Raw genomic sequence first — 57671 nt, forward strand, 5'->3', positions numbered from 1 at the left:
CCGCTGTTTCTCTGATAGATGTCCCGTGTTCATTCATATAATAAAGTACATCTAGTTTATACTGGGCTGGGTAGAATGTATAGCACTTTTCAAAGGCCTTTTCACCTGAAGACTCATATCGTCTAATCCACTCACGAAGTACGCTAGGGTTAACTCCTATAGATTTAGCAATTGTTTTTCCACTTTCTGTACCATCTAAATATCGTTTCACCGCTTGGATTTTTTCTTTTGAAGAAAATTTAGCCATAAAAAATGCACCTCCAATTGTTAGACTGTGTCTAACAATTGGGGTGCACTTCACTGCGCTTTCACTGGCTCTTTTAATGTTATTTCAAAAGTAGCAGGTTCTTTTATGAACTCCATAACAGTTGCATCCAATACCTGTTTCCCTTCTTTTGCCGTTAGCAATTCCCCCTTGTAGAACGCAATACTATCTATTTGTGTAAATGGCATAACGATTTTCTTTCCTAATCCGATTTGAATGATTACTTGTTCTTCTGTTACGACAAGGGGATTTTTGAGCATCGCTTGTATTTCAGCTATAAAATAAATCATCGCGTATACATTTAAAATAAGTAAAATCCATGCTATTACTGAATTCCACTGATGTAGTAAATAATGAAAACCAATGCTTTCAATTACTGTTGCGTGAATAATCATGATATACACACCTATAGCACCAGTCTTTTTATGATATGAGTATACAGATTTACCTGTTGGTACTTTTTCACGCCACGATAAAAACGCATAATAGATTAACTTACACTCTGTTAGAATGACATCTACTAACTTACTTCTTTTCATAGTAGCGTCAAACGCTGCATCAATTGCATAAGAAAAGGAATAATTTTCTCTTCTATATTCTTTATATTTTTTTATTATTTTAGGAAGCACTCTAACAATTTTATAGAGAAGGAATAATTCTATACCTACAAATGCAATTTCAGCCGCAACAATAATATAAGAGATGAATGAAAAAGCTTGTAAATAGTCACTTGGAATAATAAATCTTGCAAAAATATAACCAGCTATTACAACAGGAACTATATACGTTAATGAGTATCTTTTTCGAAAAATGAAGAAATACGTGATGATTGGAATGACAAACATGCAATCTAATAATGACCCAAGCACAACTTCTTTCGGCGCAACTGGTACAATTGGAAGGGCATACAATAAATAGTTTGATAGCATAATTAAAGAGACGAGTCCAATCCAAATACCTTTTCGCCTTTGTGATAGTGTAGCCTTCATACGTTCACTCCTTTATTTAAAAACCTCATTTAAATGGTCTTTATAAAATGAAATGGCACGTTCAAATTCTTTTACTTCCTCTACTTTCACGACAGTTTCAAGTAATAATTTCATCGCTGATTGGTGATCGTTTACGTTATATTTTGCTAATGATAAAAATACTTTCATCGGAGCGTTCTCTGGGAATTTTTTCACCCCAGCTTCTAATACTGTAATTGCCTTTTCATATTCCCCTATACAACGATATGTACTTCCTAAACCAATATAAGCACCGCAAAGCGATTCGCCATCAAGTCCATTTGCGATTGCCTGCTCATAATACGGAACTGCTTCTGTTTCTAGCCCCATTACATCATGTATCCACGCACACTGATACAGTACTTCTGCATCCTTTGTAAAGTTTGTTAATCCTATAAGCATCTCTTTAGACTGCGCATACTTCTTTTCGTTTCTAAGTTTAATAGCTTGCTTTAATAAATGTTCCATAGAATCCACTCCTCACCAATTATTCTGTGTATAGCTCTTGATTGATATACGCTTCACATTCGTGTAAAAGTAAAATTCCCACCAATTAAAGTTTCGCTTACTTATTACTATGCGGATTCATTCTTATCTAAAAACTTAATTTTAAAAAGCAGTGACACGATTACATAATATCTCTAAGCTTTTGACAATTTCTTTCGCTGTTTCATCTTTCCCATTGCACAACTTCCCTTTACCATTCTGTCCAATTACATAATGCACAGCTCCGCGCGAATATAAAGAATGTGGTGAATTCGCAATCATTACATTCGCCCTTGCTTCTTTCATTCTATTTTTTGCTCTTTCAAACAGTTCTTCTTCACTTAAATCACTTTCAAGTTTAAAACCAACAAGCACTGTTTCTGGGTCCCATTCTTTTATTTGTTTTAATACTTTTGGAGCCTTTTGAAAATGAATAATCGGTGCTATATCACTTGAAATTTTTCCGTTCATATTAAGAACATTACCATCTTGATCACAAATCTTCTCCACAATCCAATCTGATCCAGCCGCTGCCATAATGACTGCATCAACCTTTTCATGTGTGATGATACTTTTCATTTTATCTTGTAAATCAACGATTCCTTCAAACGGATGTAATTCTAACCCTCTATGTACATCACTCGGTTTCTCCGCAAAATAACCGTGTAAATATATAACATGTGCCCCTTTAGCTAGAAGTTCTTCTGCGATTATCCTTCCAATTGTACCTTTGGCCATATTCGTATGCCCACGTACTTGATCCCATTTTTCTAGACAACCACCGCTCGTAATTAATACCTTTTTCCCCTTCATTGTAACCATCCCTTACTAATTTTTCTTACGAAACCATTCTGTTCCAAAGTCAACTATATCACGCTGTTTCATTAGACGACACGTTGCATTCCCTATCTTCCCATTTTTTACAGTTCCTTTTCGCTCAAACTCCACACCAATTTCTACAAACTTCTCAGATTCGTAATCCATTTCAACAAACTCTTTCCACACTCTTTCACCGTTTTCTATAATAGGTGCTCCTACTTGTATTAACTCACATGCACCAGAACGCACCTCGGATAAATGAACAGACGTATTGGAATCATATCCAACACCAATTAATAATACGTACCCGTCTAAATCATATATTTTTCTTAATGGAGATTCTTCTCCAAAGCTCATTGATAACGAATGGTTCATTGTTATTTCTACTGCATGTTTTCCCCATGCAGCAAAACTTCCTAACGGATGATTACTACGTACTACATTCGGATATGTACGAAAACATTCAACTATTTCACCCATTCCCCTTGTTGGGGTTATACGTGAATCAAATGCTGGGACGTTATCTCGGATAATTTGCCACCAGTCTTCCGGTACAGGTGGTCTTGACCAATGTTTCGGATCGGACAAATCCGAAGATTGCGTTGGCATTATTATCGTTCCTTCTTCCGTAACAACTTTCATTAATGCTTCTACTACAGCAACCGCACCACCAGATATCCACCCGATAGAACTTAGTGATGAATGAACGATAATTGTCATTCCTTTTTCGACTCCTAATGCTTTTAAATCTTTTGTTATTGTTTCGATTGTATTTGGAAATTGTGTACTTGCAACTATTTCATTCATTTTCATATTGGTTCCCCCACTAGCTACGTAAATTTAAACTTTTATATAAATATATTATCATATTTTTCTTAATTTTTAACTTAATCATTTTTCATATCTATAAAAAATGGTAATATTATTACACAAAAATATTTAAATTATAATATTAAGATTTAAATTAAAAAAGAAAGTGAAGATTTTACATCCAACCATAAAAAGCTGTTTTATACATAGACGAAAGAGCTCATCACAAATGATGAGCTCTTTGTTTACTTTATCCTTCAATTGTAGCCCCAGTAAACATTGATAAGTTTCCCGTTATTTTCTCACCTACACGTAAAAATAAGCCTGCTGCTCTTCCGCTTATACAGTGAGAGCCAATTAATAGTTTACCAGTATATGGACCATCCCATGTGTCAATGGTATAGTCAGGCATTTCTATGTATTGCTGGTATATCTTCCTTTGTTCAAAGTAATACTCTGTTTTATCTTCAGCTAATAATTCATCATTTTCGTATATAGATACTCCGCCACCTTCACGACCAAATACAGGTTTTGAAACGTATGATTCATGTCTTTCTAGAAATCGCTTATTTGAAAAATATGTTGGTAGAAAGTATTTATAAATAATGTCTTGCTCTTCTTCTGTAAAGAAAACACTTTCTTCATAAAACTTCCAAATTAGTGCGAGTACACTTTTGTTTTGCATAACAAACGCGGCTGGCGGATTAATAATTTTCACTCTTTCTTGCGCAATATGATCTAAAAATTGCAAACCAATCCTTTTCCCATTCTTATCAACGTCCGTTACTAAATACTCTATTGGATACAGTCTATATAAATATTTTATTTTTTCTCCACTTGGCGTATATATACCATCTTCCGCAACGACAATGTCTTGTATTCCTACATAGTCCGTTGACTGATTTAAGCAATACGTTCTTAAAAACTGGACCGTTTGTCTATCTTCATCGTGCCAATCATAACTAGTAAAATATATCGTCTCTTCAGGGCCTATATGATAGTCATGTTTAATTTGTTCCCATGCTTGCACAATATGCTCTTCTATATGGTTTGGGTGATTTACATCATGATAACGGCATAACACTTCATTTGCGACAGACGGTTCTAAATAGCCTGTTGGCGTATCACAATTTACTTCTATTAATTTTATATCGTCACCATTTACGATAAAATCAAACCTTGTAAAATATGAAAATAAACCATTATGTTTCATTCTCGCCATTTCCCACGCTTCAGCTGGAAATCCAAGTTTTTGAAAATCTTCTGTCGTATTTACAATATATTGATACGTTCTATATAACACATACATGATTTCTTCTGTCGCTTTTGAGATAGCAGTATAAGTTTTTGCTGGCATGCGATACATCCCTGTTGCCATATATTGATTCCATTCTTCATTCTCTAACAGACTAGGCCAAGTGAAACCATTCCTACTAGCCTCTTCTGCAAGTGAAAACCATACTTTCATATACTCTTCTTGCTCTCGTTGTGTATACATTACTCCATTACCCTTTCGTTTTAGGATCCTGCTGGCGCTTTTGCGTTTCCAATTCCACTTGAACCAGAGTTTACTTTCGGTGTTTGCGTAGTAGATGATTTTGGCGTATTTGTATCTGGTGTTACTTTATTGGATGGATTTGGCTGCTGTTTATTTAAATCCACTTTATTGGAAGAATTATTGTTACCGTTAGAACCACCAGAATAACCACCGCTACTACCGCCACCTGTTCTACGCTCATCTTTTTCACGATATGGAATAACATTATTTGCATATGGTTTCTTCATTAAATTTGGTTTTGCTGTATAATTCATATTTGAAGTTCTACTCGCTAATAAATATCCTGCTACAAATGGAAGTATCGGTAAATGAGAGTTTTCATGATAAGATGAAAATGACGGATTATTTTCCTTGCATAACTCATCTGTCTCTATATTTTCATTGGTTGGGGCTTTATCATCACAATTTAATGTTTCTTGTTCATTTCTTTGTTTTGCACCATCTGTTTTAACAGCTGTACTTTCTTGCTGAGCAGTTTCTTCTTCATAATCACCACAACCTGTTAATAAAAAAGATGACATCCCTATTGAAGTAGCTATTTTTATAAACTTACTTTTCTCCATTCTCACGTGTTATACAACTATCTTCTTTTATCTATATTTTTCCAGATACCTATATTATATAATGAAATTATTATTTTTTTCAAACTATATTCAATATGTACAATTATATATTTTCATGCTATTTTTCCATGTAACAATGAAATCTTTCTATCCCTGGATATTTTTCTCCTAAACTTTTAACTTGAAAACCAATTCTTTTATAAAATTCTACCGCCCCATCGTCTGTCTCCGCTTCTATATAAGTCAATTGGTATACTCTTACAATCTCTTTAATCATTTGCAGTGCAATTCCTTTTTGACGATAATCTGGAGCCACTGCTATATGACATATTCTTGCTTTAGTTTCTCCGATTATTTCAATACCTAGACAAGCTTTTTCTTCATATTTGTACAAAGTCCCTTTATTACTTTGATAAAATATTACTGCCTTCTTTAAGCTTATTTCATTTGGACCGACAGCATATTGTAGCACATTTAATATTGAATCTTTTTCAATTTGTTCAACGCGCTGTATATTCATACTTTCATCCCTTTCTATGAAAAAAGACTAGCTCTTAATAAAAAGAGCTAATCTCATTACGCCGTTATTTTTTCTTCTTTTTTTACAACGACAGCCACATAACTATGAAGTATCATTCCAATAATAACGAGACTCATACCAATCCAAGATAATGATGACGGAATTGGTGCAGATAACCAGATCAGCTCTCCTACTAGCGCAAATAAAACTTCACCAGACTGCGTCGCTTCCACTGTTGCTAATTTTTGCGGATCATCTTTCACAAGATCTGTCGCAAAGAAAAATAATACTGTCGCGATTAACCCAGAGCTAACTGCTACAATAAAACATTGAAAAACTTGGCTACTTGACGGTAATCCGCCAGTTGATACTTCGTAACCAGATAATAAAAACCAAAATGGTAAACTTGCTAATGTCATACCGAGTACTCGCTGAAATACATCTAATTCCCCTTTACAAACTTGCATCATTTTTCTATTTCCAAGAGGATACGCAAATGCTGCAATAACTACAGGAACTACACATAAAATGGTTTCACGAATACCTAATGAAGAAGCATGTTCTACTTGCATGAGAACAACACCGAATAAAATAATGCCCGACATAACTAATTCCTTCATCGGAAGTTTTTTATGTAGTGGATCCACCGCAAAAAATGGTGTTAACAAAATCCCTGCAACGATTGTAATTTGCCATGTTGATGCAACGAGCCAACCTGGTCCGAACGCTCCAGCAAAACTAAGCGGTGCATAAAAGAGACCAAATCCAACGATACTCCAAACTAACCATTCTTTCGGATTGTTTTTCATATATTGAAAGAGTTGCTTTAAGTTCCCTCTATACATAACAATAAGTAATAGCATTGGAACCATAAAATAATACCGTAATGATGCACTCCAAATCCAGCTTCCACCTTCTAAGTCCATTGCCCTGTTTAAAACAAAAGTAAAGGCAAAGAAAAATGATGCCAGTATCCCTATAACAATTGCTTTCATTGTAAAACCCCTTGTATTTAATTTTTAATCTCTATGACATATATTTTAGTATACGCGATGAAAAATCTACATACAAACTTACATTTCATTTTGGAATGATGAAGGAATTGTAGTAGATTTACATGGGAATAAAGTGCATTGGTATGAAATCGAGGTCATTACATACCAAAATTTTCAAGGGGCAAAATCTACTTTAATCTCGACCCACTATACTCACCATGAAAATATACGCATCCGCTATAAAAGATGGCTACCAACTATTGCACATTCAATTTACTGGTTTTCTATTGAGAAACCAGTAAATTGAATGATAGCTTGGGAAGAAAAGCGAACGAATAAAAACAAACGCCTCCTTTAATTATTATTTAGAGGCGTTCGTTCATTCAAAAATTAAAGAATATGTAGTTTATATTCTCTGTATAATTTCCTCAATCGACTTATATGAGCTTGATGATACCGATTATGATCTGCTATATGCCATATTTCCCATCTTATTGTCGCAGTTTCCCCTTTTTCATACAAAACTTTCTCTCTTAAAAGAACAACACCATATGTTCATCATCACTATACACACCATTCATTTTTATAGCCCTTTTTTCAATTCCGTACGTTTTAAATCCCATTGATTCATATAATCGTTTTGCTGGTTCGTTCGTTGACACAACTCCTAAATTGAATTGCTCTAGCTTCATCTCTTTTGCCCTTTCAATTGCTTTACGTATTAAATCACGTGCAAGACCACTTCTTCGATTTTCAGTATCTACATACATCGCAACGATATGTCCTTTATGCTTATATGCGTCCTTTTCTTCTGTTAATAAAGTAACAACCCCAACTAAACGATTTTCATTATTAAAAGCACCAAATGTAAAACTACTGTTGGATGAAAGATTACTAGCAACGCGTTCAAGAGGTTTTTCTTGACGTACTGCTTCTTCATAAGTCGTTACAAATGCTTCTGGATTTACTTGTAATGCTTGTAAACGTAACTCCCAATATTGTTTTGCATCCGCTTTTGTAAGTAATCGAATCATTTTATCTTCCCCTTTTTAATTTACATAATATTTTTATAGGCTACTTTTTTTGATTCATACTCTTCTTTTAATATACTGTAACGATTGCGATGAATGAACTTCCCCTGTCTCAATCGATCATTTCTCATTAACCCTTCGCATACAAATCCGGCATTTTCATAACTCTTTTTAGCTTGTGTATTATCTTCATCTACACGTAACCAAATTTTCTCCAATTCAAACTGGGAAAAACCTATTTGTAACATGCTGTTTAGAGCTGCCATTCCAAATCCTTTACCCCAATAGTCTTTATTTCCAATCGCAATTCCTAGTTCTGCATTTTTATTTGTTTTATCAAAATTTTTAAGGTCTACCCATCCAATATGTATACCTGTCTCAGTAACGATTGCCCTTTGTTCATAACCATTTTTTCGGCTTATACAAGCTTCAATCCAGTTTCTCGTATCTCCACGAGTGAACGGAGGATATTGATCTGGTACAACTAAATGCTTTGTTACATTTCTATCTAATGACCATTGATAGCGATCTTCTACATCATCTAGTGTCAATTCTCTTAATTGAACATATGGTACATTCATTGTTCTCTCCCCTTTTTATTTACCAATAGAAAATCATTCGAACACTCTTCCACCATACTGCTCTAACGTCTTTTCTATAAAATGAATTAATTCATTTTTCTCTCCCGTTTTATAAAAATAATCAAAAGCCGCTACAAATTTGTTTGCATATTGCTCATCATATCTTCTTAGCACTCTAATAAACCATTTTGAACTCCCAAGCCACATACCATTTACTCTTAATACATATTCATGTACTAAATCCGCTAATAAATTAGCGATAAACAATTCTTCTTCTCTTTTCGTTGCACCAATAAAGTCATCTAAAGTATCCGTAATAAAATATCGCTTCTGCTTAATCGTTTCTTCGGTCCATTTAGCTGGTCCTTTATGTAGTAAATCATTCGCTTCTTTTTTTAATTTCTCAACAATTTCCTGTTCCCCTTTTAATGCAATCCCTTCTGAAACTAATTGTGGTAACGACGGTCTCCCTCGATCACAATCCATTTTGAAAAAAGTTTTATATGTTTCAAAATTATGAACAAACACCTCAACAGGCCATCCATTACTATAGAAAGATTCTCTATAACAAGAAGTTAAACTGTGGTCAACTATTACAATATCAAGGTCAGATGTTTTCGTCGCTTCTCCTCGTGCAACGCTTCCGCCGAGTAAAGCTACATCACAATTCGGAAATTGTGATGTAATTATGTTTTGTGCTGCTTCGATTGGTTTCATAACCGCTCCTCTTTTCTTATTCCACTTTCTTTTTTTTAGCTCTTTCTCTCGCTTTTTTTATATAGCTTTCTGCATCTGGTGTTTTACATGATGTTGCACCGTGATCAACCTCTACTTTTCCAATTTCACTTGCAATTCCAATCGCTTGTCGCTCTAAGTCTTCATTACGAATTCCTATTGCGATTAAAGCACTATTCATCGCTTCTTTTTTTCTATTTTTTTCATTATGTATATTTTCTTTAATCTCTTCTAAGTACGGAGAGAAGAAATCATCATGTAACGTTTTATTTTTAATCGCTATATTTGCTAATAAAGACCAGCCAGCTCTTCCAATCCATTCATCATTAGACTTTGTCCACTCTTCCATTCTTTCTATTGCAATTGGCGAAGTACATATAGATGTCATAAGAACATCCATTAAACAGTAATAATCAACATCCTGAACCCAACTATTAAGCTGCTCTGTCGTTATTTTCTTCGGGTCTAAAATATAAGTTGCTAATGTCATCGCGTCCATATTTTTCGTTTCCCACAATTCAACTGCTAAATCGTGATCTTTTTTTATCATCTTTTTTAACAATTTTAAATTTGCAAAACTAACTCCAAATAACGGCTCTTTCGCTCCGTGGTTTTTATACGTTTTTCGATTTTGTTCTGTTCCATATCCTTCTAGTTGCTGCATTACTTCCTCAAGTAACATATACCCACCTCTTTATCTTTTATGTTGACTATATATATGTATGTACGATATATTCTACATTACTTTTTGGTTTTCCTATATTTATTTTTAAAATACGGTATGTGAAATTTCTAAACATTGCACAACTACACTATCAAAAAACTGTATATTTAACATGTACAGTTTTTTGATGGTAACAATTTTCCGTAGAATAAGATATAAACTACGAAAGAATTTTTAATGAGAGGTGTATTTCCAACATGTTTAGAAAACTCTTTAAAATGGTTTACTATCATACTTTTATACCTCCTTCATAAATTATGTGTATTACATTTGTTCTTAGCCAAAATCTTTCTACATTTTAATAACTCTCTCAATAAGATTTTCTTATATAGAAATCCCTACAAACGCTGTAGGGATTTTTGTATAAATCATTTTGTTACACTCTTTTTCATATGATAATAGTTTCTTTATTCAGATGCATTCATAAGCACAATTCTCCAACCATCTGGATCCTCTATTGTGGTTCCTTTCTCTATCCAATACGGGTTTTCTGGTTCCACCTCATGATAGCCCATATTACTTAATCGATTTACTATCTTTTCAATTTCATCTTTATTAGGCATATAAAAAACTAGTAAATTATCTTTTGTCGGCGCTGGACATGGACTTCCATTAACATGTGTAGTAAACTCCAAATGATACTCTTCATCTGGTAATCCAAACATAACCCCGTCATATCCTTCGTGATTGTGAAATTCTCCTATACGTTTTAGTCCTAATCCTGTTTCATAAAAACTTATCACTTCTTCAAATTTATCTGTTGGTCTTGCAATTCTAAATTGAACCCAATTCTTCATGCAAATCTCCTCCTTTTCATTTTCCAAAGCTTTATAGTAATTAGTATAGGTTACATATATTTCCTTTGACATCCCTCATTAGTGTGAGCTTCCTAAGTTGAAAGACCTATTAGTTAATAAACAATAGGTCTTTCGTATAAAATTCATATAAAACTAGTTATATAAATGTAGAGATGAAATATAAGCTATTACGTATGAAATAATTCTCCTTGCAGAGCCTTTATATACCGATCAGCAAATCTTTGTACAGCTTCATTCGCATCTTCCACCACACCATGAAATGCATTATATAGTCGGCTAAATACAAATATTCGAATCAATAATTAGAACGAAAATGAAGTGATACGAAAGTATGATTAGCCTTCTTTCGGTTTTAAGACTTTAGTCTCATTCCTATAAATTTTTTATTTCCTACTTCCAAGGTAATAGTTTTTAATTTTATTAAAACTTTCTAATATATTTAACACTTTAATCGTTAAAAGAAAGCACAAATCTTCATAAAATAAACGAATCAATTAATTTTTTGTCACAACTTTAACACAACCATACCTACTATTACACATCAGGAGGGTATTAGGTTTAAATTAAGGAGAGAGATAATTATGCTGTATGAAGTATTTGATACGGAAGGCAGTAACAATATAAAGTTTGTTGATAAAACTAACAGGTGAATTTAATATGATAATTGAAGAGTTTGTAAAGAAAGATTAATATTGATTTCAAGCTTCATTTTAGGGGAAATAAACATTACAAACTATATGAATTAATAAGTAGCATTAAAGCAAAATTTATATCCACGAAATATTTAAATTCATATACAATTTTATACAACCACTTTTTATAAAACAAGAAAAGTGGTTGTATGTGTTAGAAAGTATTCTTTTTTACAAAATCACGCTACATATTTCATTAAACTACAACTACTCGTTTTCTTTTTTCTTCTTTTGTTCCTCAGAAGGTTCTTCTGTTGGGTCTGGTTCTTGTTCATCCTTTTTGTTTAATTCATTATTTTTTTCTTTAGCAGGATCTTGTTTGTCATTTTTTTCCTCCTGTCTTTGTTCAGAAGGTTCCTCCGTTGGATCTGGCTCCTTTTCGTCTTTTGGAGCTGGATTACAACCAATTAATAATCCTACTGTAAATATGCTTGTCATAAATATTGAAAACATTTTTTTATAATTCAATTAAAACACCTCCTAAAATTAATATCCCTTATATTGTTTCCAATTAATAATTCAATTTATCCAATTATTTGTGACATTTCTTTAAAAATGACATTCCTTTAAAATCTTGCATACATTTGGCTAAACTTTTTTACACTTGTAAAAAAGTTTCTTTGCATTTCCCTACCTATAATTGCTAATATAGTAGAGTAGAACTTTTATAGAGAGAAGGAAAATTATGCACAATGGAATTCGAATGACAACTTTAGTAAAAAGGGCTATGTTAGTGTGTGCGGGGGTATTATTCACATACGAAGCGGCTTTTGGATCAGTACATACCGCTCTAGCTAGTACAGAGGATGAAGCAAAATCTGTTCAACTTGTAAGTGAGATTCAAACATCTCTTGCTCCGAAAGAAGCGCCAAAACATTATAACGGGCAAGTTAGAAAAGTCGCTTATTTAACATTTGATGACGGTCCTGGAAAATACACAGCTGAGCTTTTAGATATGTTAAAGAAAGAAAATGCAAAAGCAACATTCTTCCTAATTGGTTCAAACGTAAAAGCTTTCCCTGATCTTGTAAAACGCGAAGATGCTGAAGGCCACTACGTTGGGATGCACAGTATGACTCATAACTACAAGAAACTCTACACTGAAGGTCATTACGTAGATGAAATGAAGGAAGACCAAGGCTTAATCGCTGGTGTTTTAGGTAAATCACCAGTATTAACTCGTCCATCTTACGGCTCTATGCCAGGATTAAACGAAGCTCTTCGCAACAAAGTTGTAGAAAATGGCTTAAAAGTTTGGGATTGGACAATTGATTCTTTAGACTGGAAATATAACAAAATGCAAGTTGATGCTGCATCTGCTAAAATTGTAGAAAACGTGTTACATGGTGCTACAAATCCAACAGAAGTTATCCTTATGCATGATATTCATCCACAATCAGTAAAAGCAGTTCCTGGAATTATTAAAGGACTGAAAGAAAAAGGATATGAATTAGAAGCATATAATGAGAACGAACACTTCCCATTAAACTTCTGGCATGATAATCGTATGTAATGAAAAGACTTGATTTCCTCTAGTAGGTTATCAAGTCTTTTTTATCGTTTTTAGAATTTCCTTATAGAGAAAACCTATACATGCTTGCACCATATCAATATTATACGTCCCTTCCCTTTTATCAAATAAATTTAACTTTGAAATATCACATGCTATCTTTAGCCTAGTTTAAATAAGTCGATATTATATGATCGTATTTATAGTACAAACTGAAGAAGCTTGGAATCAATTTAAGAAAGAAACGCGATAAGTAAAAAACTACAAAAGCGACTTATTCAAAATAAAAACATACATATCAGAATACAGACAAAAAAAGGATTGAATATACAATTTCAATCCTTTTTTTATATTATCAACACTTTAGCACATATTACTCTTAAGGAGTGATATGTATATGGATTTTCTTTCACCTGAATATTTGTCTGCCCTACTGGCCATCATTGTAATCGATTTAGTGTTAGCCGGAGATAACGCCATCGTAATTGGATTAGCAGCAAGAAGATTACCGAAAGATCAACAAAAGAAAGTTATTATATGGGGTACAGTCGGGGCAATCGCTATTAGAGCCCTCGCTACCTTAGTTGTCGTTTGGTTATTAAAAATACCTGGTTTACTTTTAATTGGTGGTGTACTCCTTATATGGATTGCTTACAAATTAATCGCTGAAGGCAAAGATCATGATATTAAAGCAGAAGAAGGATTTTGGTCTGCCATTAAAACTATTATTATTGCTGATGCGTTAATGGGCATTGATAATGTACTCGCTGTTGCAGGAGCTGCCCATGGTAACTTTTCTTTAGTAATCATTGGGCTATTAGTTTCTATTCCTGTAGTTGTATGGGGCAGTACATTGATTTTAAAATGGGTAGATCGTTTTCCTGTCATCATTACGATTGGAGCAGCCGTTTTAGCTTATACTGCCGCGAAAATGATTGTAGATGAGAAATGGTTCGCTGGATTTTTCGAAAGTAACCCTTTCGTTAAATGGGCATTTATCATTATTATCATCGTCGGTGTAGTTTTCTTCGGAAAGGCAAAACAAAAAGCAAAAGCTGGTTCTGTCTAATAATGATGGTATATTTACAAATAAAAGGCACTATTCATATAAATAGCGCCTTTTATTATTTATTTAGCTTCCCCTTCCGGAGTCGTTTTTACTTTCGTTTTGTTTTTATCACGGTTGTTATAGTTATACTTCGAACGGTCTACTGGAGTAAATCCTTCCGGTGTGTAGAATCGTAATAAGTCACCATTTACGACTTGGTCAGAGTATTTTAGTGAGTTTTGAACCATTTGTTCATTTTTCTTTATTTCATCTGTAAATTCTACTGGTTTTCCAGTAGTTGTATCATAATATTTGCCGTTTAGTGCCGTAACTGTTGGGCTTACGTAATTACCGTTACGGAACGCAACGACTTGTTTATGATCTGGTGATAATAAATCAGAACCAAATTGAACATAATTCTTTGTATCTGTACCTAGTAAGTGTAATAGTGTTGGAAGAACGTCAATTTCACCACCGTATTGATGTTGTACGCCACCTTTCACTCCTGGTACACGAACGATTAAAGGTACACGTTGTAACTGTGCATTTTCAAATGAGTTCATTTCTTTACCCATTACTTTTGACATTGCTGCGTTATGGTTATCTGAAATACCGTAATGGTCTCCGTACATAACGATAATTGAGTTATCATATAAACCAGATTGTTTCAAGTAATCGATGAAGCCTTTTACAGATTCGTCTAAATAGCGTGCTGTTTGGAAGTACGTATCTACTGATGAATCACCTGTTGTTGCTGGTTCAATCGTTGCTTCTGCCTTATCGATTGGATAAGGGAAATGGTTTGATAACGTAATAAATTTTGTATAGAACGGTTGTTTCAACGTTTGTAATAACGGAATAGATTCATTAAAGAATGGTTTATCTTTTAATCCGTAGTTTACTACGTCTTTTTCATTCATATCATAGTATGACGCATCAAAGAATTTATTAAAACCAAATGATTTATAAATATCGTCACGGTTCCAGAATGTTTTGTAGTTACCGTGGAATACTGCTGATGTGTATCCTTGTTGTCCTAAAATAGCTGGTGCTGATTGATACGTATTATGAGATTTCGTTGTAAAGACAGAACCTTGCGGTAAACCAAACATTGAATTCTCTAACATAAACTCCGCATCAGATGTTTTCCCTTGTCCTGTTTGATGGAAGAAGTTATCAAAGTACAGTGTATTCGCATCTTTTGTAAATGAGTTTAAGAACGGTGTAACTTCTTGACCATTTAATTTGTAATCAATTAAGAAGTTTTGGAATGACTCTAAATGAATGTAAATTACGTTCATTCCCTTTCCTTTACCGAAATACTCAGGATTTGGACTTGCATAAGTTGATGTTAAATAATTTCGTACTTCTGTCATATTATCGCCATCAGCTAATGCTCGTTCTGTCGATGCTTTCGCACTTTGAATTCCATCATAAATTGTGTAGTTGTATGCACCTAAATATTTCACAATATAATTACGGTCAAACGTTCTAGTTAATAATTCAGGACGGTCAGACTCTGCAAGACCTAAGTTAACACTGAATAATAAAATACCTGCTACAAATACTAATGATAATTTATGCTTCGCAACACGAATTGGTTTCGGATTTGCAAATTTCGTTGCTACTAATACAATTAAAATAATTGTATCTAAGAAGTATAGCGGATCATAAAGATGTAGCAACGCAACAATACTACCACCTAAATCTCCAAAGTTATTCGTTTGTGTTAATGTCGGGAACGTAATAAAGTCACTGAAAAAGCGATAATATACTACGTTTGCGTATAAAAGAATCGACAATAACAAGTTGATAACAATTAACCAAATATAAGATCGTTTCCCTTTTGCAAATAATGCAAGTCCTAAAAATAGAACTGCTGAACTAAGCGGGTTAAAAAACAGCAAGAATTTTTGAATTGTGTTTGAAATTCCTAAATTAAATTCCGTTACATAAGCTGCATATGTTTTGAGCCAAAATAAAATAACGGCAAACAGAAAGAATCCAAAATGATTGCTTAACACATTTTTGCTCTTTAATAAGAACTGTTTCATTTCTCCACCTCTTTTAATCATCCAAGGCTTATTTTTTATAAGTCTGTCTCTCTATTCAAATTTTCTTCTTCAAATAGATTATCTTTATTTAACTATATGAAGAATATTAGTAATTATAATTTGAAGCTAGTATTTATTCAACTATTTCTTTCTAGACATTTTGACCTTGGTTTCTATTTAACAAAATAAATTTGTAACATTTCCTGTTTTCTCCCAAGATTCATCCACTAATTATGACACCCCATACTATATACCTTTATAAACTCATTCGCAAACTATTCTATCTCCAAATTTGGTACATATTTCACATGACAAAATAATGCGATTTGATTATATTACTCCACTTACATTTCCTTTCTTCAACTAACTCTTTAAATCTTAAACTCATTACATCCCTTCCATACATAAAAAATTCTCATGTTCATTGATATTATATTTGAATAATTATTCATTTGATCTCCCAGCGATGTTACGTTTTCTCGACAAAAAACTCGCTCTTTTTAGAGCGAGTTTTTTCATTATATATTATTGACCTTTGTACATTGCATCTACTTGTTTTTGAAGTTCCTCATTTTCTAAGAACTCATCATAAGTAGCCTCTTTATCGATTACACCGTTTGGTGTTACTTCGATAATGCGGTTTGCAATTGTTTGTACGAACTGATGGTCATGAGATGTGAATAAGATTGTACCTTTGAATGCGATTAAACCGTTGTTTAACGCTGTGATTGACTCAAGGTCTAAATGGTTCGTTGGATCGTCAAGTGTGATTACGTTCGCACCACTTAACATCATTTTAGATAACATACAACGAACTTTTTCGCCTCCAGATAATACAGAAACGTTCTTCTTAACTTCTTCACCTGAGAATAACATACGGCCTAAGAAACCACGTAAGAAGCTTTCAGACTCATCTTGTGGAGAGAATTGACGTAACCATTCAACTAAGTTGTAATCACTGTTCTCAAAGTACTTAGAGTTATCTCTTGGGAAGTAAGATTGAGAGGTTGTTACACCCCATTTGAATGAACCACTATCCGGCTCCATTTCACCCATAAGGATTTTAAATAATGTTGTCATTGCAATATCGTTACGGCCGATAAATGCAACTTTATCACCTTTATTTAAAGTGAAGTACACATTATCTAACACTTTTTCACCATCAATTGTTTTAGAAAGACCTTCAACAGTTAATAAGTCATTTCCTACTTCACGCTCAGGTGTGAAGCCAACGAATGGGTAACGGCGTGATGACGGTCTAATATCATCTAATGTAATTTTGTCTAATAATTTTTTACGAGAAGTTGCTTGTTTCGCTTTAGAAGCGTTTGAACTAAAGCGTGCAATGAAGTTTTGTAACTCTTTTACTTTCTCTTCTTTTTTCTTATTAGCATCTTGTGTTAATTTTAAAGCTAATTGGCTTGACTCATACCAGAAGTCATAGTTACCAACATAAAGCTGAATTTTACCGAAATCAAGGTCAGCCATGTGCGTACATACTTTATTTAAGAAGTGACGGTCATGGGATACTACGATAACTGTGTTTTCAAAGTTCATTAAGAAGTTTTCTAACCATTGAATCGCTTTTAAGTCCAAGTGGTTGGTAGGCTCATCTAATAATAGAATGTCAGGTTGACCGAATAAAGCTTGAGCAAGTAATACTTTTACTTTCTCTGCCCCAGTTAATTCTGACAATTTCTTATCATGAAGATCTTCACCAATACCTAAACCTTTAAGAAGGATTGCAGCTTCTGACTCAGCTTCCCAACCGTTAAGCTCAGCGAACTCACCTTCAAGTTCAGCAGCACGCATACCATCTTCATCACTAAAGTCTTCTTTCATGTAAATAGCATTTTTCTCTTGCATTACTTTGTAAAGTTGCGTGTGACCCATAATTACTGTTTCTAATACTGGGAACTCTTCATATTCGAAGTGGTTCTGTTTTAATACTGCTAGACGCTCACCTGGCGTAATATGTATGTCACCTGTTGACGGTTCAATTTCTCCAGATAAAATCTTTAGAAATGTTGATTTACCAGCACCGTTTGCTCCGATTAAACCATAGCAGTTACCTGGCGTGAATTTTATGTTAACATCTTCAAATAATTTGCGATCCGCGAAACGCAAACTAACGTTACTTACTGTAATCATTTGTGTCCTCCTACTAATACCGCTTATTTCAGCGTTTTCTCACCGATTGTCTTAAAAAATCGCATATTACGACTCAATTATTGTAGACTATAGCTATTATATAGTAGAAGCTGGATGAATAGCAACGGTTGATTACCTTTCTACAATGAAATCGGATAGTTTTTGTCCATTCCCCTAGCTATTGTATGTATATCATCGACCTCTTTCTCATATAACCTTTCACTGCTCATTCTGTAATATATCGGATTCATTTTCTTCTGAAATATTATATACCGAAAAAACTGTAGAGAAATCATTCCCTACAGTCTCTTCTTATTTCGTATTTATTATTTTCTCTTTGTAACTCTTCATTTTACTCGTTAACCCTATTAACGCTGGTAATAATATCGGCATCACAATTAAAGCTAATAGAAGAAGTGCAACGCCAACTACTGATGCAACTTGTATAAGTGTTAATACACCTGATGGAATTAATGCTGCAAATGTCCCGCCTAAAATTAGCGCAGCTGATAATACAACTCCTCCTATATGACGAGATGCAGTTACAATTTTCGTTACCGAATCCCCTTCTATCTCGTTATAGCGCATCATTACGAAAATACTATAATCCACTCCTAAAGCGACAATCATAATGAAGCTAAAGAATGGAACATTCCAGCTTAATGACTCTACATGTAATACATGTGCACTAATTTGTTCGCTTATACCAAGTGATGCAAAGTACGCCAATAGTAATGAGCCAATAATAAATATTGTGTTTAGTAATGAGCGTGTAATTACGATTAATACAATCGCAATGCCAATCAACATAATCGTAGCTGTACGTAAGAAATCTTGCCCTGTTACTTCTTTTAAATCCACGTTTCTAGCTGTTGTTCCGCCAATTGCTGTTTTCGCATCATGTAATTCCGTTCCTTTTACAGTGCCATCGATTGTTTTATTAATTTCTTGAATAATTGGCATCGCTTCTTTTGAATACGGATTTACATCTAAAATGATAGTCATTTTAGCAATTTTTCTATCCTGTGACATGTACGTGTTCAATGCTTTTTGGAAATCTTCTCCCTCTAGCACTTCTTTTGGAATATAAAACTTCTCAGAGCTTTTCGATTCATTGAGCTCCCCTAAATATTTCTGTGCGTCATGCAGGCCATTACTTACTTTTCCAAGCCCTTCTGTACTTTTAGATAAACCGGATTGTAATTGGCCCATCTTTTCTTGCAGGTCTTTAAGGCCCGTTAAAAGTTGTCCTTGCCCATCGTTTATTTTCGTTAATCCAGACTGTAACTCAACTGATTTATTTGCAATTTGTTTTGAACCTGAAGAACCTTCATTTAATCCATTTTTAAGATCGGCTGCTCCCTTTTGTAACTTATTAACTCCATTGCTCATTTCTTTTAAGCCGTTATCCACTTTCAGTAACGATTGATTCGCTTCTTTAAATGAACTCATCGCCGTTTTGTGCTGTGTTGCTAATTGATTTAATTCATTTGAAAGTACGCTTAATTTCTTTTGAGCCTCTTTAGCAATTCCTATCGTTTGTTGTATGTTTGGATCATTCGCTAATTCTGGTTTCGTTTGAACGAAATTGGTCATTAACATTTCAATTTGTTCATATCCCTTTTTCGCACCATCAATCGCTTGAGAAATACTTCCAAAGTATTGATCGTAAGAGTTTAAACCTTTTTCTAACTGTGCATAACCAGCATGCAGCTGCGACGTTGCATTAGATAGAACATTTATATTTTCGTTTACTGAAGCTAAACCACTCTCAATTTGCTGTGCTCCTTGTGCACCGTCGTTTATGCCATTTGATAATTGATGTAAAGCTGTTCCCAATGCTGATACCCCGTTTTTCGCCTCGTTCGTTCCATCAATTAATTTTTGAACATTCGCAAGACTATTTGAATCATTACTTCCCATTTTATTTTTCGCATCTGTTAATCCATCATTAATTTCCTTTATGCCACCATCGGCATCCCCTAATCCTGTATTCAATTCTCCCGCTTGCTTATTTAAATATAATTCTTTTATCTTCTCACCAGTTGGACGTGTTGGTGCATATACTTCTGACACACCTTTAACTTTCGAAATTTTATCAGTTAATTCGTCTAAAATTTGTAGAGAAGTTCCTTCATCCAGCTTTTTATCAGATTGAATGACTAATGTACTCGGTGAAGAGAAACCAGGCGGAAAATGATCCTCTATTACGTTAATACCCATCTTGGATTCATACTTATTATCCACTTCAAATAAATCATTGTAATTAAGTGTATTAGAGTATTTTAATACGAAAGGAATCGATATTACGACTACGATAATTAAAGCGACAAATGGTCTTGCTACTGAGTTTTTCGCAAAGAATCCCCATAAGCGACTATCCTCATGACCTTTAAATGTTTTAACTGGATAAAACATTCCTTTTCCTAAAAGCACCATGAAAAATGGATTTAAAGTCGTTAATACGAGTAATAATACTAAAACACCAATTGCTACCGCTGAAGTAGATTGATATAATTTAAAACTTGCTAACGCAAGTGATGCAAAACCAATTAGCACCGCTATTCCGCTATATAATACAGTTTTACCTGCTGATTTGAATGTTTCTTTCGTAGCTAAAAATGCATTTTCTTGTTTACTTAATTCTTCTTTAAACCTCGTATATAATAAAATGTTATAATCTGTTCCTACCCCAAACAGGACGACGACTACGAACACTTGTGTAAAGTTTGAGAATGGAAAATTAAATTGATCTACAAGCTGGGCAATAACCCCCATTGAAACTAAATACGATATACCAACTGTAAGAAGAGAAACAATTGGAACAACTGGTGAACGGAATACAAGGATTAATACTACAAGAATGAAAATGATTGAAATAACTTCTGTCTTTTTCACTCCCTCTTGAGAGGATTTAAGAAAATCACCCGCTATTAAGTCACTTCCTGTTAAATACGTTTTTACCCCTTTCGTTTGCACTTTTTCATGAAGATTATTTGAAACTTTTGATATTTCACCATGTTTTTTATCTATCGATATTTGCGTTAAAATAGTCGTATTATCTTTAGAAACTAATTGTTTCTCCAAGTCTTTATTGTCTAAATGTGAAACAACTTCCTTAATTCCTAATTGCTCTTTTTCATTTCGCAGGGCGTTGATTGTTTTTGTTATTTCCTTTTTTTGTTCATCTGTTAAAACTGCCTTATTGCCACTATTAAAAACGGCTATAATTTCATACTTTTCAACCCCTTCTTTATCCATCTCTTTCATCATCTTGTCAGCAATACTGCTTTGCTTTGTATTAGGGATTGTAATTTTCCCTTTTTCTTTCACTAATTTATCCATATTAGGCATCGTTACGACCATTGTAATAGTAATAACTATCCATAATAGAAAAGTTAAACTTCTCCAACTTTTTAACTTGCTCATTTGAATCATCTCCCGTTTTGAAATTTACACATGGAATGAATATTCATTCCTAATCTTTTGAAAAAATTTACAGGAATGAACGTTCATTCCTATCATTCTATTAAATTATTAATTAACTATATTAAACTAGGTAAATCGGAATGAATATTCATTCCTTTAGTTATAAAGATTTATCATCTCCTGTTATTCTTTTCCATACCTTTTTAGGAATGAATGTTCATTCCTATCCTTATAACGCTATAGAATCAAATGATTCTAATAGCATTCCAACAGCTTTCTTCCAATTCCTTTACCAATTCATCTGTATATTCTAACTGCCCTGTTTCCATTACTTTAATTAATTTTTCAATTGGTTGATATACAATAATAATTAAAGCAATTGGTGGTAATGGACGAAGCAAACCTTTTTCGATTCCATCTTCAATCAAGTTCATGAAGAAACCCATGAAGTCCTCGAATATTTCATTGCTATGTTCATCTAGAAAATAACTATCACAGTGAGAATTTGTAAAAAGAAAAGCATCTGCATTTTGTCTCGCAAATTCAAATAAACGGTTGTATGTATGGCTAAACTGTTCACGAATATTTGCATCGACCGGGAAATCATTTTTTATTAATTCCGATAGTTGTAAAACACTTTTCGTAAATAAAGAATTAACAAGCGCTTCTTTATTTTCAAAATAACGGTAAATCGTACCTGCACCTACTTTTGCTTTTTCAGCAATCATGGGAATTGTTGTACCATCATAACCTCGTTCTGCAAAAAGTTGTATTGCAGCATCAAAAATATCCTCTTGTTTGTTTTTAGCCATTTTTCCACCTCAATTTCCAGGAATGAAAATTCATTCCGTTTTTAATTATAAATTAGATACGCTAAAAGTCAAGTGTGTGACAAAGTATAGCTGTCATTTCTTATCCCCTATTTGTGAATGAAATTATATGAGCAACTTTCTGGATATATTGGCGCAACTTAAAATTATATCAGCGATTCTCATGATATATCGGCGCAACTCTAATTATATCAGCGATTCTCATGATATATCGACTTACCGAAAGAAATTCACAATATAAGAGGAGGCTATCCCAAAATTTCACTTGGGATAGCCCGCCTTCATACATGCAAATTAAAAGAAATCATAAATAAACGGCTTACGCACTGGTACTAAATTCTCAAATGACCGTATTACTTCGTCACTTCCACTAATGAATTCCAGTTCATTTAGTTCTAACGGACGTTTATATCCAAGCATTATTGCCGATAGCGCAGTTATATCCAGTTTAATTCCTTTTTCCGTTGTTTCTTCTACAATTGTTATTTCATGATTTGCAAGTCTCACTGTTATGTTATTCCATGGAGCAAATGCGTCTGTAATGTTTAGGATCACTTCTTGCTGTACATTGTTCCAATTCAACTCATATTGTTTTAAAAACTGCTCCACATCTACAATTCTTCCCATAAAATATGGTTTTATTTCTGTCTTCACGCGTGGCTCTTGCAATGTATATAATAATGGTTCGCTCTCACTTACTGTCATTTCAATTTCTTTAATCATAGAATCATGCTGACAAATAAAGTTCCACAGACCATTTCGTGCTTCATTATGCAGTGGTACAAATTCTTCTACTGTCATTTTATAGTTTTCTATTTTGTATAACATGTAACCTGCTGCCTTTTTATTTTCATCATAGTAAATGGCTAATGTTAAATCATCATAAACCGCTTGTAACCACCAGTTCTTCTCTCGAACTAACATACATGAAAAACGTTCTGCAAATGCTTCATAGAGCTTCTCGACTTCTTCTGGATGATTTTCTTTATTAAAACGTTTCACAGTACCATTTACTTGTTTTTTCATTACTAAATCGCTCTTACTCATATGACATTTGAGTAGATTCGCACAAAGTTCCCAGCCGTATTTACGATAAAATGAAACAGCAAATGGATGTAACATAGAGACTGTATAGCCATCTTTTTTCATTGTTTGAAGTGAATGTTGAAGTAGCTCTTTTACATACCCACTTCTTCTGTACTCTGGATACGTCGCTACTCCTGCAACGCCACCCATTTTAAATTTTTCTTTACCTATGTAAATATGAAACGGAATGAGGTGTAGTTTTGCAGCTAAGTCTTCCCCTTCCATAATGCCGTATATTTCATGACTTTCCTTCATTTTTGTAAGTTGCTGCTGTAATCGTTCCTCATCTACTTTATATTGAAAAGCGTATTCTGATAAACGTAATGCTTCTCTGAACTTATCTTCTTTTAATTGTATGACATTCATATAATTCTCCTCCATTCCCTGTTTAAATTGTATCATAATTCTTACTATTATAGTTCGGTAAGTGAAATTACACGGACGTTTTAACAAAAAAAGCAGATACATCACGTATCTGCTTTCCACCCTTTTTATTTAGCTAACTTCTGAAGTTCGTCAAAGAATGTAGGATATGATACACCTACTGCTTCTGCATCTTCAATAATTGTTTTTCCTTCTGCCAGGCAGCCAGCAATTGCAAGCATCATTCCGATACGGTGATCACCATAACTATTTACTATATTGCCTTTTAGAGCTGATTTTCCGTAAATGATCATACCGTCATCAGTTGCTTCTATTCGAGCTCCTAGTTTCGTTAACTCAGCAACGACTGTATCAATACGGTTTGTTTCTTTTACTTTTAATTCGTGTGCATCTTTAATTACTGTAATTCCTTCTGCTTGCGTTGCCGCTAATGCAATAACAGGAATCTCATCAATTAATCTTGGGATAATATCCCCGCCAATTTCAATTCCTTTTAATGAAGATGTTTCAATCGTAATGTTTGCAGCTGGTTCTGATGATCCTTCGTTAATTGGCTCTACAGTGAACGTAGCACCCATTTTCTCTAAAACATCAATAATACCTGTACGAGTTCGATTCATCCCTACATTTTGTAATACTAGTTTACTATTTGGAATGATTGCACCGGCTACTAGGAAAAATGCAGCTGATGATACGTCACCTGGCACTTGAACATCTGTTGCTGTTAGCTTTTGTCCACCTGCAAGTTTCACTGTTTTTCCTTCGCGCGTTACTGTAACGCCAAATGCTTCAAGCATTCTTTCCGTATGATCACGGGAAATATGTGGTTCTGTAACAGCTGTTACACCTTCTGCGCGAAGTCCTGCAAGTAAAATAGCTGACTTTACTTGTGCGCTTGCTACAGGCGAAGTGTATTCAATTGCTTTTAAATCTCCGCCCCGTATTGTTAGCGGTGTAAACGTTCCTTCTTCCCGCCCATCAATGTTTGCACCCATTTGTTTTAATGGATTTGTAACACGTTTCATCGGTCTTTTTGCGATAGATGCATCACCTTGTACGCAAGAGAAAAATGGTGTATTTGCCAAAATCCCTGACATTAAACGTATAGTTGTACCAGAATTACCAACATCTAATACAGCTTTCGGTTCTTGTAAACCTTCTAATCCTTTGCCAACTACAGTGACTTCATCACCGTTTTGCACGATGTCTACTCCCATTTCTTTAAAACAAGAAATCGTACTTAAACAATCTGCACCGGGCAAGAAACCTTTAATTGTTGTTTTTCCTTCTGCAATCGCACCGAACATGACAGCGCGGTGTGAAATGGATTTATCTCCTGGAATTGTAATGTTACCATTTAATCCGTTATTAACAGGTTGTATCGTTCTTTCCTTCACGTTTTCACCTTCTCATTTAAATTGTTTCATAAGTTTGGTATTTTTCTTCTCCAAGCGCTAGCTTTGCTTTCATACGATCTTCTTCTCTTTGGAAGCTAATACGTAATACCCCAAGCAATCCTTCACGCGCTTCTAATATTTGCAAGTTCGTAATACTAATTTCTTCGCGCGCCAAAATACTCGTAATATGAGCCAATGCCCCTACTTTATCTAAAACATCGACGTATAAGTCGTGATAGGCAGGAATTGCCCCTCTCTTTCGTACTGGTAAAGAGTCACGGTATTCTTTCGCGTCTGCAAAATAGTTTTGAATCTCGCCTGCATCTCCGGTCGAAACTGTATCATATAAATCTTCCATTTCAGAGATCCACTCTTTTAATAATACCATTAAATGCTCACGATTTTGTTTAACAATATCACTCCACATTTTTGGGCTACTAGATGCGATACGTGTAATGTCTTTAAATCCTCCGGCAGCTAGTTGATGAATGAGCGGATTATCTCCCGCATGTTTCTCCACTTGCTTTACTAACCCAGCTGCGATAAGATGCGGAAAATGACTAACGATCCCTGTTACATAATCATGTTCTTCCGTATTTAAAACGAGAAAATGAGATCCCGTTCCATTTAACCAACGCTTAAGTTCTTCTACATGTTCATTTGGCACATGATTCATCGGCGTTAAAATGTAAAATGCATTTTCAAATAAATGCGCTTTTGCACTTTCAACGCCTGTTTTATGAGAACCTGCCATCGGATGTCCGCCAATGAAAGAAACTTCTTTTGAAAACAAAGCTTCCGCTTCATTCATAATCGTCCCTTTTGTACTACCAACATCGGTTACAATCACATCTTCTCGTAAACGAAATGACGCTAATTTGTGTAATAACTTCTTCGTTTCTTCAACTGGAGAAGCAAAAACAATTAAATGTGCCTCTTCACATGCATGCTGTAAATTAATTGCTATTTCATCTACTACATGTAATTCTTTTGCACGCTCTACTTGCTCTTTAAATATATCGTACCCTGTTATCGTTACATCGTGCTCTTTCTTAATTGCTAATGCGAGAGAGCCTCCTATTAAACCTGTTCCAATTAATACTACCTTTTTACGCATTTTCCTCATCTCGAGACTTTCTTTTTTTATTTTCAAAGTGTTGTTGTAACACTGAAATCACCCCTTCATTTTGCTCCCTTGTTCCGACTGTAATACGGATACCATTCGGGAACGGACGAATAATAAATCCTGCGTGTGCACAAGCTTCATAAATCTCTCCAGCATTCTCAACTGGCAAGAAGATGAAATTTGTTTGCGATGGATAAAATGGAATTTCATTTTCCTTACAAAAGCTTTCATATTGTTGTAATCCCTCTGTATTTACACGAACTATTTCCTCAATAAACTCATCGTCACCAAAAGCAATCGTCGCTGCTTTTTGCGCTAATGAAGATACGTTAAATGGCAAACGAACGACATTTAATTTTTCGATTAACTCTTCCTGTCCAACCGCATATCCAACGCGGAAAGAAGCTAATCCGTACGCTTTAGAAAATGTTCTAAGTACAAGAATATTTTTATGTTTTTCTAAAAGCGGTAATGTCTCTGGGAAATCTTTTGCTGTTACGTATTCATAGTACGCTTCATCAATGACAATTAACGTATTTTCACTAATACCTTCAATGAATTGAGTCAATTTTCGGTCATTCACATATGTGCCTGTTGGATTGTTCGGGTTACAAATCCATACAATTTTTGTATTGTTATCTACTACTGAAGAAATTTCTTCTAAGTCGTATACACCGTTATTTAACGCAACTTCCTTCACTTCGCAACCTTCTATAATTGCATGATGACGGTACTGTGGGAATGTTGCACCTGCTGTTACAATGTTATCTCCCGCTCGTAATACGGCGCGGCTTATTATTTGAATGATTTCATCTAAACCACTACCACAAAGTACTTGTTCCATTTGCACATGCAACTTATCTGCGATTGTTTGACGGAGCGTTGTAGCACCTCCGTCAGGATATAAAGCATGTTCCAACCAAGAGTTTTGCAACTCTTCTAAAACTCTCGGTGAACAACCAAATGGATTTTCATTCGATGCTAATTTCACAAACAAATGATCTCCGTACACTTCTTTCATTTGTTCTGGTGATTTACCTGGTTTATATGGTTGTAATGATGATAGTTGATCTTTTACTTGCACGTTAAACCCACCTTTTTATTAAAATTCTTTTGCGTAGTTATTGTGTTGCATAATATTTTGTTTTAATAATTCCATACGATCTTTTCCGAATTGTTCGACTAGTGCATCTGCAAGTTCCCATGCCACAACAGATTCAGCTACTACACCCGCCGCTGGTACTGCGCAACTATCAGATCTTTCAATACTCGCTTGGAATGCTTCTTTCGTATCAATATCAACGCTTGCTAACGGTTTGTATAAAGTAGGAATCGGCTTCATCACGCCTCTTACGATAATTGGCATACCTGTTGTCATACCGCCTTCTAAACCGCCGGCATTATTCGTTTTTCTCGTGTATCCTTTTTCTTCATCCCACAGAATTTCATCATGCACTTTGCTTCCTGGTTGTCGTGCCGCTTCAAAACCTACGCCAATTTCAGCACCTTTAAATGCATTTATACTCATAATTGCACCAGCAAGTTTTGCATCTAATTTACGATCGTAATGGACGTAACTACCGACGCCAATCGGCATACCTTCTGCAATGACTTCCACAATACCACCGATTGAATCTCCACTACTTTTTGCGTTGTCAATCGCATTCATCATTTCTTGCTCTACTTCTTTATCTAAACATCGAACTGGTGAGTTTTCAGTAATTGTTTGAATTTCTTCAATCGATAAGTTTGAAATATGTTTTGCTTTTACTCCACCAATTTCAAGAACATGTCCTGCAATTTCCACGCCTAATTCGCTTAAAATTTGTTTTGCAACTGCACCAGCAGCTACACGAACTGTCGTTTCTCTTGCAGATGACCGCTCTAATACGTTTCTTATATCACGATGACCATATTTAATTGCTCCATTTAAATCTGCATGTCCGGGACGTGGTTTTGTAATTGTACGTTTCATGTCTTTACTTTCTTTTTCCGAAATTGGCTCTGCACCCATTACTTTCGTCCAATGTTTGAAATCATCATTTTTTACAATTAACGTAATCGGTGATCCAAGTGTCATCCCGTGACGAACACCACTTACAATTTCAACTGTATCTGTTTCAATTTGCATACGTCTTCCGCGTCCATGACCTTTTTGTCTTCTTAATAATTCTTTATTAATATGTTCCGCCGTAAGTGTCAAACCGGCTGGTACACCTTCTAAAATAACTGTTAACTGCGGTCCATGTGATTCTCCAGCTGTAATGTATCTCATTTCTCTTGCCCCTTTACTATTTTTTTGTACAAAAAAGTCCCTACTGAGCGCTCAGTAGGGACGATGTTTATCGCGGTACCACCCTAGTTGTAGACTTCTTTCGTCTACCTCTCTTCTTCTTTAACGATCGTTTGACCGTCTTCCCCTCCAAAAGTTGTCGGGAAAGATGCTCCAAGGCTGTAATTCATGCTTACCTTTGTACTGATTCACACCGACCATCAGCTCTCTTTAACAGTGAGATAAGCACTACTGTTTCCTCTTCAACGCATATATGATATGGAATTAAGATAATTTATTTTTGAAACCTTTTAACTCATCCATGAATCTATGGAATTCTGGAATGTCCATTTGTTGTGCAGAATCTGATAATGCAACTGCTGGATCTGGATGAACTTCAGCCATTACTGCATCTGCGCCAATTGCAAGTGCCGCTTTCGCTGTTGGTAATAATAAATCTCTGCGTCCAGTTGAATGTGTTACATCAACGATAACTGGTAAATGTGTTTCTTTCTTTAAAATTGGTACTGCAGAAATGTCTAATGTGTTACGTGTTGCTCTTTCGTATGTGCGGATACCGCGCTCACAAAGAATAATTTGATCGTTACCTTGCGCAATGATGTATTCCGCTGCGTTAATGAACTCATCAATTGTTGCTGCTAATCCACGTTTTAATAATACTGGTTTGTTAACTTTACCTACAGCTCGTAATAAATCGAAGTTTTGCATGTTACGTGCGCCAACTTGAATTACATCAACGTAGTCTAATGCCATTTCAACATCGTTCGGATTTAAAATTTCACTAATAATTGCTAAGTCAAACTCATCTGCTACTTGACGTAAAATTTGAAGTCCTTCTACTCCTAAACCTTGGAAATCGTATGGAGAAGTTCTCGGTTTGAATGCACCACCGCGCATTAATTTTAAGCCTTGGTCTTTCATCGCTTGCCCTACTTGGCGAACTTGTTCTAAGCTTTCTACCGCACAAGGTCCCATGATGAATGTTTGTGTTCCGTTACCAATCAATTCACCTTTTACATCAACGATTGTGTTTTCTTGTTTCTTTTTACGTGATACTAATAACGCTTTACGGTTATCATCTTCTTGTAACTCTAAGCTAGCTTTGAAGATTGTTTTGAAAATATGTTGAACTGTTGATGTTTCGAATGGTCCTTCGTTATGCTCTGCGATCATATCAAGTACTTCACGCTCACGTACTGGATCAAAGCGTTTCGTACCTTGTACTTGCTTTTGCTCTCCAATTTTTTGAACGATTTCACCACGTTTGTTTAAAAGGTGTAATAGTTGTAAGTTAATTTCATCTACCTGTTTACGTAATTGATCTAATTCATGATTTGCCATTTGGAAATCCTCCTCTAATGTTTTAAAAGTATAGTAAGAGAATAAAAAATTCTCTATTTTCTGAACTGACTAATTATACAAATTTATAGTGGAATCGATACCTCTTCTTATCTTAAACTAATAATTCGTACAAAGACATGAACTACTAGTTAGAAACCCACTTTTTTGTACAAAAAAGCCCTACTGATCCAATCAGTAGGGACGATATTTATCGCGGTACCACCCTAGTTGTAGACTTCTTTCGTCTACCTCTCTTCATTGTTAACGATCATCTGACCGTCTTTCCCTTCATAAAGACAATACTATCTTTACTACGAAAAAGATGCTCTAGGACTGTAATTCGCTCTTGTTTATGTACTGGTTCGCACCAACCACCAGCTCTCTGTTACAGGGAAACAACAACTACTGCTTTTCCTTTCAATGCATGACTATTTTATTTTCAAGTTGGACCACTAAAATACAAAAAGTCCCTACTGAATAAATCAGTAGGGACGATATTTATCGCGGTACCACCCTAGTTGCAGACTAACTTTCCGTCTACCTCTCTTCACTGTTAACGATCAATTGACCGCTTTTTCCTCATAAAGACAAACTATCTTTATTACGAAAAAGATGCTCCAAGACTGTAATTCATGATTATCCCTGTACTGGTTCACACCAACCACCAGCTCTCTGTTACAGTAAGACTAACCACTACTGTGATCTCTTCATTGCACTTTGTTTATTCAAATGTTTTTTGAAATTGAATAAGTATGATTCGTATTATAGAACGCTTTTCAAAACACTGTCAACAACTTTTTATATATTTTTTAAAATTCCACTTTCGTCCTATAATTCTTCTTGTAAATCACCCATTACAATTCCTATGCGAATTATTTCATTTTCTAGTAAATGTAAAACATATTCCTCTACTTCATACTGAACTAATAATTCTTTTATTTGTATGATTTCTTTTTCAAATAAAACGGCTTCGTGACATGTTTGTAGTAAAATAAAAAACACATTTGCAAATATTTCTTTATGCGCTTTCATACTTTCTTTTTTATGAAGCATTTCAATCAATAACTGCTTCATTTCCTCACCTGTACATTTACCATGTACACTTGAAAATGCACGAGACATAATACATAATCCTTTTTCTAATATTTCATCCATGTATAAAATAATACGTAAAAGCATTACATATTCTCTTGCAGTTATCTCACCCATTTTTGGTCGTTCTCGCAAAAATACACTGAGCCAAGCTGTCCAAAATTTTTGTTGTTCTTTTACACTTAATGTTTTGACGTAATAGCATAAAAACTGCATAAACTTAATTTTATTTTCTTCATTTTCTAGTATGAGTAACGGGTATAACCAATCTGTTTTTTGCTCCCAATATAGTACACATTTAATAAATACAAAGCTAAGCCACTTCAAGAAAGCTTCTCTCGTATGCGGATGTAATACTTCCAAATGTTCTATCGCATACTTAATAAATCGCTTCATTTCTGTAAATAAAGGTAAATTTATTTGCGTGTAACATAAGCCGGCCCATGCATATTCCGTAATCTCATTTTGTTTTTTTAAATCTAAGTATGGTAACAAATATTTTCGGCACCATTGTTTTTCAATATGATATAAAAATGTAATATCTGCTATTAAACGGGCAAACATAAAGTTTGTTCGTTCCGAATTAACTCTTACTTGTTCTTCAAATAAAAATAAATATTCATATACATTACGATCGTATAAATGATCATATGATAACAACTTTAATAATACAGCCGTCATTTTTCCAACTGGATGCTGAATTGATTCATTATAAAAATCTTGTTTCCCAAGCTTAAAATCTGTATCACTCTTCATAACTTGAGGAAACACTGAAAAAGCAAATCGTTTTACAACACGTATACTATTCTCTTCTAACTCTTCTAGTCGATTACTAACTTCATATAGAAAACTACTAATTAACCAATGAAAAGCGGTATTTCTAACAAATTTCTGCAATAGCGGAATAATTTTTTGGATTTGCTCATTCGTCAATCCTCGATTATTTCGCCATTCTCTAATACAAACAAACCATACTTCATTACTTATTTCTTGCACTCCTACTAATCGGTATGCAAATGAAATACTCCACTCTGTGTTTAATTTACATGCTTTTGATAACATCTCTAAAAAATGGCGTTGTTCAAAAACACCATCTTGCGAAAATTGCTGAACTTGCTTCATAATTTCAACATCTTTCAGCTGCAATAATCCGTCAGCAGTTACATTGCAAGTAATGCTTTCTGCTGTATCTTCTTTCTTTTGTACACTGTATCGTTCAGAATGAAAATGAGGATGCTTTTGCTTCATTAACTCATACCCATTTGCCGTAGATGGGCTACTCGAATCACACTTGAATAATAAGTCTAATACGAGACATGCATCAAATACCCTCTCTTCTGTAAGATGCTTTATTACAGTTCGAGTGACTTCTTCTTTTGTTTTTTCTAAACAATGTGCATAATGCCTTTTTAAAAGTTGAAAAACTTCGTGTTTATAAGTGAAATCTAAAAGAAGTCCTTCATGTAACAACCATTTCATTTTGTCATCTACACGAACAAAAATATTTTTATTCATCGCATCAATTGCAATTCGCTTTTGAAGTACACTATTTGCTTCTATCATTTCTGTAATATAATAATCCGCTTTTTTCTCATTGTTTTCGCATAAATAAGTTAGACACTCTTTTACAATTCGTATTAAAAATGCAAGATCATTTTGATGAAACTCTTTCTCTACATTTTCCTTATTTCTTTTTTTCAGTGCCGTTTGTCTTAACGACAACATTCTCAATTTTTCTAATCCAATCATCATAATTGGAACAGCATAATAAGAGATATATGGCCTCATCTTTTCGTTCCAAATTTGCTCCACATGAGAAAATGTAGATACTGGTAAGCGACTCGATTCCTCGAGTTCTATTGATTCTTGCGTATCATTCCCCCATTTTCTTACACGTTTCAACTTCAGTTTTCCGTCTAAAATAAAAGTTAGTAACAATAAGGCAATTTCTTTATGCTCAGGAAAAGAACATTTTTGCAGTAACTTAGAAATCTTTTCTATAGAGCTACTATCTTTTTCAGCTGTTTCTAATAAAAGGAGTGTCCACCTTGCAAACAACAGCGGGTCCATCTTACTCTTCGTTTCGTTTAAGTAGTTACAAATTGTTCTCCATAATAACGGTGATATTTTAGAATAGTTTTTATAAATTAATTGAAATAATTCTTTCTGATGACTAAAAAGAAATTGTTCCACTAACCATTCTGCAAGTAATTCATCTACTTCATTATAGTTTGGCGTAAGCATAAACAAATTTTGTAATTTACCTTCTGCTTCTAACCATTCGACCCATTCATAATCATGAGCAAATTCCACAAAATAACGTACTGTTTCAATTTTTTTAATCGATTGCTTTATGTATGATAATTGTTCCTGTTCTACTGACGGGGGAACCGTTACAATATCCCGAATACGCATTCTTTTCGTAATATAATTATCACCCATTAATTCAGCCCAGCGTTTTACCGCTTTTACGAGGGATTGATGATTATTCACCTTATTCGGATACACAATTGGTCTTATCCCTAAATGTTCCCAATGGTACGTATTTTCTCCTTGTGCGACAAAAGCAAATCGTCTTGTACTTGGTGGTAAACCAGTTGCTAAATATTTCATAACTGGGTCATTATGACTATATCCAACGAATAAAACGGTGTAATTTGAGAATAGATCAACTAAAAATCTTCTTGCCCATCCTTCTGTTAAGTAAGCCCTTCCAAAATCACCGTCTGTTAAAATTAAAGCCTCTTTCTCCTGTTCTACATTACCATGTATATAAGCAAGACCTTTAAAAGCTCTCCCAGTCGGTAAAGCTGGAGCGTAATAAACATTGATATCTCTATTTATTTCCTTAATTGCTGTTGTAAAATGTTGATCAAAATTTGTTGTTACAATGCGGATATCTGTATCTAAAGGAAATAGCCTTGGAATTGCATAATGCAATGGATTCGGTTTTGATTTCTCTATATGAACAAGATCTCTTGCGACTTGATGTACATCTTTTGTTTTCGCAATTTTACCAAGATAATAATCATGTGGTTCTGTTATTTCGCGTTTTTCGACATATAACGTTTTTGCAATTTCATCAACTAAATCATCAAAATTCGGTAAGTTTGATTTCCCTTTCATAGAAACTCCCGCTCCAACAAATAACACTAACTTTCCTTGCTCAAGGTGATCAATTAACTCATCTGGAATTTCTACTTCTGAAGTAATCCACATCCTGGATTCCCCCTTACCTAAAAATGTCATACACTCTCATTTTACTATAACATTTTTTCAATGTTTTTATAATATTTAGACTAAATTCCGAACATGAAAAAGTTTTATATAAATAAATCCGTTACAATGTATGAACTCCAGAATTTATTGAAAAACTATGTATAAATCGGAGGTGTAAATTTTGAATGATTTCACAGTAGTGCTTATCAAGTTTATATCGTGCATTATCGCATTTAGCATTGGGCTTGCTTTATTTTTCCCTGCAACGTTTGTTCAAATTATTTCATTCAGTCTCTTTGTTACAATCGTATCCTACATGTTCGTTGATAAAATTATTTTAAATCGAATTGGCAATACTGGTGCCATTATGTCGGATTTCTTATTAACATATTTAAGCGTATGGATTTTCGGTAATATTTTATTAGACAACTATATGCAAATTGCATGGGGCAGTATCCTTTCTGCCATCGTCTTCACTTTATCTGAAGTAATCGTTCATCGCTTCTCTAACTCTCATACAAGGCACAACAATGATAACATTCGTATTAATCGCCGCTTTGCATATGGTACGGAGTTTGCTGAAGAACAAAATATATTGGATAAAGACAAGAAGAAGTAACATTTTAATGCAGGAGCACCCTTTTTAATTATGTGGTGCTCCTTTTTTGTATATTTTCATTATGGTACGTGAAATTATATAAACGATTATTTCAAAATATCGACTTACCGACAATATTTGACGCTTTTTTCTAATAAAAAAACTACCTCTTATTTAGAGGCAGCCACTTTCAAGTCTTTTAATGCAACAACATCCGCAAACGCTCCCAATACTGCGTTATGATGTTGCACAATATCTTCAGCACGTAACACTTCTGTATTAAATGTACTATGTGCATCACTCACTAACGTTACTTTATATCCTTCACTACATGCTCTGCGCGTTGTCGTATCTACACAATACTCTGATTGCATTCCCGAAAGAATAACGTGTTCAATTCCTTTCTCTTGTAACACTTCTCTTAAGTTTGTCTTATGGAATGAATCTGGCGTCGTCTTTTCAACAATATTATCTCCTTCTTGCGGAGCGATTGCCGCATGGATTCGCCACCCATCCGTACCTTTTTCTAACGGATGGTCTTTAGGACCGTTATGTTGGACATAAATAATTGGGATATCATTTGAACGACATTCCCCAATAAGCTCTTGCAATGTTTGTAAAAACTTTTCCCCATTATGTACTGGCATTCCAGCTGTATACATACCCACTTGCACATCAATTACGATTAACACTTTTTTCATTTCGCACAGCTCCCTTCGTTTATATAAGCCATTGCATATTCATTATAATTGTTTGTATTCCATCATCCAACAATCTTCTAATTTCCCCTCATGCAGCTCATGTTCCTTTAAAATCTTTACTTTTTTAAATCCGCATTTTTCATAACACTTTATCGCTCGTTCATTATTTACTTTCGGATCCATTGCGATTGCTTCTGCTCCCATTTCACCCATAATGTATGTAATTGCTGCCTGAACGAGTTTTTGTCCAATTCCTTTTCCCCAATAGGCTGGTTCACCGATAAATTGGTCCATTCCCCATACATTTTGTGATTCTTTATAGCCATATAACGCTTTCCACTCTGAATCAACTGGGTACATTTGCATGTAACCAATGGGAACGGTATCAAATTCTATTAAACATCTTTTTTCATTACCGTTTGGATTATGTATAAAATGATCAAGCACCTTTTCTACAGACTGCGGATTATCTCGTCCTTCGTAATACCGCAGGACTGCTGGGTCCGTTAACCATTTAGAAACGATAGATGCATCATCTTCCATTACGTATCTAATCAATAAACCTTCTTTTTGAAAAAGCATATTATACCTCTATTATTCCTTTATATTTTTTCTTGCTGTTACATCTTTCATTGCACCTACTAATGCATATGGTAGTAATGTAATCGCAAAAAATGCTGTAAATACGTTAAATTGCGGGATTGTATAGAGTGTAAACCATTCAGTGAAAAATTGAGAATTTAATATTCTATTAAAAAACTCTCCACCTGGCCTAAAGTTTGGTGCCCACCCAGTGATTTCACACAAAATAAAGTGAAACTTTAATCAGTGGGGGTTTTGTTCATCCCCCACTGATTATTAGTTGAACCAATCGGGCTTTTATGGGCAGTTGATCCCCCACCTAACTTCTTCGCTTTCGCTGAATTTTGAGGTGGGGTCTTACTGCCCGTTAATGCGGGATAAACAGTAACTGAACAATAAAAAATGCCCCTAGATAACGAAACCAAGTCCGTTTCCATATAGGTTGTGCATTTTTTAATATATCCCCCATCTTACCCCCTTCTTAAATATCCATCATATTGATTATACACTTCCCTCACTTTTTTTGTTAAAATTTTCTATATAATTAATACTGTTGGAGGAATACATTATGTCTAAACCTATACTTACATCCACTTTAATCATTCTTAGAGGAAACTCCGCAAGTGGTAAAACAACGATTGCAAAACAACTACAAGAACATTTTGGACAAGGGACACTTTTAGTATCACAGGATGTTGTACGTAGAGATATGCTTAGAGTACACGACACAATGGGTAATTTATCACATGATTTACTATTTGAAATTACGAAGTACGGAAAAGGAAAATGTAAATTTGTTATTTTAGAAGGTATTTTGAACAGTCATAGGTATGGTGAGATGTTAAAAGAATTAATTCGTTATTTTGATGAAAATGCATTTGCATATTACTTTGATTTATCATTAGAGGAAACTATTAGAAGACATAACACAAGGGACAAACGACATGAATTTGGTGAAGATTCCCTACAAAAATGGTATAATCCGCACGATACAATTGAGGTTACGAGAGAAACTATTTTTACAGATAACTTTACGCAAAAAGATATATTTGATGTGATTTTTAATGATATTAAGATATACAAATAAGACTGACATAATCAATCAGTCTTATTTACATTATGTACCTTGTATCTCGGTCTTCATTACAGGACAATCTTGACATAAATAAAAATAGATATTCATTTTCCCAAACTATTCTTCTCTACTTCTCAATAAACTTCTGTTCTACTTCCTTACCTCATTCTTAATAGTTTTTCTAAACATGAGACAATTTTTATGTTTTATTACAGGTTTATTAGTAAGCCATTTAAAAATCCTATTATACTTCTACTAAAAAAATAAAAGCCAGCCTCAATAAAGAGAACTGACTTCTATTTGGATCATTATAGTTACTATAAAATTTTCACTTTAACAGTTTGTCTTCCCCAATTCATAGCTTTACTTTTTGAACCCATTAATACATCAATACGATTACCTTTAATTGCACTTCCAGTATCACCAGCGATAGCTTCTCCATAACCTTCTACCCATACTTTAGATCCTAACGGGATTACTTTCGGGTCAACTGCGATAATTCTCATATTCGGATTTGCCGTTAAATCATGCCCCATCGCAGTTAAAACGCGTCCACCATATGTACCATTTTCACTTGGATCAGCAGTATACGCTGTCGCTACTACCGTTAATTCACGTTTAGCAGACTGTATGTTGTTTTTAGATGTTTCTTTCTCTCTCTCTTCTTCTTTAGCCTTTGCTATTTCTCTTGCTTTTTCTTCTTCTTTAGCTTTTGCTATTTCTCTTGCTCTCTCTTCTTCTTTAGCTTTTGCTATTTCTCTTGCTTTCTCTTCTTCTTTAGCTTTTGCTATTTCTTGCTCTCTCTCTTCTTCTTTAGCCTTTGCTATTTTTCTTGCTTTTTCTTCTTCTTTAGCTTTTGCTATTTCTCTTGCTTTCTCTTCTTCTTTAGCTTTTGCTATTTCTCTTGCTTTCTCTTCTTCTTTAGCTTTTGCTATTTCTTGTGCTTTTTCTTCTTCTTTAACTTTTGCCTCTTCTTTAGGCTTTGCTATTTCTTTCGCTTTTTCTTCTTCTTTAACTTTTACTTCTTCTTTAACTTTTACTTCTTCTTTAACTTTTACTTCTTCTTTAACTTTTACTTCTTCTTTAGGCTTTACTATTTCTTTAGGCTTTACTATTTCTTGCACTTTCGGTTCTTCTTTAACTTTTACTTCTTCTTTAGGTTTTACTATTTCTTGCGCTTTCGGTTCTTCCTTAACTTTTACTTTCTCTGATACTATTGCCTCTTCTTTAGGCTTTACTATTTCTGGTGCTTTCGTTGTTTCTTTCACTTTTGCTACTTTCTGCGTCTTTACTTCTTTCTTTTCTTTAACTGATTTTTGTACTTTCGCTACTTGCTTTGTTTTCTCTTCAGTTTTCTTTTCAGTTGGTGCTGTACTTGATAGGAAAGAAACGTTTGCATAAGCAGTTTTTCCTTTATACTCAAATTGCAGCCATCCGTCTTTTACTTGATGCGTTGATTCAATTACATCATCTTTTTTTAGTCTGCCAAGAATTTCTGAATCTGTGTTTGCTTCAGTACGTACATTTAACAAATCCGCCGTTACATGATACACATCTTTTGTAAACTCCGAACTAACAAACACTTCTTTACCGTTTAACTCAATTTTTGACCAGCCATCTTCGGTATTTATGACTTTTAACTCTTGCCCATTCTTTACTTTTTCGACCACTTTTGATTCTGTAGTCGGTTTTTCACGTACGTTAAGTACATCTGCTGTTACGATTGTTTCTGCGGTAGCAGTTGTGGTAAACGCCCCCAATCCAAAAACAGTTGCGGTTGCTGCGCCAATTACTTTTTTCATATTAGCCTCCATTATATTTTTTTGAATTTTATCAAATGCCTCCGTAAAATTGTATAATTTTACATAATATCAAAACATTTGCAACAATATATTAATATTGTTTAATATACTGTTATTAAAACTCCTTACTCCAATACTATCAAATTCTCATTTCTAATTCTATATATTATAGATCTCCTTATCTTTTATAAAAGCTCCATGCCCTTCTTCACACTAAATAGTTGTGGCAATTCCCGCCAAAAATAAACTTACGATTGCTAAAATTTGAGTAGCGACTATAGCCCCTCTTAAATGAAACTTATAATCTTTATATCCTTTCATACCTTCCGTACTAGGAATCACAACAAACCTTGGAGTAATCCAGCAAAAAATTAGCCAATCAATTATAAGTAAATCTACTAAATTGAAAATCATTAAAATACCAAAAGTGTGTAAATAGGCATCCATATACATTAATTTTTCATGCTTATGTAGTATATATGTAGAAACGAAGGGACTACCGAAAAGAATAGTATTATATACAATATTAAAATAAATGGTTTGCTTTCTTTCATGAATCGATTTTGGAAAAACTACTTTTTGAATATCTTTCGGATAATCAGTTAACGAAAGTCGAGGATTATAATATAAGGACCCTAAAATCATTACGGATAGTACAATAGACATGATGACACCAACGTACATCATTTGCTCAAATTGATTCATATGCTTCATTCACCCTTTTCTGTAATTACTATGATGGTCATTCACTTAATTACATATTGTATGTACGTATATAATCAAAAATTAACAACTAGCTTTAACACCAAAGCAAAATTGTTGCAATGCAAATGTAAATTTAATACAGTGGAAGCCTAATTGATACAGATAGGATTGGTGAAACCTATGAAAATTGAACATATTGCAATTTGGGTAAATGACTTAGAATGTATGCGTGATTTTTATATAAAATACTTTAACGGTAAAGCAAACTCGTTATACCATAATGAAATGAAACAATTTGAATCTTATTTTATCACGTTCGAATCTGGAGCAAGGCTTGAACTTATGCGTAAAAAAGGGGGTGAAAATAAGCCTAATTTAAACATAACTGGCTATGCTCATATGGCTTTTTCTGTCGGTAGTGAAGAACGAGTGAATGAACTGACAAAGGTGATAAAAGATGCTGGTTATCCTTTATTAAATGGACCACGTTTTACTGGAGATGGCTATTATGAAAGTGTAATAGGTGATCCAGAAGGCAATCAAATAGAAATTACGATTTAACTTACCCTTTTTTACCACCTCCATATTTTCCCGCGGATTAGGCGGTGCTGTTGCTGAGGTGCCAAATGGGGCAACTGCTTACTTTTACCGAAAAGCACTATCAAACATGTCAATATTCGCTACTTGGGAGCAACCAGAAGGTGCCGCTGGAAGTATTCGATGGGTTGAAGACTTCCGCTTAGCGATGCTTCCATTTACAAAAGGTGTCTACGTTAATACGCCTGACCTATCCATTAAAAATTGGCCAGATGCATACTTCAGTTGTAACTTTGACCGATTAATGAAAGTAAAAGCGAAATATGATCCGAAAAATGTTTTTATCTTTCCGAAAAGTATTCCGCTTTTTTTAAATATACACTCCACCTAATCTATCTAAATGCAAAACATCCATTTTTAAAAATGGATGTTTTGTAAAAAAGAAGTTTACATAATATAATTATCAATCACTTATACCGAATAACTATTCAATCATCGAAAGTAAAACGTTCTCAATCTCTTTTTTAGACAGCATACTATCATTTATATACACTTGATATGCATTTCTCCCTTCCCTTGCTGGCACAATTATTTTCATAGCCCTTACATTCGATTCTTTATACTCACCGAATGTAACGTCATAGCCATTTAATTTATATTTCTTTATATTTCCAGTAAAATTAGGTCCTCTTTCAGATGGTTTATCAAATGGTCTATCAATAAAGTAATCTTTATATTCTCCTTCAACAATTTCTAATTGATGAATTGTAAAACCTAATTCTGCCTCTGAAGTATGTGGCTGTTTTTTTACATTTTGTTTTTCATATCTCATCGTAATAAGTGGCATAGGTTTTCCTAGTGTTGCTTCAGCTTTTACCTCTTCAAATACTAATTGATGTCCAACTGGAATATATGTTGGATGCTTGATTGGAAAACCAGTTATTTGTTCAGCTTGTTCAAATGTATAGGTAAAATGTTGATCTATTCTTTCTTCATATGTATGTAATTGTTCCATTACCGCTCTTTCTCTCATTTCTTCATCAGCATTTAGACGATTTGTAGCTGTATATTGTCTCTCACCATTCTCTACGACACTTACTTTTTTATAAAAATAGTACGATTCCTGTAATAAAGTTACATACTTATCAAAATCCTTTTCTGTAAATATACTTTTAGCAATTTCTATACGTTCCATTACGCCATTATAACCATCCTCAGTCATTCCCATATCTTGTCTTGCTTTTTCTGGTGTCCCTACAATTTTATCCATTAATGTTGTACCTGCAAAAGTACCGGTCGGTATTAAAATTGCCGCAGCTACAAATCCAAGCAATAATTTTTTCTTCATAGAAATCTTCCTTTTCATTTTCGACAGTTGGTATTTATAAAAAGAGTTTTTCACTTGATTATCTAGATTTGGAGACGGGTCTAGACTCTCTGCTTTTCTTTTTAGTTCATTCGTTACATATCTCTCAAAATCCATTTACTTCTTCCTCCCTTTCGTTTGGCATTTGTTCCATTTCCATTCTTAATCGTTTTAGTGCTGTGTGTAGTCGAGATTTCACTGTACCAATAGGGATTTGAAGAAGTGTAGCAATTTCATCCAAGCTATATTCATGGAAGTAACGCATAATGACTACTTCACGATGTTTATAAGATAAATTTTGTACAACTTCTACTAATTCACTTCGTGTTTCTTTATGTAAAATAGCTTCATCCATTAAGTAAGGCCGATCTTGTTCATACATTTTCTTCTTTTCAAAGATTCGAAATCGTCGCCACGATTTACGACGCCAATCCTGTACTTCCTTGACAACTAGTCCATGTAACCAAAAACGAAATGAACGATTTATATCATAGTTTGTTATGGACTTCCACATATTGATGTACACTTCATTAACTATATCGTCTACATCTTGGTTTTGACTTCCTACTAAAAATACTACTGTTCTATAAATATCTTTACATGTATATTCATAAATAATTTGAAAGGCTTCTTGGTCCCCAGACCCCATTTTATATAGCCATTCTTTTAATTGTACTTCATCCAAAGCTCCGTTCCCCTCTCATAATCTTTCACACTATATTCGCTCGTTTTTCACAAAAGGTTCATTTTACATGAAAATTTATTTATTACAATAAAAATATAAGGTATATTTTTATGAAAAGGAGGAATTCAAGAATGAATACAGAGGATAAAATTTACGCTGAAAAAGTGTTAAAAAATCTCTTTATCGGATCACAAGTTGATGGATTACAATTTGGTATTTCTTCAGGCACTATAAAGATTCAGTTTACAAACTTTCACGACTCCGTTGATTATGACGGGCAATTATATATCAATATCGAATCAAAATGGTGTTTATTTCATAAACCTCAAAAAAGATACCCATTAAATGAAGATGAATTTGAAGATTATTCTGAGGAAGAAGAATATGAGAGAATATTTGAGATAAGAAGACAAAAAGTTACCGATATACAACTCGGCTTAGAAAGCCCTCATTTAATTATTAATTTAGAGAGCGGACAAATTATTTTTGTAAATGGTTTTCATGATTATTATGAATGTTGGCAAGCTGGTGTCCTATGTGAGCAATGGCTTGTAGTCGCTGCACCTGGGAATGAAATCGCCACTTGGACTCCTGATGAGTTCATCGATAAATAAACTGTTTTCACGAAGAAAAACCGAAAATATTTTATGAACTACATAACTATTTCTATTACACTTAAACGAATAGACATTTTACTTTAATAGAAATCATTTTATTAAATTTGAAAGGATGATAATGATGGCATGTGTCCATGATTTTGGAATAATTGACGAATTTAATTCTCAAAAAAGTTACAATGATTATACACCAGAGAAATATTATTGTATTTCTGTTGCTGATGATATTATCAGTAGCTTAAGTCGAAATTTATCAATTATGAAAACCTACTTTCATACAGTCAAAAATCAGGAATACGGTTTAGCTTATTACGGTATTACAATTATCCCGCCTGAATCATTAGCAATTTTCTATGAAACAGTTACATCTTCAAAGTTCTTCAAAAAATCTGATGAGCTGAATGAGTTAGCTTCAAAAATTGTACAAGCTGCAGCAGAACAGAAGTACATGATCCATTATGGGGTTTAAATGTAATTCAAAAAATGCTTAGGATTTCTCCGAAGCATTTTTTGTATGTTACTAATACATTTATTCCTTAACCATTTAGTCAATGCTTGAGCCTATGGTCCCTTCTTTTACAAGTGAGGGCGCCCCTATTAATCTAAATAAGCGTCTCATTTCCAATCTTCCAGCTAAACCATCTCCCATGCCCTTCTGTTTCTCCAACCGTTTCACGATATTCGTTTCCGTTAATATAATAATCAATATGAAGGTCACGATCCCACATGTTGTTATAAAGGTGGAATACATCACGTTTTGCGCCAATTTCTTGTATTTGTTTTTCTAACTTATGTTTTACTTGTTCTGGTATTTGATTTGCGACGTGTGTATGGAAAATACAAATAACAGCTTCTTCACTTATTTGTTCAATAATAGATGATAATAGCTCTACACCGTCTCCTTCTATTAATTGGACAGATTCATTTTTCACTAAAGATGCAGCTTGATCAAACATCTCAAGCCTTTCTTTATGTTCTGGCCAAATTAAAGCACGTAACCATAAATAATCTTCCTCATTATGTAAATCATTCACATGTAAGTCCAGTCCGATTCTTTCTACTACAGATGGGCTTTCTTTTAGAAAATGCGGCACATTCTCCCCTCTTATTTCAGAAGTTACATGCACATTTGAATTTATATTTCCGTACATTTCATCCGTCCCGTACGAATAACGATATTGGTCCCAGAACAGTTGCAACCCAGAACTTGTCCCAATTTCAATTAACGCTAACGGCTTCTTCACTTTGTTAAATATGTAGCAGAAACTTGGGTATAAGTATGCGCACCGTCTTACTTCATTTGTTTGAACGAGTTTCGTTTGTAACAAAGTAATGATTTCTTCTCGGTACTCTTTACAGAAATCTTTAAAATGATTAAAAGCTTTATCTAAATTTGTATCAGCATTTTCAACTAAACTACTATAATACGTTTTTAAATGATGTTCTTTCCCTGCTAGCAATAAATAATGTACTGCACCTAATAGTAAGTTTGGGACTGGTTGACCTACCTAAGCATAGGACGATAGTGTAAGTACTTCCTCATCTTCAGCAATTTTTATCGATAAATATTCATATAAATCACTTGACCCTTTACATTCCTTTATTGAAAAGTTTCGAAATAAGTTTGAAATTTGCTCTTTTGTACGCATTAAAATCCCTCCTTTTTATTTTTCAGAATAATCTTACCATTACAGAAAGAATAATCCCATAAAAAGGTACTCGATCTAGTCACTTAAGGATACGTAAGCTTTTTCGAGATAATTTCAAACTGTAATTTTTTTCTATTTACCACCTTAAAAGAGCTTGTTAAATAAGATTTTTAGCGAATAAAACGTTAAATAGTTTAAAATTATCAGATAACACTAGATATTTTAGTCTATTAATTATTATAATAGAGTATGAGATGGTTATATAATTGAGACAAAAAAGGTATACACCTAGGTGGCGCCTAGGCGGTGTTTCTCTTTTACGGCTTAGACATAGAAAACACCTACACTTTTTTGCCAATATAGGGGATGGAGAGATTATCATGAGCAACATGCAGCAAAAAACAGACGTTATCTTAATTGGTGCAGGAATTATGAGTGCAACGTTAGGCTCATTACTAAAAGAATTAGCACCAGAATGGGAAATTAAAGTTTTTGAAAAACTCGCAAGTGCCGGGGAAGAAAGCTCTAACGAATGGAATAATGCAGGTACAGGGCATTCTGCGCTATGCGAACTGAACTATACTTCCGAAAAAGCTGACGGATCTATAGATATTAGTAAGGCTGTAAAAGTGAATGAGCAATTCCAGCTTTCAAGACAATTTTGGGCATATCTTGTAAAGAGCAAATTAATTCGTAATCCACAAGATTTTATTATGCCACTACCTCATATGAGTTTAGTACAAGGGGAAAAAAATGTTGAATTTCTAAAAAACCGTTTTGAAGCGCTTTCAAAAAATCCACTGTTTCAAGGAATGGAATTTTCTGATGCTCCTGAAACATTAAAAAAATGGCTTCCACTCATTATGGAAGGCCGCACATCTAATGAACCGATGGCGGCAACGAAGATTGACTCTGGAACAGATGTTAACTTCGGTGCATTAACACGTATGTTGTTTGATTACTTAAAAACAAAAAATGTCGAGCTAAACTACAAGCATAGTGTCGAAAATATTAAGCGCACGAAAAATGGTTTGTGGGAAGTAAAAGTACACGATATGAATAGTGGTAAAATTGAGCATCATACTGCTAAATTCGTCTTTATTGGCGGCGGTGGCGGTAGTCTACCTCTACTTCAAAAGACTGGTATCCCTGAATCAAAGCATATCGGAGGATTCCCGGTAAGTGGACTATTTATGGTATGTAAAAACCAAAAAGTTGTAGAGCAGCATCATGCGAAAGTGTACGGTAAAGCTAAAGTTGGCGCTCCGCCAATGTCTGTACCTCATCTAGATACGAGATATATAGACAATAAAAAAGCTTTACTGTTTGGACCATTCGCAGGCTTCTCACCTAAATTCTTAAAAACTGGCTCAAATCTTGACTTAATCGGTTCTGTAAAACCGAATAACGTCTTAACGATGTTAGCCGCTGGTGTAAAAGAAATGGGACTTACAAAATACTTAATTCAGCAAGTTATGTTATCACATGAAAAACGTATGGAAGAATTACGCGAATTCATTCCGAACGCGAAAAGTGAAGATTGGGATATTGTAGTTGCTGGACAACGTGTACAAGTAATTAAAGATACTGATGCTGGCGGTAAAGGAACACTTCAATTTGGTACAGAAGTAGTAAGTGCAGCTGACGGCTCAATCGCCGCATTACTAGGCGCATCACCAGGTGCTTCTACTGCTGTTCACGTCATGCTTGAAGTATTAGAAAAATGTTTCCCAAGCCGCATGGTAGAATGGGAAGAAAAAATAAAAGAAATGATTCCTTCTTACGGCATTTCACTAACAGAAAATCCAAGATTGTTCCAAGATCTACACACTTCGACTGGTCGTACACTTGGATTAAATGAAAAAGAAACAGTTCATAACTAATGAAGAAATAAAAAAACGTCCGATATATTCGGACGTTTTTTCGTTACTAGAAATTATATTTATCAATATTCTCTTTCGTAAATACAACTCGCTCTGGCAATACGATAATTCCGTTTCCTTCCGCCTCATAATCATATCCTTGGATGGAGTTTGGCTCTACTTTCACTTTTCCAATTCCTTTTACTTCGAAGCTATCCCCTACTTTTAACTTCTTCCCTTTTACAACAATTTCATTTGCTACATACGTTGCGAGAGCACCTTGCTGTTTGACATCCCATAATCCGAATTGTTGTACTGTTCCTCGTTTTATATAATCACGCATAACGTTCGGTGTAGAAAATCCAGTTACCACTACTTTTTTATCCATTTTTAAGTTTTCAGCTGCTTGCGCCATGGCTGGGAGTGCTGTTGCATCTGGACAAATAACTGCGTTAATATCTGGATACGTTTTTAATATGTTCTCCCCTACGGATAAAGATTTTTGTGCATTATTTTCACCGTACTGCGTCGTTACAATTTCCCAGTTCGGATATTTCTTTTTAATAATTTCTTTCGCTTTCGTTACCCATTGGTTTTGATCTGTTACTGTTGGACTAGAATAAAAAAATGCTACTTTCCCTTTATCTCCAATTTGCTTGGAAGTCATTTCAATTAATAAGTTAGCAAGTTGGTCTGGTGTTCCTTGGCTTATATAAAAAGAACGATCTTTCGGATTCACATCAGAATCCCACGTTAAGACGGTCATTCCTTTTTTCTTAGCACGTTGCAGTGATTGCGATAGCCCATCCACTGACGTAGATGAAACCATAATCGCATCATAGTTTTGATTAATGAAATTGTTTATATATTTAACTTGCCCTGAAACACTCGCTTCAGACGGTCCATCATACTTCACTTGCACGCCTAGCTTATCTCCCATCTCCTTTGCTCCTTCACCACCCGATGTAAAGAAGCCAACTCCTGTTAATTTCGGAATAAATGCAAATTTCACATCATCCGCTTTTTTCTTATCTACCGTTTGACTGGAACAAGCTATTAAACCAATTAGGCAAATACATACGATCAATACAATCCCTAGTTTTCTCTTCATGACATTTCCCCCTTATGCAAACTCTGTCTTTTTCCCGCTAAAAATTGATGTAATTTGAAATGTCTCATAATAACTGAAAGAATAAGGATAATACCAATAACTACGTTAGATTGTTCATTTGTTAAACCCGTCATTTGCAAGCCATACTGCATGAGCCCAATGAAAATACTCGCCAGTACAGTACCGATAATGCTTCCTTTTCCGCCTGTAATAAGTGTACCGCCTAAGACGACTGCTGTAATGATTGGTAATATTGTTTCGCTTCCTATATCAGCACGTGCAGAACTGAAATATGCAGTTAAGAAAGCTCCTCCTAATCCACCTCCTAACCCAGAAAGTATGTAAGCAATGATTACTACTTTTCTCGTTTTAATCCCGGTGTATTTTGCTGTATTTTCATTCGCGCCTGTTAATTTTACGTGGCGCCCATATATCGTTCGGTGAAACAAAATCGTGCATACAATTGTTAATAAAATAAGTAGCCATAATAAATTGGGTATTCCTATAAAACTACCATTTGCTAGTTGTACATAAGTATCAGGTAAACCGCTTATCCCTTCATATCCAGAAGCACCTGCCCCTCCTGAAATGACGAGTGCAATTCCTCCGTATAAAAACATCGTTCCGAGTGTAACGACTAGTGGTTCTACATCTGTCAATTTTATAATGATTCCGTTTAAAGCTCCTGCTAAGCAACTGACTATAAGTGCCATTATTACTGCTAGTAAAATATGAATTCCATTCATCCAAAACACACCAATTAAAATCGAGGTTAGCCCCATAATTGATCCTACAGATACGTCAATTCCTCCTGTTACAATAACGAAAGTCATTGGAATTGCCGCGATTGCTATGAATAGAAAATCATTTGTACTAAAAAGGAGATTACTAATATTTAAGAAATTGCTGTTTATAAAACTAAAGAGAATGAATTCTATAAGAAGTAATATGATTAAAACACCTTCCCATCTGTAAAAATACTTCATAGATTCATTCTCCTTTCTGCTTTCCACTTCTTCATGACGCTATCTAATATGATAATAAGTAATAGTAAAAAACCTGAAATAGCATTATTCCAAAATGCTGGTATTTTTAAAAAGATAAGTGAACTGCTTATCACTTCTAAAAACAATGCTCCTAGTGCAGCTCCAAATATAGAACCTGTTCCTCCTTTTAGATGAATTCCTCCTAGCACAGCAGCTGCAATCACCTGTAGTTCTATTCCTGTACCAGTTTGATTTGGAACGAACCCGATATTCATAACAAATATGCAACCAGCGATTGCCGCACTTATGCCCGATACAATAAACGCATTTATCTTCACTTGATTAACAGGTATACCAATGAGTCTCGCACCATCTTCATTGTCACCTACCGCATAGAAGTATCTTCCGTAAGGTACCTTCCTTAAAAAGAAATATAGTAGTAATAAAACAATTAGAATACCCCATACAGTTATCGGCAGACCAAGTATGACGATAGATGAAAGTTTCTTAAAATTATTTGGAATATCTTCAATCCACTTCCCGCCTGTGAAGATTAACATTGCACCCCTAACAATTCCTAGCATCCCTAATGTCATAATAATGGCTGGTACCCGAAACTTTGCAACGCCAATCCCGTTTATGAAACCAATACTAGCACCAAGCATTACAGCAGCAAAAATTGACAAGAATGCATTATACCCGTTCGTTAACAACATCCCGCAAACTGCCGCGCTTAATCCCATAATTGAGCCAACTGATACGTCTATATTTTTCGTAAATAAAACGAACGATTGGCCAATTGCTAGAACGACTAAAATAACGCTTGATTTCATTATTAAAGATAACGAGTTAAACTGAACAAAACTAGGATTTATTATACCGACAATGGCTATATAAATTAGTAGTAACAGTATGATAGACGTTTCATGCATTTTTAACATGCGTTTCATTCCGTTACACCTCCGTATGCAAAGCGTGTAACTTCATTCACACTCAGTTGTTCTTTTTCCATATGAGAAACAAATCGCCCATTTCTCATTACATATACACGGTTTACTAATTGGACAATTTCTTCAACATCTGAAGAGATTAATAAAATTGCGAGTCCTTCCCTTTTCATTTTTTTTATCGTCTCATACACTTCAAGCCTTGCTTTCGCATCAATTCCGCGAGTCGGCTCATCAAGAATAATAATTTTAGGATTACATGCAAGATACTTCGCAAGCACGACCTTCTGCTGATTACCTCCTGATAAAGATGCCAATTCTTTATTCATATTCTGTACAACAATTCGGAACTGTTCTATAAACGAATTAACTAAAGCGCTTTCTTTTTCTTGATTTATAAAAAAGCGATTATTTTGATATAAACTTGCTGCTGCAATATTTTCTTTAACAGAAGCAATTGAGAAAATTCCATTCCTCGCCCTATCCTCTGGCACATAAACTAGTCCTTCGTCTAGCCTTTTATGGAAAGAACACGTATCAATTGATTTTCCACCCAATAAGATAGACCCTGATTTTATAGTTTTCAATCCAAATATCGCTTCTGCTAATTCCGTTCTGCCAGATCCTATAATGCCAGCAACACCTACAACCTCACCCGCATGTACAGTGAATGATATATTTTCGAATGCGTGACCATTTATATCAACCACTTCTAATATTTTTTTCGTCTTTGCTGTCTCTTGAACTACTTCTATTTTCTCTTTCTGTTTATATCCTTTTGGCAATAGTCCCTCCATCAGCATGTCATATGTATAGTCACATACATCACCTTGGCTTACAACCATTCCATCACGTAGTATTGCTACTTTGCTGGCAATTTCAAAGATTTCTGGAAATCGATGCGTAATATAAATCATCCCAATTCCTTTTTCTTGTAAACTTTTCATCAACACAAAAAGACTCTTAATTTCATGTGTTGTTAATGTCGATGTTGGCTCATCTAGAATAAGAATCTCAGCTTCTCTTATTAATCCTCTAACGATTTCTACTAACTGTTGTTGCGCAATCGATAATGTTCCTCCTAGTTTATTAAGGTCAATATCCCATCCTAAGCTGTTAATCAATTGCTGAATCTGTACTTTTAGTTTCTTTTTCTTTTCTTTTAACCCAATACATATATTTTCTTCAATGGTCATATGCGGAAAAATGAGCGGTTCTTGTGGTATTAAATAAATCCCTTCTTGGTGTGCTTCTTTTGGATTTGCAAACTGCTGTCTCTTTCCTTTCACATACATTTCTCCACTATCATACGAATATAACCCCATTAATATTTTCATTAATGTCGATTTCCCGGCGCCATTTCCACCAACTAAAGCGTATATATCACCATGCTCTACTTGTAAGTTCACTTCCTTTAGCACAAGTTGATTCGAAAACGCCTTACTCATTTTCTTCACTTGTAATAAGGGCACATTCTCCACATGATGTCACCTGCCTTTACCCAGAACATTTTTTGAGAAAATGATTATTTGTTCTACTTGTTTTGTAGCATTGTATATTCCTTTTTTCATATCTAGAACACTTTTTTCAATGTACTATTAATCGTTTCAACTGGAATAAACAAAATATGTGACACATATGTTTAAGCATTGGTCAATTGTTGAAAGGGATGAAGAGTATGTCACAGCTGAACTTTGAAGAAAATTTATTAACTAAAGTAGCCTGGTACTATTATAAAGATCAATTAACACAACAAGAGATTGCTTCACTTCTTCATATTTCAAGAAATAAGGTTGTCCGGTTATTAGATAAGGCACGCAGTGAAGGTATCGTTACATTTCACGTAAAAGGAACCGGTTTGCATTGCTTGAGCATTGAACGTGACTTAATGAAAAAGTTCCACTTAAAAGATGCTTTCATTATCCCTACTCCAATAAACAATTATGCTACTTCTCTCGGAAAAGCCGCTGCACAATATTTAGAGACTCATCTCCAACAAGGTGATTTACTCGGCATCGGCTGGGGTGAAACGATAAGTAAAATGCTAGAAAACATTCATTTTGAAAGTTCTATTAATCTTTCATTCGTAACGCTAACAGGCGGAGTAAACCACTATCTCCCAAGAAAACAAAACTATTTACACTACATGCAAGGTGATCTTCATATTATTCCTACTCCTTTTCTAGCATCTTCTACTGAAATGGCACAAAGTATTTTATCAGAACCAAGTGTGAAAGATATGCTTCATGTCGCTTCACTTGCACATACAGCAGTTGTCGGTATTGGCGGGTTATCTCAAGACGCTACGATTGTAAAAGAAGAAAAATTAACGCTACGTGAAATGACATATATTCGAAGTCAAAACGGGGCGGGCGATATTTTAGGACAGTTTTATAATACGAATGGTGATTTATTAGAGCTCTCGCATCACAATCGTCTAATTGGCACGCCTCTCTCTATTTTGCGCAATATGAATCATGTCGTTGGTGTTGCTGGAGGTACAGAAAAGATAGATGCAATTTATGGTGCCTTAAAGGGAAAGTTCATTCATACATTAATTACCGATGAGGAAACGGCCCTCTCCTTATTACGAAAGGATGGTGATTGTTAATGTCTCATTTATTAGCTTTTGATGCTGGTACAGGAAGCATTCGAGCTGTTCTTTTTGATTTACTAGGTAATCAAATTGCGGTCAGTCAAAAAGAATGGGTTCATAATACGGATCCTCGTTACCCAGGTTCTATGAATTTTGATGTAATAGAAAACTGGAAGCTAGTACAACAATGCACGAAAGAAGTTTTACAAAGAAGTAATGTCACGCCTTCTTCTATTCAAGCTATTAGTGCTACTAGTATGCGGGAAGGTTTTGTTTTATATGATAAAAATGGGCAAGAAATTTGGGCTTGTGCAAATGTTGATGGCCGTGCATCCGCTGAAGTTAGTGAGCTAAAAGAAATACGGTCACATCTTGAAGAAGATTTATATACTAGATCTGGTCAAACTTTTTCATTAGGTGCTTTACCTCGCCTACTTTGGATTAAAAAACATGAACCAGACGTCTACAACAATATTCACTCCTTTACGATGTTAAATGATTGGATTTTGTATAAATTAAGCGGCGTACTGCAAATCGACCCTTCCAACGGTTGTACGTCTGGAATCTTTGATTTACAAAATAGAAATTGGGATAACGATGTCGCTAAAGAGTGTGGTATATCTTTGCCATTTTCACCAAAAGTAAATGAAGCTGGCACTGTGATTGGTAATGTTACAAAAGAGTGTGCAGCACTAACTGGTTTACTTGAAGGGATTCCTGTCGTCGCTGGCGGCGGTGATGCTCAAATGGCAGCACTCGGGGCTGGAGTCGTAAAACCAAATCAAACTTTAATATGCGGCGGCAGCTTTTGGCAACAGGAAGTGAATATTGCAGAGTCAACAACGGATCCAAATGCTGCAATTCGAGTAAATTGTCACGTCGTTCCGAACCTTTGGCAATATGAAACGATTGCCTTTTTCCCTGGCCTCGTTATGCGTTGGTTTCGAGACGCTTTTTGCCAAGAAGAAAAAAAGCTCGCTGAAAAACTCGGTGTAGACGCTTATGAATTATTAGAAGAACAAGCGAAAGACGTACCTGTCGGTTCATATGGTATTATCCCAACTTTTTCAAACGTTATGAACTACATTTCTTGGCGTCATGCCGCACCTTCATTCTTAAATTTAAGTTTAGACGCTGACAAATGCGGAAAAAAAGAAATGTTCCGTGCTATTGAAGAAAATGCCGCCTTTGTTACACTTGGAAACTTAAAACTAATTGAAAATCTTACTGGTACATTCCCTTCTGAAGTCATTTTTGCTGGCGGTGCCGCTAAAGGGCAACTATGGCCACAAATTCTATCAGACGTTCTCGGCATTCCTGTAAAAGTACCAGTTGTGAAAGAAGCAGCTGCTTTAGGAACTGCAATTGCTGCTGGAGTTGGCACTGGCATATATTCATCTATGGAAGAGACTGCCGAACAATTTGTACAGTGGGAAAATACATTTGAACCAATCACTGAAAATCACGAGCTATACAAGGAATTCTATGAAACATGGAAAACCGTGTATAGCAGTCAGCTCGCTTTAGCTGATAAAGGACTTACAACACATATGTGGATTGCGCCTGGTGCACTGTAACACATTTACATAAAGGAGTGAACTGTATGTTAAAAGCGAATGAAAATGATTTCTCCTATCGCTTCGGTGATAACGGGCCGAAATATTTAATACAAGGCCCGAATATTGATCTTGGTCTTGTTGTCATTCAGCCTGGGCAAGAGTTTCAAAATCATTACCATACAACGTGTGAAGAAGTTTTTTATGCGTTAGAAGGTGAAATAGACTTCTATGTAAATAACGAAAGAGTTCCGATTAAACAAGGTGATGTCCTGCAAGTTCGCCCTCATGAATCTCACTATCTGATTAACCATTCTGACAAACCTTTTAAAGCTGTTTTTATAAAGTCACCACATTTACCAAATAAAGATACAGTACAAAAGGAAAATCCAACATTAACGAAGGAGTGATTTGGAATGACTTGGGGATTTAAAAATCGATTAAATACAATTTTACCTGATGGCAGAGCGGTAATGTTAGCGATAGATCACGGCTACTTTTTAGGGCCAATCCACGGGCTTGAACAGCCACTTGAAACTGTTAAAAACTTACTTCCTTACACGGATTCTCTCTTTTTAACGCGTGGTGTACTTAGCTCCTGCATTCCTGAAAACTGCAGCACACCGATGGTTATGCGTGTATCTGGCGGCGCTACTGTCGTCGGTAAAGATTTAGCGAATGAAACAATTGTTACACCTGTGAAAGAAGCAGTGAAGCAAAACGCAATTGGCGTTGGCGTTTCTGTTTTTGTCGGATCAGACTATGAAACACAAACTGTTTCGAATCTCGCAAATGTAGTCTCTGAAGCTCACGATTACGGCCTACCTGTACTCGGCATTACCGCAGTCGCAAAAGAATTACAAAAACGTGAAGCTCGCTTTCTAGCACTTGCTTCCCGCGTATGTGTTGAAATGGGTGCTGATATTATTAAAACGTATTACTGCGAAGGATTCGAAAAAATAACGAGTACATGCCCTGCCCCAGTTGTCATCGCGGGCGGCCCAAAACTAGATTCAATTGAAGATGCATTAAACATTACGTACAATGCACTGCAAGAAGGTGCAATCGGCGTAGACATGGGCCGGAACATATGGCAATCTGAACATCCTGCTGCGATGATTCAAGCGATACATGGTATTGTGAAAAATGGATTGAATGTGAAAGAGGCGCTTGAACTTTATAATGACGTGAACAATTAATGTGAAAAGACAGACTATTTATTAGTCTGTCTTTTTTACTTTACAGTGAAACTTTCTTAATCCGTCTTCTAATATGATACATATTTAAATTTTATACACCTTCAAATGATTACTCTTGATGATCACTATTAAGCTTTGAAACTTTCTTATCTTCTCTATAATCAAGACAAGACACTTCAATTAATAAGCCATTAAATACTGTAAAATAAAAACCATAACTACTACCTCTCATCGAATAAGGTTCCTTGTCTATTTCAATGCCGCCGGCTACTAAACGATTATACGCTTGATCCACTTCACTTGATGTATCCACTAAAAAACCAATATGAAAAGCTTCCGGATACGTAACTTCCTTATTCCCCTTAAATGCCTTTGGATCACTTAGTACAAGTATAAATCAACTCTCATCACTACTAGTGCCTTTCCCTTTTGCTCCAAAAATTGAAAATCAAAAAATGTTTCAAAGAAATATGTCGCTTCTGATAAAGTGAAACTTTAATTAGTGGGGTTTTATTCATCCCCCACTGATTATTAGTTGAATCAATCGGGCTTTTACGAGCAGTTGATCCCCCACCTAACTTCTTTTCTTTAGCTGAATTTTGAGGTGGGGGTCTTACTGCCCGTTAATGCGGGATAAATCATCAACACATAAATTTAAATGATTCAGCTTCATGTACTCATCTCCTTTTAAACAGAGGGTATATAGACTCATTTTCATAACACTTAAATATGTAAGACAAGATATTCAAGCGTTCCATCTAAGACCATGCTTTATAAGTCTAATATTTTTTCTATAGCCTAGAACTTTTTTTAAATGAATGAAAAATTTTCTATCATTCCCATCCCCCAGTATTAAAAAAGAGGATACATGTTTGCTTCTACAACATGTATCCTCTGCTTGTATATTACGACTGTTGATAAGCCGCTTTCGATGATTTCACATAATAAACCGCATGATCCACATTAATAATATGATCTGGTTTTGGTTTACCACGGCCCGCTCTATGTCCAGCTAAGTGTTCTTCACTTGTTTCCCAGTTTTTCCATGCTTCTTCCGATTCCCAGCGAATCATAACGACAACTTCTTCGTCTCCTCGTCTTACTTTTTTCACAAGAACACTCAAGTCGATAAAGCCTTCAAATTTTTCAATAATACCTTCTCCAGTGAAACGTTCTACAACTATATTTGATGTACCTTCTTTTACTGTAAATGTTTTCGTTTCGATAAACATATATCCCACTCCCTCTTTGTAATACGAATACTACTATTCTTCTATTATAATTGATTATGATAATTATTTTCAATTGTAAAGTTTTAATTTTTTGAATTATGCTGATTTCTTTTCTATCGCCTCATCTAAAAATTTGAAATATGGAAGTAACATTCCTATTAAAGAGGTGACACATATAATTGCACCGATGATTAAATATAGCACTCTTACTCCCCACATTTCACTCAATATTCCCCCTACTAACACACCTAACGGCATAGCGGATCGTATGAAAAATAAACGCACTGAAAATACTTGTCCTATCATATTATTCGGCACGGTTTGTTGGCATATTGTTGTGTTATAAACATTGAAAAATGCAATACAAATCCCTGCTATTACTTCAATTATTATTGCAATAATAATACTATGATTGAACCCTAATGAAATGTATGTGAGTCCTCCTATAAACAATCCTCCAAGCATAAGTATACGCCGGCTTTTATATGTTACTTTTCCGACTAATACTGAGCCAATTACATAGCCAAGTGGAAAACCTGCCATGAAATAGCCGTACTCTGCATATCCTGCTGACAGCTCGTCTTTTATATAAGGAAGATTTGTGACCATTGTTACCCCTACTCCAAACTGCACAAAAGTAAGAAATATACCGAGCCAAACGATGATTGGTTTTGTAAAAAAATATGTAAAACCTTGAAGGAATTGTTCTAGCCACGTTTTTCGTATATCTGTTGTAGTTCTCTTTTCTTTTATATAAAGTAAGAAAGCACCACTAACAAATAGACAAATACATACGAAAGATAATGTAAGTTCTGTTCCAATGAAATGAATGACTACTCCACCTAATACTGGCGCAAGAAACATCATGAGACGAGTCATTCCATCAATATACGCATTTGCGTCTTGAAGTTGTTCTTTACTTACAATGCTCGGTGTAATTGCCTGACTCGCAGGTGTATAAAGAGGTGTAATAAGTCCCACTACAATTTGAACAACATAAATATGCCAAACTTTTAAACTACCGGAAATTAGCATTACCCAAGGTAATAAGAATACGGATGCTCGTATCCATTGTGAAAAAATCATAATCCACTTCCGGCTCCATTTATCAATAAATGGGCCACTTATTAATTGCAGTATGAGTGATGGGATGAAATATAATAGCCACATACTACTTAAAGCTGTTTTTGACCCTGTTAATTCATAAACAAGAATCGAATTACATAACGTTCCGAAAGCCCCGCCCAATTCTGAAATCGCGCTACCTATCCACATGAAAAAGAACGATTTTTCAATACATT

51 protein-coding genes, 6 pseudogenes and 3 other annotated features are annotated in these 57671 nt (G+C 34.7%); of the genes and pseudogenes, 13 read left to right on the forward strand and 44 right to left on the reverse strand.

The window, feature by feature from the left end:
* The 17 genes and pseudogenes from BAQ53_RS13875 to BAQ53_RS13950 all read right to left on the reverse strand — a co-directional run.
* On the reverse strand, positions 1-247 hold a 247-nt coding region (locus tag BAQ53_RS13875), incomplete at its 3' end, for a transposase (RefSeq protein ID WP_208905495.1).
* Positions 248-297: 50 nt separating this feature from the next.
* Entirely contained in the window at positions 298-1254 is a 957-nt protein-coding gene (locus tag BAQ53_RS13880; protein WP_208905497.1) for a hypothetical protein, read from the reverse strand.
* Positions 1255-1266: 12 nt separating this feature from the next.
* Entirely contained in the window at positions 1267-1740 is a 474-nt protein-coding gene (locus tag BAQ53_RS13885) for a tetratricopeptide repeat protein (protein WP_151522618.1), read from the reverse strand.
* Positions 1741-1881: 141 nt separating this feature from the next.
* On the reverse strand, positions 1882-2571 hold the full coding sequence (locus BAQ53_RS13890; protein WP_000676728.1) for a phosphopantothenoylcysteine decarboxylase domain-containing protein: 690 nt from the start codon (positions 2569-2571) through the stop codon (positions 1882-1884).
* A gap of 15 nt (positions 2572-2586) precedes the next feature.
* Positions 2587-3390: an AAC(3) family N-acetyltransferase gene (locus tag BAQ53_RS13895; RefSeq protein WP_000783346.1), complete on the reverse strand. Its 804-nt coding sequence runs from the start codon at positions 3388-3390 to the stop codon at positions 2587-2589.
* A gap of 247 nt (positions 3391-3637) precedes the next feature.
* Positions 3638-4885, reverse strand: coding sequence for a glutathionylspermidine synthase family protein (locus tag BAQ53_RS13900; RefSeq protein ID WP_208905499.1), 1248 nt, complete (start codon positions 4883-4885; stop codon positions 3638-3640).
* 20 nt (positions 4886-4905) lie between these two features.
* Positions 4906-5514 carry a hypothetical protein gene (locus BAQ53_RS13905; RefSeq protein WP_001242220.1) on the reverse strand — a complete coding sequence of 203 codons (609 nt, stop codon included), beginning with the start codon at positions 5512-5514 and terminating at the stop codon, positions 4906-4908.
* Between the two features lie 112 nt (positions 5515-5626).
* On the reverse strand, positions 5627-6028 hold the full coding sequence (locus BAQ53_RS13910) for a GNAT family N-acetyltransferase (RefSeq protein WP_001025789.1): 402 nt from the start codon (positions 6026-6028) through the stop codon (positions 5627-5629).
* A gap of 56 nt (positions 6029-6084) precedes the next feature.
* Complete coding sequence (locus BAQ53_RS13915) at positions 6085-7023, reverse strand: DMT family transporter (RefSeq protein ID WP_000644589.1); 939 nt, start codon at positions 7021-7023, stop codon at positions 6085-6087.
* Positions 7024-7413: 390 nt separating this feature from the next.
* Positions 7414-7560 (reverse strand): annotated as a pseudogene (locus BAQ53_RS13920) (DinB family protein); the annotation flags it as partial.
* Positions 7557-8057, reverse strand: a complete 501-nt coding sequence (locus tag BAQ53_RS13925) for a GNAT family N-acetyltransferase (protein WP_000620319.1) — start codon at positions 8055-8057, stop codon at positions 7557-7559. The gene BAQ53_RS13925 and the pseudogene BAQ53_RS13920, both read right to left, overlap by 4 nt.
* Before the next feature lie 20 nt (positions 8058-8077).
* Positions 8078-8635, reverse strand: a complete 558-nt coding sequence (locus BAQ53_RS13930; protein WP_001102506.1) for a GNAT family N-acetyltransferase — start codon at positions 8633-8635, stop codon at positions 8078-8080.
* 33 nt (positions 8636-8668) lie between these two features.
* Positions 8669-9352, reverse strand: coding sequence for a nucleotidyltransferase domain-containing protein (locus BAQ53_RS13935; RefSeq protein ID WP_208905502.1), 684 nt, complete (start codon positions 9350-9352; stop codon positions 8669-8671).
* 16 nt (positions 9353-9368) lie between these two features.
* Positions 9369-10052 (reverse strand): DNA alkylation repair protein, encoded by a 684-nt coding sequence (locus BAQ53_RS13940; protein ID WP_000923463.1) that lies wholly within the window; start codon positions 10050-10052, stop codon positions 9369-9371.
* 449 nt (positions 10053-10501) lie between these two features.
* On the reverse strand, positions 10502-10891 hold the full coding sequence (locus tag BAQ53_RS13945) for a VOC family protein (protein WP_000800670.1): 390 nt from the start codon (positions 10889-10891) through the stop codon (positions 10502-10504).
* Between the two features lie 188 nt (positions 10892-11079).
* A pseudogene (locus BAQ53_RS26635) lies at positions 11080-11193 on the reverse strand (hypothetical protein); the annotation flags it as partial.
* A gap of 618 nt (positions 11194-11811) precedes the next feature.
* Positions 11812-12072 (reverse strand): hypothetical protein, encoded by a 261-nt coding sequence (locus BAQ53_RS13950; protein ID WP_001106981.1) that lies wholly within the window; start codon positions 12070-12072, stop codon positions 11812-11814.
* A 217-nt stretch (positions 12073-12289) separates the two neighbouring features.
* On the opposite strand from BAQ53_RS13950, the gene BAQ53_RS13955 reads away from it, so the two are divergent.
* Both BAQ53_RS13955 and BAQ53_RS13960 read left to right on the forward strand, forming a co-directional pair.
* Entirely contained in the window at positions 12290-13117 is an 828-nt protein-coding gene (locus BAQ53_RS13955; protein ID WP_000551445.1) for a peptidoglycan-N-acetylglucosamine deacetylase, read from the forward strand.
* Positions 13118-13511: 394 nt separating this feature from the next.
* A complete protein-coding gene (locus BAQ53_RS13960; RefSeq protein ID WP_000346948.1) occupies positions 13512-14183 on the forward strand; it encodes a TerC family protein in 672 nt (223 codons plus the stop codon).
* A 59-nt stretch (positions 14184-14242) separates the two neighbouring features.
* Here the strand turns inward: BAQ53_RS13960 and ltaS are convergent, their stop codons facing one another.
* The 11 genes from ltaS to BAQ53_RS14015 form a co-directional block, all read right to left on the reverse strand.
* Positions 14243-16216 (reverse strand): lipoteichoic acid synthase, encoded by a 1974-nt coding sequence (ltaS, locus tag BAQ53_RS13965; RefSeq protein ID WP_000808746.1) that lies wholly within the window; start codon positions 16214-16216, stop codon positions 14243-14245.
* Positions 16217-16741: 525 nt separating this feature from the next.
* Positions 16742-18367, reverse strand: a complete 1626-nt coding sequence (locus tag BAQ53_RS13970) for an ABC-F family ATP-binding cassette domain-containing protein (protein WP_000633864.1) — start codon at positions 18365-18367, stop codon at positions 16742-16744.
* A 312-nt stretch (positions 18368-18679) separates the two neighbouring features.
* A complete protein-coding gene (locus BAQ53_RS13975) occupies positions 18680-21796 on the reverse strand; it encodes an MMPL family transporter (RefSeq protein ID WP_061884296.1) in 3117 nt (1038 codons plus the stop codon).
* 245 nt (positions 21797-22041) lie between these two features.
* Positions 22042-22608 (reverse strand): TetR/AcrR family transcriptional regulator, encoded by a 567-nt coding sequence (locus BAQ53_RS13980; protein WP_001107290.1) that lies wholly within the window; start codon positions 22606-22608, stop codon positions 22042-22044.
* A gap of 312 nt (positions 22609-22920) precedes the next feature.
* The gene (locus BAQ53_RS13985) at positions 22921-24078 is read right to left on the reverse strand and encodes a GNAT family N-acetyltransferase (RefSeq protein WP_001100922.1); all 1158 of its coding nucleotides are present in this window, start codon (positions 24076-24078) and stop codon (positions 22921-22923) included.
* Between the two features lie 125 nt (positions 24079-24203).
* On the reverse strand, positions 24204-25493 hold the full coding sequence (aroA, locus tag BAQ53_RS13990; protein WP_208905504.1) for a 3-phosphoshikimate 1-carboxyvinyltransferase: 1290 nt from the start codon (positions 25491-25493) through the stop codon (positions 24204-24206).
* Positions 25494-25509: 16 nt separating this feature from the next.
* Complete coding sequence (tyrA, locus tag BAQ53_RS13995; RefSeq protein ID WP_001228129.1) at positions 25510-26610, reverse strand: prephenate dehydrogenase; 1101 nt, start codon at positions 26608-26610, stop codon at positions 25510-25512.
* Positions 26603-27703, reverse strand: a complete 1101-nt coding sequence (gene hisC / locus BAQ53_RS14000) for a histidinol-phosphate transaminase (RefSeq protein ID WP_001197237.1) — start codon at positions 27701-27703, stop codon at positions 26603-26605. The genes tyrA and hisC overlap by 8 nt, the downstream gene beginning before the upstream one ends.
* Positions 27704-27721: 18 nt before the next feature.
* Entirely contained in the window at positions 27722-28894 is a 1173-nt protein-coding gene (gene aroC / locus BAQ53_RS14005) for a chorismate synthase (RefSeq protein WP_001269424.1), read from the reverse strand.
* A 53-nt stretch (positions 28895-28947) separates the two neighbouring features.
* Positions 28948-29167, reverse strand: a binding site (T-box leader).
* A gap of 9 nt (positions 29168-29176) precedes the next feature.
* Positions 29177-30253 (reverse strand): bifunctional 3-deoxy-7-phosphoheptulonate synthase/chorismate mutase, encoded by a 1077-nt coding sequence (locus tag BAQ53_RS14010; protein WP_001273575.1) that lies wholly within the window; start codon positions 30251-30253, stop codon positions 29177-29179.
* A gap of 194 nt (positions 30254-30447) precedes the next feature.
* Positions 30448-30683: a binding site (T-box leader), on the reverse strand.
* 54 nt (positions 30684-30737) lie between these two features.
* Positions 30738-30973: a binding site (T-box leader), on the reverse strand.
* A gap of 108 nt (positions 30974-31081) precedes the next feature.
* Positions 31082-34564, reverse strand: a complete 3483-nt coding sequence (locus BAQ53_RS14015) for a DUF4020 domain-containing protein (protein WP_208905506.1) — start codon at positions 34562-34564, stop codon at positions 31082-31084.
* A 181-nt stretch (positions 34565-34745) separates the two neighbouring features.
* On the opposite strand from BAQ53_RS14015, the gene BAQ53_RS14020 reads away from it, so the two are divergent.
* Entirely contained in the window at positions 34746-35183 is a 438-nt protein-coding gene (locus BAQ53_RS14020) for a YndM family protein (RefSeq protein WP_000997702.1), read from the forward strand.
* A 149-nt stretch (positions 35184-35332) separates the two neighbouring features.
* On the opposite strand, the gene BAQ53_RS14025 is transcribed toward BAQ53_RS14020, so the two are convergent.
* The 4 genes and pseudogenes from BAQ53_RS14025 to BAQ53_RS14040 form a co-directional block, all read right to left on the reverse strand.
* Positions 35333-35863: a cysteine hydrolase family protein gene (locus BAQ53_RS14025; protein WP_208905508.1), complete on the reverse strand. Its 531-nt coding sequence runs from the start codon at positions 35861-35863 to the stop codon at positions 35333-35335.
* Positions 35864-35905: 42 nt separating this feature from the next.
* Positions 35906-36445: a GNAT family N-acetyltransferase gene (locus BAQ53_RS14030; RefSeq protein WP_000898778.1), complete on the reverse strand. Its 540-nt coding sequence runs from the start codon at positions 36443-36445 to the stop codon at positions 35906-35908.
* Positions 36446-36457: 12 nt separating this feature from the next.
* Positions 36458-36676: pseudogene (locus BAQ53_RS14035) on the reverse strand (YfzA family protein); the annotation flags it as partial.
* Positions 36677-36830: 154 nt separating this feature from the next.
* Positions 36831-36914: pseudogene (locus tag BAQ53_RS14040) on the reverse strand (YfzA family protein); the annotation flags it as partial.
* 99 nt (positions 36915-37013) lie between these two features.
* On the opposite strand from BAQ53_RS14040, the gene BAQ53_RS14045 reads away from it, so the two are divergent.
* Complete coding sequence (locus BAQ53_RS14045) at positions 37014-37532, forward strand: kinase (RefSeq protein WP_000042588.1); 519 nt, start codon at positions 37014-37016, stop codon at positions 37530-37532.
* A gap of 305 nt (positions 37533-37837) precedes the next feature.
* Here BAQ53_RS14045 and entB read toward each other — a convergent pair whose 3' ends face one another.
* Together entB and BAQ53_RS14055 are read right to left on the reverse strand one after the other, a co-directional pair.
* Entirely contained in the window at positions 37838-39322 is a 1485-nt protein-coding gene (gene entB, locus BAQ53_RS14050) for a cell wall-binding protein EntB (RefSeq protein WP_208905514.1), read from the reverse strand.
* A 213-nt stretch (positions 39323-39535) separates the two neighbouring features.
* On the reverse strand, positions 39536-40027 hold the full coding sequence (locus BAQ53_RS14055) for a hypothetical protein (protein WP_001071245.1): 492 nt from the start codon (positions 40025-40027) through the stop codon (positions 39536-39538).
* A gap of 180 nt (positions 40028-40207) precedes the next feature.
* Here BAQ53_RS14055 and BAQ53_RS14060 point away from each other — a divergent pair, with 180 nt between their 5' ends.
* Positions 40208-40588, forward strand: coding sequence for a VOC family protein (locus tag BAQ53_RS14060; protein ID WP_065228990.1), 381 nt, complete (start codon positions 40208-40210; stop codon positions 40586-40588).
* 58 nt (positions 40589-40646) lie between these two features.
* Positions 40647-40955, forward strand: a complete 309-nt coding sequence (locus tag BAQ53_RS14065) for a BBE domain-containing protein (RefSeq protein ID WP_002164073.1) — start codon at positions 40647-40649, stop codon at positions 40953-40955.
* A gap of 93 nt (positions 40956-41048) precedes the next feature.
* Here BAQ53_RS14065 and BAQ53_RS14070 read toward each other — a convergent pair whose 3' ends face one another.
* A complete protein-coding gene (locus BAQ53_RS14070; protein WP_000345240.1) occupies positions 41049-42047 on the reverse strand; it encodes a hypothetical protein in 999 nt (332 codons plus the stop codon).
* A complete protein-coding gene (locus BAQ53_RS14075) occupies positions 42037-42615 on the reverse strand; it encodes a sigma-70 family RNA polymerase sigma factor (protein WP_000344753.1) in 579 nt (192 codons plus the stop codon). The genes BAQ53_RS14070 and BAQ53_RS14075 overlap by 11 nt, the downstream gene beginning before the upstream one ends.
* A 131-nt stretch (positions 42616-42746) precedes the next feature.
* Here BAQ53_RS14075 and BAQ53_RS14080 point away from each other — a divergent pair, with 131 nt between their 5' ends.
* Together BAQ53_RS14080 and BAQ53_RS14085 are read left to right on the forward strand one after the other, a co-directional pair.
* Entirely contained in the window at positions 42747-43229 is a 483-nt protein-coding gene (locus BAQ53_RS14080; protein ID WP_001090923.1) for a hypothetical protein, read from the forward strand.
* A gap of 124 nt (positions 43230-43353) precedes the next feature.
* Positions 43354-43701, forward strand: coding sequence for a hypothetical protein (locus BAQ53_RS14085; protein ID WP_000752494.1), 348 nt, complete (start codon positions 43354-43356; stop codon positions 43699-43701).
* A 133-nt stretch (positions 43702-43834) separates the two neighbouring features.
* Here the strand turns inward: BAQ53_RS14085 and BAQ53_RS14090 are convergent.
* A pseudogene (locus BAQ53_RS14090) lies at positions 43835-44881 on the reverse strand (DUF2332 domain-containing protein).
* A gap of 380 nt (positions 44882-45261) precedes the next feature.
* Here BAQ53_RS14090 and BAQ53_RS14095 point away from each other — a divergent pair.
* Complete coding sequence (locus BAQ53_RS14095) at positions 45262-46764, forward strand: malate:quinone oxidoreductase (RefSeq protein ID WP_000069138.1); 1503 nt, start codon at positions 45262-45264, stop codon at positions 46762-46764.
* A 46-nt stretch (positions 46765-46810) separates the two neighbouring features.
* On the opposite strand, the gene lsrB is transcribed toward BAQ53_RS14095, so the two are convergent.
* Genes lsrB through BAQ53_RS14115 form a run of 4 tightly spaced genes read right to left on the reverse strand, consistent with a single transcriptional unit; the run spans position 46811 to position 51268 of the window.
* Positions 46811-47854: an autoinducer 2 ABC transporter substrate-binding protein LsrB gene (gene lsrB / locus BAQ53_RS14100; protein ID WP_000823666.1), complete on the reverse strand. Its 1044-nt coding sequence runs from the start codon at positions 47852-47854 to the stop codon at positions 46811-46813.
* Positions 47851-48840 carry an ABC transporter permease gene (locus tag BAQ53_RS14105; RefSeq protein ID WP_000873529.1) on the reverse strand — a complete coding sequence of 330 codons (990 nt, stop codon included), beginning with the start codon at positions 48838-48840 and terminating at the stop codon, positions 47851-47853. The genes lsrB and BAQ53_RS14105 overlap by 4 nt, the downstream gene beginning before the upstream one ends.
* On the reverse strand, positions 48837-49790 hold the full coding sequence (locus BAQ53_RS14110) for an ABC transporter permease subunit (protein ID WP_046945991.1): 954 nt from the start codon (positions 49788-49790) through the stop codon (positions 48837-48839). The genes BAQ53_RS14105 and BAQ53_RS14110 overlap by 4 nt, the downstream gene beginning before the upstream one ends.
* Positions 49787-51268, reverse strand: a complete 1482-nt coding sequence (locus BAQ53_RS14115) for a sugar ABC transporter ATP-binding protein (protein ID WP_208905516.1) — start codon at positions 51266-51268, stop codon at positions 49787-49789. Before BAQ53_RS14115 ends, BAQ53_RS14110 begins: the two co-directional genes overlap by 4 nt.
* Positions 51269-51465: 197 nt before the next feature.
* On the opposite strand from BAQ53_RS14115, the gene BAQ53_RS14120 reads away from it, so the two are divergent.
* The 4 genes from BAQ53_RS14120 to lsrF are packed head-to-tail and all read left to right on the forward strand — an operon-like array spanning position 51466 to position 55138.
* A complete protein-coding gene (locus BAQ53_RS14120) occupies positions 51466-52398 on the forward strand; it encodes a sugar-binding transcriptional regulator (RefSeq protein WP_000080661.1) in 933 nt (310 codons plus the stop codon).
* Positions 52398-53960 (forward strand): autoinducer-2 kinase, encoded by a 1563-nt coding sequence (gene lsrK, locus BAQ53_RS14125; protein WP_208905518.1) that lies wholly within the window; start codon positions 52398-52400, stop codon positions 53958-53960. The genes BAQ53_RS14120 and lsrK overlap by 1 nt, the downstream gene beginning before the upstream one ends.
* 26 nt (positions 53961-53986) lie before the next feature.
* Positions 53987-54349, forward strand: coding sequence for a cupin domain-containing protein (locus BAQ53_RS14130; protein ID WP_000909983.1), 363 nt, complete (start codon positions 53987-53989; stop codon positions 54347-54349).
* 6 nt (positions 54350-54355) lie between these two features.
* The gene (lsrF, locus tag BAQ53_RS14135; RefSeq protein WP_208905520.1) at positions 54356-55138 is read left to right on the forward strand and encodes a 3-hydroxy-5-phosphonooxypentane-2,4-dione thiolase; all 783 of its coding nucleotides are present in this window, start codon (positions 54356-54358) and stop codon (positions 55136-55138) included.
* A gap of 109 nt (positions 55139-55247) precedes the next feature.
* Here lsrF and BAQ53_RS14140 read toward each other — a convergent pair.
* The 3 genes and pseudogenes from BAQ53_RS14140 to BAQ53_RS14150 form a co-directional block, all read right to left on the reverse strand.
* Positions 55248-55624, reverse strand: a pseudogene (locus BAQ53_RS14140) (VOC family protein); the annotation flags it as partial.
* 419 nt (positions 55625-56043) lie between these two features.
* Positions 56044-56370 carry a heme-degrading monooxygenase HmoA gene (gene hmoA, locus BAQ53_RS14145; protein ID WP_000469496.1) on the reverse strand — a complete coding sequence of 109 codons (327 nt, stop codon included), beginning with the start codon at positions 56368-56370 and terminating at the stop codon, positions 56044-56046.
* Between the two features lie 96 nt (positions 56371-56466).
* Complete coding sequence (locus BAQ53_RS14150) at positions 56467-57645, reverse strand: MFS transporter (RefSeq protein WP_208906951.1); 1179 nt, start codon at positions 57643-57645, stop codon at positions 56467-56469.
* Positions 57646-57671 lie beyond the last annotated feature (26 nt).

The sequence above is a fragment of the Bacillus sp. B25(2016b) genome (genome assembly GCF_001679765.1).
In the GTDB taxonomy this organism is placed as follows: domain Bacteria; phylum Bacillota; class Bacilli; order Bacillales; family Bacillaceae_G; genus Bacillus_A; species Bacillus_A thuringiensis_K.

What these genes read in the sequence shown, in the direction of transcription:
- BAQ53_RS13880 (WP_208905497.1), bottom strand. Translation starts at nt 1,254, where the DNA reads ATGAAGGCTACACTATCACAAAGGCGAAAAGGTATTTGGATTGGACTC.
- BAQ53_RS13885 (WP_151522618.1), bottom strand. Translation starts at nt 1,740, where the DNA reads ATGGAACATTTATTAAAGCAAGCTATTAAACTTAGAAACGAAAAGAAG.
- BAQ53_RS13890 (WP_000676728.1), bottom strand. Translation starts at nt 2,571, where the DNA reads ATGAAGGGGAAAAAGGTATTAATTACGAGCGGTGGTTGTCTAGAAAAA.
- BAQ53_RS13895 (WP_000783346.1), bottom strand. Translation starts at nt 3,390, where the DNA reads ATGAAAATGAATGAAATAGTTGCAAGTACACAATTTCCAAATACAATC.
- BAQ53_RS13900 (WP_208905499.1), bottom strand. Translation starts at nt 4,885, where the DNA reads ATGTATACACAACGAGAGCAAGAAGAGTATATGAAAGTATGGTTTTCA.
- BAQ53_RS13910 (WP_001025789.1), bottom strand. Translation starts at nt 6,028, where the DNA reads ATGAATATACAGCGCGTTGAACAAATTGAAAAAGATTCAATATTAAAT.
- BAQ53_RS13915 (WP_000644589.1), bottom strand. Translation starts at nt 7,023, where the DNA reads ATGAAAGCAATTGTTATAGGGATACTGGCATCATTTTTCTTTGCCTTT.
- BAQ53_RS13925 (WP_000620319.1), bottom strand. Translation starts at nt 8,057, where the DNA reads ATGATTCGATTACTTACAAAAGCGGATGCAAAACAATATTGGGAGTTA.
- BAQ53_RS13930 (WP_001102506.1), bottom strand. Translation starts at nt 8,635, where the DNA reads ATGAATGTACCATATGTTCAATTAAGAGAATTGACACTAGATGATGTA.
- BAQ53_RS13935 (WP_208905502.1), bottom strand. Translation starts at nt 9,352, where the DNA reads ATGAAACCAATCGAAGCAGCACAAAACATAATTACATCACAATTTCCG.
- BAQ53_RS13940 (WP_000923463.1), bottom strand. Translation starts at nt 10,052, where the DNA reads ATGTTACTTGAGGAAGTAATGCAGCAACTAGAAGGATATGGAACAGAA.
- BAQ53_RS13945 (WP_000800670.1), bottom strand. Translation starts at nt 10,891, where the DNA reads ATGAAGAATTGGGTTCAATTTAGAATTGCAAGACCAACAGATAAATTT.
- BAQ53_RS13955 (WP_000551445.1), top strand. Translation starts at nt 12,290, where the DNA reads ATGCACAATGGAATTCGAATGACAACTTTAGTAAAAAGGGCTATGTTA.
- BAQ53_RS13960 (WP_000346948.1), top strand. Translation starts at nt 13,512, where the DNA reads ATGGATTTTCTTTCACCTGAATATTTGTCTGCCCTACTGGCCATCATT.
- ltaS (WP_000808746.1), bottom strand. Translation starts at nt 16,216, where the DNA reads ATGAAACAGTTCTTATTAAAGAGCAAAAATGTGTTAAGCAATCATTTT.
- BAQ53_RS13970 (WP_000633864.1), bottom strand. Translation starts at nt 18,367, where the DNA reads ATGATTACAGTAAGTAACGTTAGTTTGCGTTTCGCGGATCGCAAATTA.
- BAQ53_RS13975 (WP_061884296.1), bottom strand. Translation starts at nt 21,796, where the DNA reads ATGAGCAAGTTAAAAAGTTGGAGAAGTTTAACTTTTCTATTATGGATA.
- BAQ53_RS13980 (WP_001107290.1), bottom strand. Translation starts at nt 22,608, where the DNA reads ATGGCTAAAAACAAACAAGAGGATATTTTTGATGCTGCAATACAACTT.
- BAQ53_RS13985 (WP_001100922.1), bottom strand. Translation starts at nt 24,078, where the DNA reads ATGAATGTCATACAATTAAAAGAAGATAAGTTCAGAGAAGCATTACGT.
- tyrA (WP_001228129.1), bottom strand. Translation starts at nt 26,610, where the DNA reads ATGCGTAAAAAGGTAGTATTAATTGGAACAGGTTTAATAGGAGGCTCT.
- aroC (WP_001269424.1), bottom strand. Translation starts at nt 28,894, where the DNA reads ATGAGATACATTACAGCTGGAGAATCACATGGACCGCAGTTAACAGTT.
- BAQ53_RS14010 (WP_001273575.1), bottom strand. Translation starts at nt 30,253, where the DNA reads ATGGCAAATCATGAATTAGATCAATTACGTAAACAGGTAGATGAAATT.
- BAQ53_RS14015 (WP_208905506.1), bottom strand. Translation starts at nt 34,564, where the DNA reads ATGTGGATTACTTCAGAAGTAGAAATTCCAGATGAGTTAATTGATCAC.
- BAQ53_RS14025 (WP_208905508.1), bottom strand. Translation starts at nt 35,863, where the DNA reads ATGAAAAAAGTGTTAATCGTAATTGATGTGCAAGTGGGTATGTATACA.
- BAQ53_RS14030 (WP_000898778.1), bottom strand. Translation starts at nt 36,445, where the DNA reads ATGCTTTTTCAAAAAGAAGGTTTATTGATTAGATACGTAATGGAAGAT.
- BAQ53_RS14045 (WP_000042588.1), top strand. Translation starts at nt 37,014, where the DNA reads ATGTCTAAACCTATACTTACATCCACTTTAATCATTCTTAGAGGAAAC.
- entB (WP_208905514.1), bottom strand. Translation starts at nt 39,322, where the DNA reads ATGAAAAAAGTAATTGGCGCAGCAACCGCAACTGTTTTTGGATTGGGG.
- BAQ53_RS14055 (WP_001071245.1), bottom strand. Translation starts at nt 40,027, where the DNA reads ATGAATCAATTTGAGCAAATGATGTACGTTGGTGTCATCATGTCTATT.
- BAQ53_RS14060 (WP_065228990.1), top strand. Translation starts at nt 40,208, where the DNA reads ATGAAAATTGAACATATTGCAATTTGGGTAAATGACTTAGAATGTATG.
- BAQ53_RS14070 (WP_000345240.1), bottom strand. Translation starts at nt 42,047, where the DNA reads ATGGATTTTGAGAGATATGTAACGAATGAACTAAAAAGAAAAGCAGAG.
- BAQ53_RS14080 (WP_001090923.1), top strand. Translation starts at nt 42,747, where the DNA reads ATGAATACAGAGGATAAAATTTACGCTGAAAAAGTGTTAAAAAATCTC.
- BAQ53_RS14085 (WP_000752494.1), top strand. Translation starts at nt 43,354, where the DNA reads ATGGCATGTGTCCATGATTTTGGAATAATTGACGAATTTAATTCTCAA.
- BAQ53_RS14095 (WP_000069138.1), top strand. Translation starts at nt 45,262, where the DNA reads ATGAGCAACATGCAGCAAAAAACAGACGTTATCTTAATTGGTGCAGGA.
- lsrB (WP_000823666.1), bottom strand. Translation starts at nt 47,854, where the DNA reads ATGAAGAGAAAACTAGGGATTGTATTGATCGTATGTATTTGCCTAATT.
- BAQ53_RS14105 (WP_000873529.1), bottom strand. Translation starts at nt 48,840, where the DNA reads ATGAAGTATTTTTACAGATGGGAAGGTGTTTTAATCATATTACTTCTT.
- BAQ53_RS14110 (WP_046945991.1), bottom strand. Translation starts at nt 49,790, where the DNA reads ATGAAACGCATGTTAAAAATGCATGAAACGTCTATCATACTGTTACTA.
- BAQ53_RS14120 (WP_000080661.1), top strand. Translation starts at nt 51,466, where the DNA reads ATGTCACAGCTGAACTTTGAAGAAAATTTATTAACTAAAGTAGCCTGG.
- lsrK (WP_208905518.1), top strand. Translation starts at nt 52,398, where the DNA reads ATGTCTCATTTATTAGCTTTTGATGCTGGTACAGGAAGCATTCGAGCT.
- BAQ53_RS14130 (WP_000909983.1), top strand. Translation starts at nt 53,987, where the DNA reads ATGTTAAAAGCGAATGAAAATGATTTCTCCTATCGCTTCGGTGATAAC.
- lsrF (WP_208905520.1), top strand. Translation starts at nt 54,356, where the DNA reads ATGACTTGGGGATTTAAAAATCGATTAAATACAATTTTACCTGATGGC.
- hmoA (WP_000469496.1), bottom strand. Translation starts at nt 56,370, where the DNA reads ATGTTTATCGAAACGAAAACATTTACAGTAAAAGAAGGTACATCAAAT.
- BAQ53_RS14150 (WP_208906951.1), bottom strand. Translation starts at nt 57,645, where the DNA reads ATGTGGATAGGTAGCGCGATTTCAGAATTGGGCGGGGCTTTCGGAACG.